Source organism: Microbacterium sp. NPDC097977 (assembly GCF_040302605.1).
Taxonomy (GTDB): domain Bacteria; phylum Actinomycetota; class Actinomycetes; order Actinomycetales; family Microbacteriaceae; genus Microbacterium.
Window position 1 is genome coordinate 1 of record NZ_JBEOUR010000005.1, and the last position, 56,548, is coordinate 56,548.

Sequence of the window (56,548 nt, forward strand, 5' to 3'; positions counted from 1 at the left end):
CTTTCGAACGCGCGGGGGCCGGCGCGGGCGCCCACGCCCCGCCCCCCACCACCAGCACCAACACCACCTTCCCGCCAGCCCTCACGACGGCCGCGCCCCCCCCCGCCCCCCCCCCTCTCTCATGTGCGGCGGCAGCCGCGGGTGTCAGGTGATCTTCGCGTTGACGAGGTGCATGGCACGACTCGCGTCGGTGATGCTGCTCGACAGCGACGGGTATGCCGCGAACACGCGGGACACCTGGTCGACGGTCAGACGGCGCTCGACCGCGACGGCGATCGGATAGATCAGCTCGGAGGCCTTGGGCGCCACGATCACGCCGCCGATCACGGTGCCGGATCCCTTGCGGGCGATCAGCTTCACGAAGCCGTCCTTGATGCCCATCATCTTGGCGCGCGGGTTCGCCGCCAGCGGCAGCTTGTAGACGAGCCCGTCTGCGACGCCCTCCTCCACGTCCTTCTGGGAGTAGCCGACCGTCGCGATCTCGGGCGCCGTGAAGATGTTCGAGGTGATCTTGATCAGCTCCAACGGGATGACGATGTCGCCCAACGCGTGGAACACGGCTGTGCGGCCCTGCATCGACGCGACGGATGCCAGGGGGAAGAAGTTCGTGCAGTCGCCGACCGCGTAGACGTTGGGCACGGAGGTGCGCGCGACACGGTTGACGCGGATGTTGCCCTGCTCGGTGAGCTCGACGCCCGCCTCTTCGAGCCCGATGCCCGCCGTGTTCGGGATGGACCCGACGGCCATCAGGCAGTGGCTGCCCTCGACCGTGCGCCCGTCGGAGAGGGTGGCGATGACGCCGTCCTTCGTGACCTCGACCTTCTCGGCACGAGCCTTGGAGAGCACCGTCATGCCGCCACGTGTGAACACCTTCTCGAGCACGTGCGCGGCATCCTGGTCTTCACCCGGCAGCACCTGGTCGCGGCTGGAGACGAGGGTCACCTTCGCGCCGAGGTTCATGTACGCCGAGGCGAACTCGGCACCGGTCACACCGGAGCCGACGACGATGAGGTGCTCGGGCAGCGCCTTCATGTCGTACAGCTGCGTCCAGGTGAGGATGCGTGTGCCGTCGGGCTTCGCGGAGTCGAGCTCACGGGGCGAGGCCCCGACGGCGACGATGATGGTGTCGGCTTCGATGCGGTCGAAGTCGGTGCCGTCCTGGCCGGTCGAGACGACGATCGCATTCGGCCCCTCGAGGCGGCCGTGGCCGGAGAGGATCCGCACACCGGCGTCGAGGAGTGTCGTGCGCATGTCCTCGGACTGCTGACCGGCGAGTGCGATGAGGCGCTTGTTGACGGCGGCCAGGTTGATCGCGATCTCGGGCTTGAGCGGCTTGCCGTGCTCCCCCTTGGCGTAGAACTGCACGCCGAGATCCGAGGCCTCCGAGATCGCCACGGCGGCATCCGCGGTGGCGATCAGGCTCTTCGACGGCACGACGTCGGTGAGCACGGCCGCGCCTCCGACGCCCACGCGCTCGACCAGGGTCACCTCGGCTCCGAGCTGAGCAGCCGCCAGGGCCGCTTCATAACCGCCGGGACCGCCACCGAGGACGGCGACGCGCTGAGTGCGCTCAAAAGGGGTGGAAGACATGGTCTCCATTCTTCCGCAATCCTGGCCCCCGAGCCTGCACCTTCCTAGAGTGGATCCATGTCCGAAACACACAGCAACCCCCTCGACGACCCGAATGCGAACCCGTTCGAGGTCGCCGCAGCCGCAGCCGCAGACATCGCGCGCCTGACCGGAGTCGAGAAGCACGACATCGCTCTGACTCTCGGCAGCGGCTGGGGCAAGGCCGCCGACATCATCGGCGAGACCACAGCGACCATCCCGGCGACCGAGGTCACCGGCTTCTCCAAGCCCGCCCTCGAGGGCCATGTCGGCACCCTCCGCAGCATCCGCACCCCCGACGGCAAGAACGTGCTCGTCATCGGCGCCCGCACCCACTATTACGAGAACCACGGCGTCCGTCGTGTCGTGCACTCGGTGCGCACGGCCGCGGCCACGGGCGCAAAGATCATGGTGCTCACCAACGGCGCAGGCGGCGTGCGCGAGACCTGGACCCCGGGCCAGCCCGTGCTGATCAGCGACCACATCAACCTCACGGCCGACTCGCCGCTCGAGGGTGCCACGTTCATCGACCTCACCGATCTCTACGCCACCCGTCTGCGCGACATCGCGCGCAGCGTCGATCCCTCGCTCGACGAGGGCGTCTACACGCAGTTCCGCGGACCGCACTATGAGACACCGGCCGAGGTCCAGATGGCCAAGCACATGGGCGGACACATCGTCGGCATGTCGACGGCTCTCGAGGCCATCGCCGCGCGGGAGGCCGGGATGGAGATCCTGGGCTTCTCGCTCATCACGAACCTCGCCGCCGGCATCCAGAAGACCCCGCTCAGCCACGCCGAGGTGATCGAGGCCGGCCGCGAGGCGGAGCCCGTGATCTCGGCGCTGCTCGCCCGCGTGGTCGAGGCGCTGTGAGCGAGGCACGTCTCGCGCAGGCTCGCGCGTGGATGCGGCAGGACCCCGACGCGGAGACCCGTGACGAGCTCGCCGCGGTGATCACCCGCGCCGCCGGCGGCGAGGAGACCGCCGTCGCCGACCTCGACGATCGCTTCGGCACCCGTCTGGCCTTCGGCACCGCGGGACTGCGCGGAGCTCTCGGGGCCGGAAGCAACCGCATGAACCGGGTGCTGGTGGCGCAGGCCGCCGCCGGTTTCGCCGCATTCCTGCGCGAGCGCGCCGGTGAGGGCACCCCCACGGTCGTCGTGGGCTACGACGGCCGTCGCAACTCGCGGGTCTTCGCGACGGACTCGGCCGAGCTGTTCGCCGGAGCAGGACTCCGCGCGATCCTCCTCCCCCGGCTCCTGCCGACCCCGGTGCTCGCCTTCGCGGTGCGGCACCTCGGCGCGGATGCCGGTGTCATGGTGACCGCCTCGCACAACCCGCCGAACGACAACGGCTACAAGGTGTACCTCGGCGGAGCGGATCAGGGGTCGCAGATCGTCGCCCCTGCCGACTCGGAGATCGCCGCGCACATCCAGCGGATCGCCGACGACGGCGACATCTCCACGCTCCCGCGCTCGCGGGCGTACGAGACGGCGGGCGAGGATGTCGTCGACGCGTACATCGCCGCGACCGCCGCGGTGGCGCCGGCACCCGCAGGCGCTTCGGATCTGCGCTGGGTGTACACGGCGCTGCACGGGGTGGGCTGGGAGACGCTGTCGAAGATCGTGGCTGCTGCGGGGTATCCGCAGCCCATGGTCGTCGGGGAGCAGTCGAAGCCAGACGCGACCTTCCGCACGGTGTCGTTCCCCAATCCGGAGGAACCCGGTGCGATGGACCTCGCCTTCGCACGCGCCCGGCGGGTGCAGGCGGACTTCATCCTGGCGAACGACCCGGATGCCGACCGCCTCGCCGTGGCGATCCCCGATGCCTCCTCGGAGAGCGGCTGGCGCCGCCTCACCGGCAACGAGGTCGGCCTGCTGCTCGGCGCGCGGGCGGCGCGGGTCGCCGCGGGCACACCGGGGGCGTCACTGGCCTGCTCGCTGGTCTCCTCCCCCGGTCTGGGCGCCGTCGCCGCTCATCACGGACTGGACTTCCACGAGACCCTCACAGGATTCAAATGGATCTCGCGTGCGCCGGGGATCGCCTTCGGCTTCGAGGAGGCGCTCGGGTACCTGGTCAACCCCGAGACGGTGCGTGACAAGGACGGCATCTCGGCTGCGGTCGCGATCCTCGGTCTCGCGGCCGAGGCGCACGCCCGCGGAGGGTCGCTCTCCGAGCTGCTCACCGAGCTCGGCGACACCTACGGCCACTACGCGAGCGGACAGGTGTCGGTGCGCGTCGAGGACCTCTCGGTCATCGGCGACGTGATGCTCTCACTGCGCACCCTGCCCCCCGCGCGCTTCGGCACTCTCGGCGTCGCCGAGGCGCAGGACCTGCTGCACGCGGCGCAGGGGCAGCCCTCGGGCGACGTCCTGCGCTATCGGCTCGACGACGGCTCCCGGATCATCGTCCGCCCCAGCGGCACCGAGCCCAAGCTCAAGGTCTACATCGACGCGAAGGCCGACTCGGCTGCGGGCGCGGCCGAGACCGTGCGCGGACTCGAGGCCGCCGTGCGGTCGCTCCTGGAAGAACGCTCCTAGGCCGCGGATGCCGAGAAGACACGTCGTCATCACCGCGCACAACGGGGTGCATGCCCGCCCCGTCGCCGAGCTCGTGCGGCTCGTGCAGGCGCATCCGCATGCCGTCACCCTGCGCACGTCGTCGGGCGCGGTCGTGGATCTCAGCAGCGTCCTCGCACTGATGGATCTCGCGCTCGCGCCCGGCGACGCCGTGGTGCTCGAGACCGCGGAGTCGGCCGATGCCGCCTCCGTCCTCGACACCCTCGCCGCGGTCCTCGACCCCCGCGGCTGACGACACGGGGGCGGACGGCCGGCGACCGCTGACCGTCAGCCGTCGATGACGGCGACGAGCTCGTCGAGGAACGTCTCGAAGCTCGTGCCCCGGCGGAGGATGCGCTGCACGCTGTCGCGCTCGCTGAACACCTCGACGAGCTGCTCGAAGACCGTCTGGAATGCGGCACGATCCGTCTCGCTGAAGGCGGCGAGCGCGACCACCTGCACCCGTCCTTCGCCCCACGCGGCGGATCCGTCCGCCACGCCGATGGCGATCGCCGTCCTCGTCGCCGTCATCTGCAGCGCGTGCGGGACGGCGAGCGCGTCGGTGAACGCGGTCGACGACATGCGCTCGCGCACGATGGTGTTCTCGACGTAGTCCTCGCCGATCAGCCCGGCCGTGACGAGCAGCCCTCCGAGTCGTCGGATGATCGCCTCCTCGCCCTCGTCGGGGAGCGGGTAGACGAAGGCGTCGGCATCGAAGTAGCGGGCGAGCTCGGCGCGCAGCCGGGTCAGCCGTCGCCCCCGTCGCACCCTGGCCGCGGCCTGCTGGATGCGATCCACATCGGAGTCGGTGAGGAAGGGCTGGATGCGCACGAACCGATCGCCGACCGCGCCGGGCTCGATGGTGCTGAGCACCAGGTCGGTGTCGAAGGACGTCCAGTCGGGATCGACGTTCGTGATGACGCTGGTGACCTCGATCGCCGAGCCCAGCGACCGGTCGACGCTCGATCGCAGCAGTTCGTGGAGCTCGTAGTACCCGGGGCAGACGATCGTCGCCGTGAGGATCGACTCCGCCTTGCGGCTGCGCTCGAGGCGTCCTCCCACGTGCATGGCGACGTAGGCGATCTCGTCGTCGTGGATCGGCGTGCCCAGGCGATCGTGCAGCCCGCTGGCGATCGACACGGCCACCTCGAAGATCATCGGATACGAGGTCTTCAGCGAGCGGGTGAGCGGGTTGCGGGTCAGCGCCCGCTCTTCGGCACGTCGCATCAGGTTCTGCACGTGCAGCGCCAGACGGAGCACGAACGTCTCATCGACCAGATCGACCTGGAAGTCCTCGGCGGCACGGGCGATCTCGGCTCTGACGGCGCTCTCGACCGCAGGGTCGACACCGCTGCGTGCCACGTCGCCCGCGGCATCCTCCCCCGGTGCGACGATGCGCGTGAGCACGAGCGAGGCGAGGTGACTGCTGTCGCCGTCGCCCAGCGTGACCGAGAAGTGCTCGCGAGCCAGACGGGCGATCACGGCGCCCACCCGGGGGATCTCCTCGCGCGCCCCCATGGGACCGGCCTCCAGGGCATGTCCCGCGGCGACCCGCTCGGCGGCGATCGCGATGTGCAGCAGCACGTCGGAGATCGCGAGTTCGTTGACGTAGTAGCCGAGCTGACCGAGCTCGCGCACCAGCGCGGATTTGAAGGGCGCGACCGACCCCGCCGCGACCGCGCCGCCCGCGAGCGCGCGCCGGAAGGTCTCGGGGTGGAAGGAGGCGGCGTCCATCTCGTCGTGGGCGAGGCGGCTGAGCAGCCGCCGCTGCGCCGCTTCGGTGCCGCGCAGCCGCACGATCTCGCGGTCGCGCTCCAGGGTCAGCTCCGTCCCCTCCAGCAGGCCGCGCACCCGCGCGAGATCCGCCTCGAGGGTCGCCTCGCTGACGTGCAGCTCGGTCGCCGCCTCGAACACGTCGACGCCGGTCGGAACGTCGAGGAGCGTGCGGACCAGCCCGTGCAGTCGGTCTCTGGGGGCCGACTCGCCGCTCTGACGCGTGCGCAGTGCGCGACGCGCACCGACACCTGCCCGATACCCCGCGGGTCCGGACTCCACGGCGTCCGCATCACCGGTCCGGGCGTTCACGGCGGCCACATACGAGCGGATGCTGCGCGGGGTCACCCCGAGCTGATCGGCGAGGCTCGCGGCCGTCGCCCAGTCGCCCTGGCGGAGGAGGGTCGAGAGGAGCTGGTCCTGACGCTGACGCGACATGATCCTCCCCTCCTCCGTGCCGACTGCACTGTCCTGACGTGATTCCCATGATGTCAGTAAGCGGAGCACCCCGCTCCGGAACCGACGTTCCGCAGGGGCGGAAAGGATGCTGTTGGCGAGAGGGGGCTTCCGGTTCCCAGACTGTTCTCAGGAAGGGTGAGCATCGATGAGGATCCTCGTGGTGTGCGGCGCTGGCGCGTCCAGCACGTTCGTCGCGCAGCGGCTCCGCAGAGCGGCGTCGGACGCCGGTCTCGATTGGGACGCGTCTGCCGGCATGGAGCACTCCGTCGCCGGAGGCGTGCACGACCTCGTCCTCGTGGGCCCTCACCTCGCCGATCGCCTCGACGCCATCCGTGACGTGGCGCGCACCCGTGTCGTCGTGCTCCCGGAGGACGTCTTCACCGACCGCGACGGCACCCGCACGCTGGCGCTCGCGCGCTCGATCCTCGCCGACACCACCTCGAAAGGAACATCATGACCGTCTCCCGCACCGTTCGGATCGGCTCCTCCCACGGACTCCACGCCCGCCCCGCGAAGCTGTTCGCACAGGCTGCGAAGGAGTCGGGTATCCCGGTGACCATCGCGAAGGACTCCGGCAAGCCGGTCAACGCCGCCAGCATCCTCGGTGTCATCGCGCTCGCGGTGGAGCACGGCGACTACGTCACGCTGACGGCGGACGGCGACGGCGCGGAGGGCGTTCTCGACACCCTGACCGAACTGCTCACCACCGACCACGACCAGGAGAGCGCATGAGCGAAGTGCGCGGCGTCGGCATCGGGCTGGGCGTCGCCCAGGGCGTCGTCGTGCGCATGACCGAGGCCTCGCCCGCACCCGAGAACACTCCGAGCACGCAGGGCGCCGACGTCGAGCGCACCCGTGCGCGTGAGGCGGTCACCGCGGTCGCGGCGGAGCTCACGGCTCGCGGTGAGTCCGCGGGCGGCTCGGCCCAGGAGGTGCTCGAGGCCCAGGCGATGATCGCCGAGGACCCGACGCTGCAGGACGAGGTCGACGCCAGGATCGACGACGGCGCCACCGCCGAGTGGGCCGTGCACGACGCGTTCGCCGGCTTCCGCGCGACGCTGGAGGCCGTCGGCGGCTACCTCGGCGAGCGGGCCGCCGACCTCGACGACATCGCCCAGCGCGTTCTCGCCCGGCTCCGGGGCGAAGATGCTCCCGGCGTGCCGGATCCGGGTCATCCGTTCGTCCTCGTCGCGAGGGACCTCGCGCCCGCGGACACGGCTCTCCTCGATCTCGATCAGGTGCTCGCCCTCGTCACCTTCGACGGCGGCCCCACCTCGCACACCGCGATCCTGGCCAGGGAGAAGGGAATCGTCGCGATCGTCGGCGCCTCCGCGGCCGCGGATCTCACCACGGGCACGTCCGTGATCGTCGACGCGGCGGCAGGCATCGTGACCGTGGATCCGACCGACGACGAGAAGGACCGCGCCGACGAGCGCGCGGCCGCCCGACGCTCGGCAGACGACGCACCGCTGACTCCCGGCGCCCTCGCCGACGGCACGCTGATCCCGCTGCTGGCGAATCTGGGAAAGCCCGCAGACGCAGCCGATGCCGTCGAACGCGGGGCTGAGGGCGTCGGGCTGTTCCGCACCGAGTTCCTGTTCCTCTCGTCGGCCCAGGCGCCGACCGTCGAGCAGCAGCGGGAGTCCTACCGGGAGCTGCTCGCGGCCTTCCCCGGCAAGAAGGTCGTCGTGCGGATGCTCGATGCCGGCGCCGACAAGCCCCTGGCGTTCCTCAACGACGCGCACGAGGAGAACCCCGCTCTCGGGCTCCGCGGTCTGCGCGCGCTGCGGGCGAGCGAGGACATCCTGCGCGAGCAGCTGACGGCGCTCGCTGAGGCGGATGCCGCGACCGAGGCCGACCTGTGGGTCATGGCCCCGATGGTCGCGACCGTCGAGGAGACCCAGTACTTCACCTCCCTCGCCCGTGAGTACGGGCTGAAGACGGCGGGCGTCATGGTGGAGGTCCCGGCGGCAGCGCTGCTGGCGGATCGGGTGCTCGCCCATGCGGACTTCGCCTCGATCGGCACCAACGACCTCACCCAGTACACGATGGCCGCCGATCGCATGCTCGGCTCCGTCGCCGGGTTCCAGGACCCGTGGCACCCTGCGGTCCTCCGCCTCGTGCGCGAGGTCGGCGCCGCCGGTGCCCGCCTCGGCAAACCCGTCGGCATCTGCGGCGAAGCCGCCGCGGATCCGATGCTCGCCGTGGTGCTCGTCGGCCTCGGCGCGACGACCCTCTCGATGGCACCCTCCGCACTCGCGGACGTGCGCCGGATGCTCTCCACCCGAACCCTCGACGAGGCCCGCAACCTCGCCGAACTGGCACTGGCGGCAGACGACGCCGCCGGAGCCCGCCTCGCCGTGGCCGACGCCACAGCACCCCTTCCCCCTCACCAGCAGAAAGAGACGACATCATGACGACGACGTCACCGGCCGCCACGAAGGCAGGCGGCCTCCGAACGGGCGTGCAGCGCTTCGGCACGTTCCTGTCCGGAATGATCATGCCCAACATCGCCGCGTTCATCGCGTGGGGATTCATCACCATGCTGTTCATCCCGGCCGGGTTCTTCGGCGCGGATACACCCTTCCCCGGGTGGCACTGGGCCCCTGTGGCCGAGATCATCGGCGGGGGCGGAGATTCCGCAGTCATCGGCTGGCAGGGTGCCATGACGGCACTCGCCGAAGGTGACGGCGGCAACATCTTCGCGTACGTCGGCCTCGTCGGCCCGATGGTCACCTACCTGCTGCCCCTGCTCATCGCCAACACCGCCGGCCGTATGGTCTACGGCGAGCGCGGCGGCGTCGTGGCGACGATCGCGACGATGGGTGTCATCGTCGGCACGAACATCCCCATGTTCCTCGGAGCGATGATCATGGGCCCGCTGGCCGCCTGGATCACGAAGCAGATGGACCGACTGTGGGACGGCAAGATCCGGCCCGGGTTCGAGATGCTCGTGAACAACTTCTCCGCCGGCATCCTCGGCATGATCCTCGCGATCCTCGGGTTCTTCGCCTTCGGCCCCGTGATGCTCGGCATCAGCGCCGTGCTCGGCGCCGCTGTCGACTGGCTCGTGTCGCTCAGCCTCCTGCCGATCGTGTCGATCATCGTGGAGCCCGCCAAGGTGCTTTTCCTCAACAACGCGATCAACCACGGAGTGTTCACACCGCTCGGCATCGAGCAGGCTGCGGAGAACGGCAAGTCGATCCTCTTCCTCATCGAGGCGAACCCCGGCCCCGGCCTCGGACTGCTCCTGGCGTTCACGTTCTTCGGCGTCGGCGCGGCGAAGGCGTCGGCACCGGGAGCGGCGATCATCCAGTTCTTCGGCGGAATCCACGAGATCTACTTCCCCTACGCGCTCAGCAAGCCGACGACGATCCTCGCGCTGATCGCGGGTGGAGCAGCCGGTGTCACGACCAACATGATCCTGGGCGGCGGTCTGGCCTTCCCGGCCGCGCCCGGCAGCATCATCGCCGTGACGGCAGCAGCCATCGGCAGCGGCGTCGGCAACCTCCTCGTCGTATACCTGTCGGTGGTCGTCGCCGCCGCCGTGACGTTCCTCATCACCGGTGTGATCCTGCGCGCCTCCCGCAAGAGCGACCTCGCCGCCGAGGGTGACACCTTCGGCGCCGCGATCGCACAGACCGAGGCGAACAAGGGCAAGTCCTCCGCGGCGATGGACGCGCTCCGCGCGTCCTCCGGATCCGCCGCGAACGCCGCCGCTCCGGCAGCGGTAGCGACCGACCGCCGTATCGAGAACGTCGTGTTCGCCTGCGATGCCGGCATGGGCTCGTCGGCGATGGGCGCGAGCGTGCTGCGCAACAGGTTCAAGAAGGCGGGGGTCGACGGCATCACCGTCACCAACCAGGCAATCGCGAACCTCGACGGCACGGCCGACCTCGTGATCACGCAGCAGCAGCTGACGGATCGCGCGAAGGCGCAGTCGCCGAATTCGATCCACGTCTCGGTCGACAATTTCATGAACTCCCCGAAGTATGAAGAGGTCGTCGAGATGGTGCGCGAGCAGCGCGGCACCGAGGCGTGACAGACCGGGAGGGGCGGGTGCCTCGGCATCCGCCCCTCCTCCACATTCAGGAAGAAGGAATCACCATGAGCGTTCTCACCCTCGACCAGGTCCGCATCCACGCAGGCTCCAGCACGCAGGACGCCGCCCTGCAGGAGGCCACCGACATCCTGGTGGCCGCCGGCGCCGTCACCCCCGCGTACGTCGACGCCATGCGCCAGCGCGAGCAGACGGTGTCGACCTTCATGGGCAACGGCCTGGCGATCCCGCACGGCACGAACGACGCGAAGGATGCCATCCTCGGCTCCGCGCTCTCGGTGGTCCGCTACGACGGCGGCGTGGACTGGGACGGCGAGCCCGCCACGTTCGTCGTGGGCATCGCGGGCCGCGGCGACGAGCACCTCGAGATCCTCTCGCAGATCGCGATCCTCTTCTCCGACGAGGATGACGTCGCGAAGCTCAACGCCGCACAGACCCCGGAGGAGCTCTACGCCCTGCTCTCGGCGGTGAACGAGTGAAGAAGGCGGTCCACTTCGGAGCCGGCAACATCGGGCGCGGCTTCGTCGGGCTGCTGCTGCACGAGGGCGGCTACGAGGTCGTCTTCTCCGACGTTGCCGACGCCCTGGTCGACGCGATCAACGCGGTCGATTCGTACACGGTGCACGAGGCCGGCCCCGGAGGCGTCGACCACGTGGTCACCGGCTTCCGCGCCGTGAACAGCAAGACCGATCCGGATGCCGTGGCCGACGAGGTCGCCTCCGCCGACGTGGTCACGACGGCCGTGGGTCCGACCGTGCTGCGGTTCGTGGCGCCGACGATCGTCGAGGGGCTGCGCCGCCGCTCCCCCGACGCCGCCCCGCTGCAGGTCATGGCGTGCGAGAACGCGATCGGCGCGACCGACACGCTGCGCGCGGAGGTCGAGAAGGCGGCGGGCGCGGATGCCGGCGATCTGCTCTCGCGCGCCGTGTTCGCCAACACCGCGGTGGACCGCATCGTGCCGGGACAGCCCGCGGACGGCGGTGTCGACGTGACCGTCGAACCGTACTTCGAGTGGGCGATCGAGACCGGGGCCTTCGACGGCGCTCTGCCGACGATCCCCGGCGCGCACTTCGTCGACGACCTGGCGCCCTACATCGAGCGCAAGCTGTTCACGGTGAACACCGGGCACGCCGCCACGGCGTACTTCGGCGCCCGTGCCGGGATCGAGCGCATCTCGGATGCGCTCGACGACGCCGAGATCGCGGCTCGGGTCTCCGCCGCCCTGGAGGAGACGTCGGCGGTGCTCGTCGCACAGCACGGTCTCGATCCTGCCGACCTCGCCGACTACCGCGCGACGATCCTCGAGCGCTTCCGCAACCCTGCACTCGTCGACACCGTGCAGCGCGTGGGACGTCAGCCGTTGCGCAAGATCTCGCGCAACGAGCGATTCATCGGCCCCGCGGCCATGGCCGCAGAGCGCGGGCTGTCGACGACGGCGCTCGTCGGCGCGGTCACCGCCGCCCTCGAGTTCGACGAGTCGGACGACGAGCAGGCCGTGGAGCTGCAGCAGCTTCTGCGCACGGAGGACGCCGCCGCGTTCACCACCCGCACCACGGGGCTCGCGCCCGAGCATCCGCTCTTCCCGGCGATCCACGATGCGGTCGTGTCGCGGCAGACGGCGCTGCGCGCCTGAGTCCTGCGCCCTGTCGCCCCTGCACCCCCTGCCGTTACGATCGGCAGGGGGCGCAGTCGCGCGAGCACGGTGTCGTGTGAGCAGGATGCCGTGTCAGCACGGTGCCGTGTGAGGAGCAGCATGAGCAGGTACGCCATCATCGGCGCGGGTCCGTCGGGACTGGCCGCCGCGCGGGCGCTGACGCGTCGGGGTGTCACCGTCGACGGCTACGAGGCCTCGCACGGCGTCGGCGGGCTCTGGGACATCGACAACCCCCGCAGCACGATGTACGAGTCGGCTCATCTCATCTCGTCGAGGACGACGACGGAGTTCGCCGAGTTCCCCATGCGGTCCTCGGCGGACTACCCCGGTCACCGTGTGCTGAAGGAGTACTTCGAGGAGTACGCGGACCGCTTCGACCTCGTCGATCTGTTCCGCTTCGACACGACCGTCACCCGCCTCGAGCCGCGCGACGGCGGTTGGGACCTCACGAGTGTGGACGCGGAGGGCACACGGACGCGGCGGTACGCGGGAGTCGTGCTCGCGAACGGCACCCTGGCGACGCCGAGCATCCCCGCCTTCGCCGGCGCGTTCACCGGTGAGCTGATGCACACCAGCGACTATCGATCCGCCGACCAGCTCGAGGGACGACGCGTGCTGCTGATCGGCGCGGGCAATTCCGGGTGCGACATCGCCGTCGACGCCGTGCACCGAGCGGCGTCCGTGGACATGAGCGTGCGCCGCGGCTACTACTTCGTGCCGCGATACCTGTTCGGACGCCCCAGCGACACCCTCAACCAGGGCAGGCCGCTGCCGGCTCGCATCAAGCAGGCGGTCGACAGTCGGGTGCTCCGCGCGTTCACCGGCGACCCCGTGCGCTTCGGCTTCCCCCGGCCGGACTATCGGATCTACGAATCCCATCCGATCGTCAACACGATGATCCTCAACCATCTCGGGCAGGGCGATCTGCGCATCCGTCCCGACGTCGACCGATTCGACGGGGCGACCGTGCGGTTCCGTGACGGGTCCGCCGACGACTACGACCTCGTGCTGCTCGCGACCGGATACCGGCTGGACTACCCGTTCGTCGACCGCGCGCACCTGTCGTGGCAGGGCGCAGCCCCTCGTCTGTTCCTGAACATCTTCCCGTCCTCGTTCAACGGTCTGTACGTGATGGGCATGATCGAGGCGTCCGGCATCGGCTGGCAGGGGCGCTACGAACAGGCCGACCTCCTGGCCGCCTACCTCCATGCCGCCGAGCGCGACCCCGGCGCCGCCGCGCGGTTCCGCGCCCGTGTGAGGACCGCACCGTGGCCGGACCTCACCGGCGGCTACCGCTACCTCGGGCTGGACCGCATGGCGTACTACGTCAACAAGGACGCGTACCGCACGGCCGTACGCCGGGAGCGGCTCGCGATCGAGCCGTAGTCTGGAGACGTGCAGAAGAAGCGTGGCCGTCGCGTCCTGAAGGTGATCGTCTGGGGACTCGTCGCCGTCCTCGTCCTCGGAATCGGCGGCACCGTCGCCTGGAGCCAGATCGGGGTGATGCCGGCGGAGCGGGCACCGCTGGCGAGCGTCAGGGAGAACCCCGCGATCCAGGTGGAGGATGCCGAGCAGGGGATCGTCCTCACCCCGGCCGACGGCGCCTCCGACCGCGGCCTGGTCTTCGTGCCCGGAGCGAAGGTGGATCCGTGGGCGTACGCCCCGATCCTGCAGAGCCTCGCCGAAGAGGGCGTCACGGTCGTGATCACGCGCCCATGGCTCAACCTCGCGTTCTTCGACCTCCGCGGACTCGACGCGTTCACCTCCGCCGCCCCCGACATCGACGACTGGGCCGTCGGCGGTCATTCGCTGGGTGGCGTCCGCGCCTGCCAGCTGGCCGCCGATGCCGAGGCGCTCGTGCTGTTCGGCTCCTACTGCGCGAACGACGTCTCCGACTCCGATCTCGCGGTGCTGAGCCTCTCGGGCACCGCAGACGGGCTGTCCACGCCCGCGAAGGTCGATGCGGCCCGCGACCTGCTGCCGACCGACGCCAAGATGGTCGCGATCGACGGAGCGTCGCACGCATCGTTCGGCGACTACGGCCCGCAGTCCGGCGACGGAGAGCCGAAGATCACGAGCGACGAGATGCACGCGCTGGTCGCCGAGATCCTCGGCCCCTTCATGGCGGAGCTCGCCCCGCGCTGACCGGCTGCCGAGGCGGTCAGCGGTCAGCGGTCAGCGGTCAGCGATCAGCGGTCAGCCGATCCGCTTGATCAGCGAGTCGAGGCCCATGCCGTAGTCGATGCGGACGACGGGGAGCGCGAGCTTGTCCGTGCCGATCTCGACGTATCCCGGCTCGATCGTGCGCGCCATCTCGTAGCCGGCCATCGTGACGCCCTGCTTCGCCGTGTCGTTGTAGTGACCGTACGGGTAGGCGATGACCTCCCGCACCCCGAGCACGTCGGCGGAGGCGTTGAGGTCTGCGGCGATCTGCTCGGCGGTCCAGTTCACCATCCGTCCCTTGCCGTTGTCGCCCGCCTTGTGCATGTCATGCGTGTGCGATCGCCGGAGGACGTACTTCGAGGGCGGAGGATCCTGACGATCCGCGGTGATCATGAACGAGGTCGAGAGGAGCCCGTACCGATCGATCACCGGCACCGCCAGGTCGAACCAGGTCTGGTCCGCGTCGTCATCCGTGATGATCACGGAACGCGCGGGCAGTGAGAGACGACCGTCGATGAACGCGCTGAGCTCATCCCACGTCGGGAGGTAGAAGCCGGTGCTCGCGATGTGGTTCATCTGCGCGTCGAAGTCGCCGATGTACGCGTAGTTGCCTCGCAGCCACCCGGATTCGCCGTCGGGGTTCGTCGTGAACTGGTGGTACATCAGGATCGACACCTGCACGTCGGCGGCCGCGTTGGCCTCCGGTGTGGTCCACGCGGCGAACAGGGCTACCTGCTGGTCGATGCAGACGACCGGGTCGGCGCCGTTCACCCTGGTGGCGACCGTCATCGCCGTGGCATCGGCCTCGGTCGCGTACCAGCCCGCGAACACGCGGCCGTCCTGGGCGGGGATCGGAAGACCGACGTACAGGGCGTCCTGATGCTGGAGCATCGGGTCCTGCGGTGCGCCGTCGCCCACGAAGCTCACCGCGCACGCCTGCGGGTCGTCCGCATCCGCGAGGAGCCGCTGCGCGGGGGTCAGAGAGCGTTCGATGGTCGCGGTGCTCGTGCGCGGAATAACCTCCGCCGGCGTGCGCGTGACCCAGGCGTACGCCAGGGCGGCTCCCCCCGCGAGGACGACGACGGCGCTGATGATGATGACGAGGCCTGCACGGCGTCGTTTCCCCCCGGAAACCATGACTCAGACGTCGAATCCCTCGGCGATCATCTCGACGAGCTCCTCGCGCTCCTCGACCGGCAGGAACGCCCCGGCCGCCGCGTTGAACTGGAAGGTCTCGAGATCGTCGAGGTCGTACTCGAACGTCGCCACGAGGTTCGCGAGCTCCCGCGTGAGCGACGTGGCGCTCATGGTGCGGTTGTCGACGTTGACCGTGACGGCGAATCCGAGCTGGTAGAGCAGATCGAACGGGTGGTCGGCGAGGGTGTTGCCCCATGCCGTGATCGCCCCGGTCTGCAGGTTCGATGAGGGCGAGAGCTCGAGCGGGATCTCGCGATCCCGCACCCAGCGGGCGAGGTCGCCGAACTGCACCTGCACCTCGTCGCCCTCCTGGGTGATCACCTGCAGGTCCTCCGCGATCCGCACGCCGTGACCCAGACGCAGTGCGCGTCCGTCGATCAGCGCGGAGCGGATGGAATCGGGACCTGCGGCCTCGCCGGCGTGCACCGTCACCGGGAAGAAGTTCTCGGCGAGGAGGTCGAATGCAGCGCGGTGATCCGAGGCGGGGAATCCGTCTTCGGGACCGGCGATGTCGAACCCGACCACGCCACGGCCTCGGAAGCCGACCGCGAGCTCCGCGATCTCCCTCGAGCGATCGGTGTGCCGCATGGCGCTGAGCAGCTGGCCGACGCGGATGCTGCGACCGGCGCGATCCGCGGCATCCTCGCCCTCTTCGATGCCCTGCTGCACGGCCTCGACGGCCTGCTCGAGCGAGAGTCCGCGCGTGAGGTGCTGCTCGGGAGCCCAGCGCACCTCGCCGTAGATCACGCCGTCGTCCGCCAGATCCTGCACGAACTCGCGCGCCACGCGGGTCAGGCCCTCCGTCGTCTGCATGACGGCGGTGGTGACGTCGAACGTCTTCAGGTACTCGACGAGCGAGCCCGAGTCGCTCTTCGTGGCGAACCACTGCCCGAGCGACTTCGGGTTCGTCTCGGGAAGAGCGAGTCCGATCGCATCCGCGAGCTCGATGATGGTCGACGGGCGCACGGCGCCGTCCAGGTGGTCGTGCAACGACACCTTGGGCAGGCTGCGCAGGGAGGCCCCCTGGATGGTGACATCACCGTTCGCGTCGATCGACATCGGATTCCTCTCGGTCGCGGATTGAGCTCAGTTCAGGCTAGCGGTCGCCGCTCACGCCGTGATGCGCTCGCGCACGATGGGACCCGCGGTCGGAGCCTCGTCGCCGACGGCCCACGCGCCCTCCAGTGCCTCGAGCGCTCTCGGGAATCGCGCCTCATCTGCAGCGGAGAGGGTGAACAGCGGCTGACCGGCCACCACCCGGTCGCCCGGCTTCGCGTGCAGATCGATGCCGGCTTCGAAGACGACCGGATCCTCCGCCCGCGCGCGTCCGGCACCGAGCCGCCAGGCTGCGACGCCGAACGGCAGCGCATCCATCTGCGAGACGACGCCGTCTGCCGGTGCCGTGACCACGTGGGTCTCTCGCGCCGTCGGCAGTGCCGCGTCGGGGTCGCCGTCCTGGGCGCGGATCATGGCCTTCCAGCCGTCCATCGCGCGTCCGTCATCGAGAGCCGCCTCGACATCGGCGTCCGGCTGTCCGGCCAGCGCCAGCATCTCGCGAGCCAGGGCGATCGTCAGCTCCCGGACGTCGGCGGGTCCGCCGCCGGCGAGGATCTCGACCGACTCGCGCACCTCGTTGGCGTTGCCGATGGCGAAGCCGAGGGGCACGTTCATGTCCGTCAGCAGTGCAGTGGTGGCGACGCCGGAGTCGGTGCCGAGAGCGACCATCGTGCGGGCGAGCTCGCGCGCCCTGTCGATGTCCTGCATGAACGCTCCCGAGCCGAACTTCACGTCGAGCACGAGCGCGTCGGTGCCCTCGGCGATCTTCTTCGACATGATGCTCGAGGCGATCAGCGGGATCGCCTCGACCGTGCCGGTCACATCGCGCAGCGCGTAGAGCTTCTTGTCGGCGGGAGCGAGGCCCGAGCCTGCGGCGCAGATCACCGCGCCCACGTCGCCCTGCATCTGCGCGAACATCTCCTCGTTGCTGAGCGCCGCGCGCCAGCCCGGGATCGACTCGAGCTTGTCGAGCGTGCCGCCGGTGTGCCCGAGACCACGACCGGAGAGCTGCGGCACCGCGACGCCGAACACGGCGACGAGCGGCGCGAGCGGCAGCGTGATCTTGTCGCCGACGCCTCCCGTGGAGTGCTTGTCCACGGTCTTCTTGCCCAGGGTGGCGAAGCTCATCCGCTCCCCCGATGCGATCATCGCATCGGTGAGCACCCGGATCTCGTCGCGCTCCATGCCGCGCTGGAAGATCGCCATCGCGAACGACGCCATCTGCGCATCCGACACGTAGCCGCGCGTGTACGCGTCGACCATCCAGCGCAGCGCCTTCTCGGGCACCGCACCTCCGTCGCGCTTGGCGCGAATGACATCCACCGCGTCGAAAGGCTCAACGCTCATCGCCACTCTCCTTCTGGTTCCTGAGCCTGACGAAGGGCTCGGGGGCCGAACGCGTCCGGCAGTACTTCATCGATGGTCCGGATGCCGGAGACGGTCTCCAGCAGCATCCCGGGCATCGCGTGTTCATAGAGCAGCTGCCGGCAGCGTCCGCACGGCATGATCGTCTGCCCGTCGTTGTTGACGCACACGAAGGCGACGAGCTGCCCGCCGCCCGACATGTGCAGGTCGCCGACGAGCGCGCACTCCGCACACAGCGTGACGCCGTACGAGGCGTTCTCGACGTTGCAGCCGGCGACGATGCGTCCGTCGCCGACGAGGGCGGCGGCGCCCACCCGGTAGCGCGAGTACGGCGCGTACGCCTTCGTCATCGCCTCGGTCGCGACCTGACGGAGTTCGTCCCAGTCGATGTCTGTCATGTCTCTCCTAGGACTTGATGTACGGCTTGCCACTGGCAGCGGGCCCACGGATCTGACCGGCGAAGCCCGCCACCGCGAGCAGCGTCACCACGTACGGCAGCATGAGCATGAACTCGCCGGGAATCGGGGTCTTCAGGATCGACAGCAGGTTCTGCAGGTTCGTCGCGAAGCCGAAGAGCAGGGCGGCGAGCGTGGCACGGATCGGGTCCCAGCGGCCGAAGATCACGGCGGCGAGGGCGATGAAGCCGAGGCCTGCGGTCATGTCCTTGCCGAACTGCGGCACCGAGACGAGCGTGAAGTACGCACCGCCGATGCCGGCGATGGCGCCGGCCAGGAGCACGTTCCAGAAGCGCGTCGCGTTGACCTTGATGCCGACGGTGTCGGCGGCCTGCGGGTGCTCGCCGACGGCGCGGAGCCGCAGCCCCCACTTGGTGCGGTACAGGCCCCAGGCCACGACGGCGACGGTGATGAACATGAGATAGACGATGAACGTCTGGTTGAACAGCACCGGTCCGATGATGGGGATGTCGCTGAGAAGCGGGATCTCGATGCGACTGAACCGCACCGGGGTGTTGAGCGTCGCCTCGTTCGGAGCGAGGAGCGCCCCGTAGAGGAACCCGGTGAGACCGCTGACCAGGACGTTGAGCACGACACCGACGATGACCTGCTCGACGAGGTACTTGATGGCGAATGCCGCGAGCACGGCGGCGACGAGCACGCCGCCGACCATCGCACCCAGCAGGCCGATGAACGCGCTGCCCGTGATGCTCGAGAGCAGGGCGGCCGAGAAGGCGCCGAGCAGCAGCTGACCCTCGATCGCGACGTTCACGACACCGGCACGCTCGCCGATCACTCCGCCGAGCGCACCGAACACGAGCGGCACCGACAGCGACACGGCGCCGAAGAGCAGACTGCTCACGGGCACGAGTCCGCCGGCACCGGCCCACACGAGGAACCCGAAGACCGCGAGCACGCTGAAGGCGATGACCAGCCAGATCGACGGCTTGCGGTACGACCATGCGCGCAGGAAGGCCAGGACCGACAGCACCGCGAGGATCGCGATGATGACCCAGCTCGTCGGCCCGGTCGGCAGCGCCACGTCGGGCAGCGCGAAGGGCGAGGCGGGGTCGTTGAGTCGGAAGCTGCTGGTGCCGCTGCGCGGCACGAGCAGGAACAGGAGGGCCAGCAGCACGGTGGCTGCGGCGAGGACGATCGGCGCCTTGAGGTGCCGCTCGCGCACGGTGGCGAGCTGCACGGTTCCGTCGGCGGCTTCGGTCTGGGCGAGGGAGGTCATGCGGTCACCGCCTTCTTCGCGGCTTTGGCTCTCGACTTGGCCGCCTTCTCCGCATCGGTCTTGGGAAGGAAGAACACGGCGCGCAGCAGCGGCGGCGCGGCGATGAACAGCACGACGAGCGACTGCACGACGAGCACGATGTCGACGGGGATGTCCTGCGCCTGCATGGAGAACGACCCTGCCTTGAGGGCGCCGAACAGGATGCCGGCGGCGAACGTGCCCCAGGCGCGGCTGCGCCCGAGCAGTGCGACGGTGATGGCGTCGAAGCCGATGCCCGCGTCGATGGTCTCGGTGAGGCCGGTCGTGACCGCACCCTGGATCTGGTTCATGCCTGCAAGCCCCGCGAGCGCACCGGCGAGGAGCATGGCGTAGACGTAGACGCGCTGCACGCTGATTCCGGCGGCGCGGGCGGCGTGCGGGTTCTCGCCGACGGCGCGCATCCGCATGCCGAGGGACGAGCGCTCGATCAGCCACCAGACGAACAGCGTCGCGACGATGACGAGGACGAAGCCGAAGTCGAGCAGGGGGAACTGCGGCCCGAGCAGCTCGGGGAACTGCGCGCTCTCCGGCGTGGCATAGCCGAGGGCCTGGTTCGTGCCCGGCTTCTGGAGGAGGCCGGGGGTGCGGATCATCCACAGCAGCAGGTAATACGCCACGTAGTTCAGCATGATCGTGAGGATGACCTCGTGCGCCCCGGTGCGGGCCTTGATCAGGCCCGCGATGGCTCCCCACAGTGCACCGCCGGCGATGCCGGCGATCAGCGTCACCGGGATGTGCAGCCAGAACGGCAGATCGAGCTGGAACGTCAGGAGCCCGGCGACAGCGACGCCGATGAGCATCTGCCCGCGGGCGCCGATGTTGAACAGGCCGACGCGGAACGCGAGGGCGACGCCGAGACCGGCCGCGATGAGCGGGGCGGCGAAGCCGAGCGTGTTGGTCAGAGGACGGATCTGAGCGGCGAAGTCCGCACCGCGCGCGTTGAAGATCGCTCCGCGGAACAGGGCCTCGTAGCCGTTGTAGACGGCGTTCCACACGGCGGCGATCGTGTCGCTCGGACGCTGGAAGAAGTAGCCGGATGCGGTGAGGACGTCCTCGTTGGTGAGGGCGATGAGGATGCCGCCGACGACGAGCGCGAGGAAGATCGCGAGGATCGTGGTGACGGCGCTCCCCCGCAGCATCTCCTTCAGGATGACATTGCCCCGAGGGGGCGGCGGCACGTCTCCGGAGTCGCGCAGAGTGGTCGTCGTGTTCAGCGAGAGCTGATCGCCCGACCCCTCGTTCGAGCCGGCCTGCGGCGTCGTACCGCTCATGCGGCCACCTCTCCTTCGGCGGCGCCCGCCATCATCAGTCCCAGGGTCTCACGGGGGGTGTCGCCGGGGACGATCCCGACGATGGTCCCCCGGTACATGACCGCGATGCGGTCGGCGAGAGCTGCGACCTCGTCGAGCTCGGTCGAGACCACGACCACGGGGATCCCCGCGTCGCGCGTCTCGATGATGCGCTTGTGGATGAACTCGATCGACCCCACATCGACGCCGCGCGTCGGCTGAGCGGCGACGAGGAGACGCAGTTCGCGGCTCATCTCCCGCGCGATGACGACCTTCTGCTGGTTTCCGCCCGAGAGCGTCCCCGCCGGAGTGTGCGGGCCCTGAGCACGGATGTCGTACTCCTTGATGCGCGCGTGGGCGAAGTCGTCGAGCGCCGCACGACGCAGGGTGCCGCCGCGGCTGAACTCGGGGTCGGCCGAGCGGTCGAGGATCAGGTTCTCTGCGACGGTGAAGCCGGCGACCAGTCCGTCTTCCGTGCGGTCCTCGGGGACGAAGCCGACACCGGCGTCGAGGATGGCCCGCACGCTCCTGCCGACGAGTTCGGTGCCGTCGAGCGTGATCGATCCCTCGACGCGCGATGCGAGGCCGACGATGGCCTCGACGAGCTCGGTCTGTCCGTTGCCCTGCACACCAGCGACGGCGAGCACCTCGCCGGGACGCACGGTGAAGTCGACGCCGTCGACGACGATGGCCCCCGCGGCGGTGAGCACGCGCAGGCCGGAGACCGCCAGACCGCCCTCGCCGAGACGCGGAGCATCCTTCTTCACGGTGAGCTCGACCGCGCGGCCGACCATGAGCGACGCCAGCTCGCCGTTGGTGGCCGTGGGCGATGCTTCGCCCACGATGCGCCCGAGGCGCACGATGGTGATGGTGTCCGCCACTTCGCGAACCTCACGGAGCTTGTGGGTGATGAAGACGATCGCGGTTCCCTCATCGCGGAGCTGGCGCATGATGGCCATCAGCTCGTCGGTCTCCTGAGGGGTGAGCACGGCGGTCGGCTCGTCGAACACGAGCACCTTGGCGTCGCGCGAGAGGGCCTTGATGATCTCGACCCGCTGCTGCACGCCGACGGGGAGATCGCCGACGACGGCGTCGGGATCGATGTCGAAGCCGAAGCGGGCGGCGACCGCGCGCACGTGCTCGCGGGCCTTGGCGATGTCGAGGGTGCCGACGCCCTTGGTCTGCTCGTGGCCGAGCATGACGTTCTCGGCGACGGTGAAGACGGGCACGAGCATGAAGTGCTGGTGCACCATGCCGATGCCGGCGTTCATCGCATCGCCGGGGCCGCGGAACCGCTGCACCACATCGTCGAGGAGGATGTCGCCCTCATCGGCCTGGTACAGGCCGTAGAGCACGTTCATCAGCGTGGACTTGCCCGCACCGTTCTCGCCGAGCAGCGCATGGATCTGCCCGGGCTCGACGACCAGGTCGATGTGGTCGTTGGCCACGAGGGTGCCGAATCTCTTGGTGATTCCGCGAAGTTCGAGCTTCATATCTGCACCTTATCCAGAAGTGTGATCCAGAGGGTCTGCGGCGCAATCACCGGGGATCGCCCTGGTGCGCCGTGAACAGTCATCATCGTCCGCCCACGGCACGGGGCGAGTGGCCGCTTTCACCACTCGCCCCGTGCTGGACCACGATGACTTACGGGGAGTTCGGGGACTCCACCGTGATGTCGCCGGAGATGATCTGCTCCTGCAGCGCTGCGATCTCGTCGAGCAGGCCGTCGGGCAGGTCACCCTCGAACGAGCCGAAGCCCGAGAGCTTCACGCCCTCGTTCTCGAGCGTTCCCACGTACGGCGCCGGGTCGAAGTCGCCCTTGGAGGCGGCGATCGTGGCGTCCTGGACGGCGACGTCGATCGCCTTCATGATCGAGAAGAGGGTGACGTCGGCCACCGACTCGTCGGCGACGGCGAGGTCGCTGTCGACGCCGACCATGAGCGTGTCCTTGCCGCTGTCCTTGATCGCCGCAGCGGCGCTCTGGTAGATCGGACCGCCGACGGGGAGGATGACGTCGACGCCCTGGTCGAGCACGCCCTGAGCGGTCTGCTTGGCCGTGTCGTTCGCGTCGAACCCGCCGGTGAACGAGCCCTTCTGCGTCACGTTGTCCCAGCCGAAGACCTCGACGGCGCCGGACTTGTCCTCGTTGTACTTCTCGACGCCGAGCTGGAAGCCGTCCATGAACACGGCGACCGACGGGATCTGCATTCCGCCGAAGGTGCCGACCTTGTTCACACCGGCCTGAGCGGACCATCCAGCGGCGGCGTACCCACCGAGGTAGGCGGCCTGAGCGGTGTCGAAGACGAGGGGCTTGATGTTCGGAGCATCCGTGGTGCCGTCGAAGTCGGTGTCGGCGTAGTCGTCGATGATCGCGTAGTTGATCTTCGGGTTCGCCAGAGCGGACTCGACGGTCGCGGCGGACAGCTTGAAGCCGACCGAGACGATGAGCGAGCAGCCCTCGGAGACAGCGGTCTCGAGGTTCGGTGCGTAGTCGTTGTCGTTGGCCGACTCGAACTCGAGCGGCTTGACGCCGAGCTCGTCGGCTGCCTTGTCCATGCCCTCCTTGGCGGACTGGTTGAACGACTTGTCGTTCCACCCGCCGGCGTCGGACACGAGGCAGGGCAGGAAGTCGGATGCTGCGTCTCCGCCTGCATCACCACCGGATTCGGTGGGAGCCTGGCCGCAGCCGGCGAGAGAGAAGATGACGCCAGCGGCGACGGTTGCGCCCAGCAGCTTCTTGGTGGTGGAGATGGTCAACTCATGCCTCCTGGAAGGGTCCCGCGCCCATCGCGGATCGCTCAAAGTTACCTACTGTTTCGACTTTTGTGCATGCTCGACCCGTGGCCGCCTTCGAATGGTTACAAAGCTGAAACCAAGCCAGCCGATGAGCGCCGGCGGGTGCTCATCAGAGCACGTCGCCCCGACCGGTGAGCTTGAGCGACTCGACGACGCCCTTCACGCGCTGGGCGTGCTCGACCGTGGTCACCAGCAGAGCGTCCGGGGTGTCGACGACCACGATGTCCTTGACGCCGATCAGGCTGATCACTCGCGAGGTCTGACTGACGAGGATTCCGCTGGCCGCATCCGAGAGCACCCGGGCCTTGGGCCCCAGCACGGCGAGGTCGTTCTTGCGGCCGTTGTTGATGAGCTTGGTGAGCGAGGCGAAGTCCCCCACGTCGTCCCAGTCGAAATGGCCGGGCACGACGGCGAGGCGGCCGCGACGGGCGGCGGGCTCGGCGACGGCGTAGTCGATGGCGATCTTCTTCAGCCTCGGCCAGATGCGGTCGACCGCGGGGCCCCGACGTTCGCGGTCGTCCCACGCCTCGGCGAGCTCGAGCAGTCCGGAGTAGAGGGCGGGCTCGTTCTCGGCGAGCTCCTCGAGGAGCACGCTCGCCTTCGCGATGAACATGCCGGCGTTCCAGAGGTAGTCGCGATCGGCGAAGTACGCCTTCGCCGTCTCGAGGTCGGGCTTCTCGACGAAGCTCTCGACGAGCGCGGCCTCGCGCGCGCCCTCCACGACGAGCTCGGGACCCTTCTTGATGTAGCCGAAACCGATGGCGGGCTCCGTCGGAGCGATGCCGATCGTGCAGATGTAGCCCTCGCGAGCGACCTCGACCGCATCTCGCACGGCGAACTCGAAGACCCGCGTGCTGCGGATCACGTGGTCGGCGCTGAACGAGCCGATGATGACGTCGGGGTCGCGGCGGTGGAGGATCGCGGCGGCGAGGCCGATCGCGGCCGCCGACTCCCTGGGCTCGGACTCGAGGAAGACGTTGAGGTCCTGGATGCCGGGGAGCTCGGCCTCGACCGCGGCCCGATGCGCGCGGCCGGTGACGACGGCGATGCGATCGGTTCCGGCCAGCGGCTCCAGCCGGTCCCAGGTGTCGCGGAGCAGCGAATGCCCCGACCCGGTGAGGTCGTGCAGGAACTTCGGGGCGTCCGCGCGCGACAGCGGCCACAGACGGCTGCCGATGCCGCCGGCGGGGATGACGGCATAGAAGTTCGGAATCGGTTGGCTCACCCTGACAGGGTATCGCGGGCCGCCATCCGGACATCGGAGGCGGACATCTCGACATCGAGAGAGTTAGGTTCCCCTTCGTCGCCCGGTGCCCTCTCACGGGAATAGGATGGTGTCCGATCGGCCGTGCCCTACGACAGCACGTTCACGCTGGAAAGACGCATCGCACGCGACCGAGTCACATCGATCCAGGGAGGACGACCGTGTCCACAAGCGCTCGCTTGACACCGTCGATTTCGGAAACCACTTCCAAGACGCCCCGCGGCACCCTCTACCGAGGTCGCGAAGGCATGTGGTCGTGGGTGCTTCACCGCATCACCGGAGTCGCCATCTTCTTCTTCCTGTTGGTGCATGTGCTCGACACAGCACTCATCAGGGTGTCCCCCGAGGCCTACAACGCGGTCATCGGCACATACAAGAACCCGATCATGGCCCTCGGCGAGGTCGTGCTGGTCGCGGGCATCGTGTTCCACGCGATGAACGGCCTGCGCATCATCGCGGTCGACTTCTGGTCGAAGGGCGCCAAGTACCAGCGACAGCTCTTCTGGGGCGTGCTCCTGGTCTGGGGCATCATCATGGCGGGCTTCGTGCCGCGCCACCTCATGCTCGCGTTCGCCGGCTTCGGAGGAGGACACTGATGACCGCTCAGACCGTCGCCGCTCCGGCACGCACCCGCCGCGGATTCAACCTCGAGAAGTGGGGCTGGCTGTTCATGCGCGGCTCCGGCGTCGTCCTCGTCGTGCTGATCTTCGGCCACCTGTTCATCAACCTGATGGTCGGCGAGGGCATCCACGCCCTCGACTTCGCGTTCATCGCGGGCAAGTTCGCCACGCCGTTCTGGCAGTGGTGGGACGTCCTCATGCTGTGGCTGGCGCTGATCCACGGCGCCAACGGCATGCGGACGATCGTCAACGACTACGTCACGAACAACACCGCCCGCAAGGCACTGACCTGGGCCCTCGGCCTGGCCGCGGCACTGCTCATCATCCTCGGCACGCTGGTCGTCTTCACGTTCGACCCGTGCCTCGGTGTGACCGAGACGAGCACGCTGTGGGAACAGTGCCAGACCCTGGGCAAGTAGAAGAGAAGGCATACGAGAAGTGACTACAGAGACCCAGGCTTCCGTCGTGCGCGACGGAGTGCACTACCACCAGTTCGACATCGTGATCGTGGGCGCCGGCGGTGCCGGCATGCGCGCGGCGATCGAGGCAGGCTCCGGCGCGAACACCGCCGTCATCTCCAAGCTCTACCCGACGCGTTCGCACACCGGCGCGGCACAGGGAGGCATGGCGGCCGCCCTCGCGAACGTCGAGGAGGACAGCTGGGAGTGGCACACCTTCGACACGGTCAAGGGTGGCGACTACCTCGTAGACCAGGACGCTGCCGAGATCCTCGCCAAGGAGGCGATCGACGCGGTCATCGACCTCGAGAACATGGGTCTCCCCTTCAACCGCACGCCCGAGGGCAAGATCGATCAGCGCCGATTCGGCGGGCACACCGCAGAGCACGGCAAGACCCCGGTGCGTCGCGCCTGCTATGCCGCCGACCGCACCGGTCACATGATCCTGCAGACGCTCTTCCAGAACTGCGTCAAGCTCGGCATCAACTTCTTCAACGAGTTCTACGTCCTCGACCTCCTGACGGTGAAGGATGCCGACGGCAAGACGCAGGTCTCGGGCGTCGTGGCCTACGACCTGTCCACGGGCGAGCTGCACGTCTTCCAGGCCAAGGCCGTGATCTTCGCGACCGGCGGTTTCGGCAAGATCTTCAAGACGACCTCGAACGCGCACACCCTCACCGGCGACGGCGTGGGCATCGTCTGGCGCAAGGGCCTCCCCCTCGAGGACCTCGAGTTCTTCCAGTTCCATCCGACCGGTCTCGCCGGACTCGGCATCCTCCTCACCGAGGGCGCCCGCGGTGAGGGCGCGATCCTGCGCAACGCCTCGGGCGAGCGCTTCATGGAGCGCTACGCCCCGACCATCAAGGACCTCGCGCCGCGCGACATCGTCGCCCGCTGCATGGTCCAGGAGGTCGCCGAGGGGCGCGGCGCGGGTCCCCACAAGGACTACGTGCTGCTGGACTGCACGCACCTGGGCGCGGAGGTCCTCGAGACCAAGCTCCCCGACATCACCGAGTTCGCCCGCACGTACCTGGGCGTCGACCCGGTCGTCGAGCCCGTGCCGGTGATGCCGACCGCTCACTACGCGATGGGCGGGATCCCGACGAACAACAACGGCGAGGTCCTGGCCGACAACGACACCGTCGTGCCCGGTCTGTACGCCGCCGGCGAGTGCGCCTGCGTCTCGGTGCACGGAGCCAACCGTCTCGGCACCAACTCGCTGCTCGACATCAACGTGTTCGGCAAGCGCTCCGGGCGCAACGCGGTCGAGTACGTAAAGACCGCCGAGTTCGTGCCGCTTCCCGAGAACCCCGCCGCCTTCGTCTCGGACATGCTCGAGGGGCTGCGCAACAACCAGGGCACCGAGCGCATCGCCGTGCTGCGCAAGACGCTGCAGGACGAGATGGACAAGGGCGCGCAGGTGTTCCGCACGCACGAGTCCCTGCAGCACGTTCTCGGCGTCATCGCCGACCTGCGCGACCGCTACCGCAACATCCACGTCGACGACAAGGGCAAGCGCTTCAACACCGACCTGCTCGAGGCCGTCGAGCTGGGCTTCCTGCTCGACATCGCCGAGGTCGTCGTCTACGCCGCGCAGAACCGCGAGGAGAGCCGTGGCGGACACATGCGCGACGACTTCCCGAAGCGCGACGACGAGAACTACATGCAGCACACCATGGCCTACCTCACGGGAGATGCGCACTCGTCCGACCCGGGCGACCACATCAAGCTCGACTGGAAGCCCGTCGTGTTCACGAAGAACGAGCAGGGCGAGTTGAACTACCCGCCGATGGAGAGGAAGTACTGAGCATGTCGAACGCCATCGCCGAAGCCCCCGCAGCCACGACCGAAGAGGCGGCGATCCAGTCCTTCATCGTCACCTTCAACATCCGACGGTTCGACCCCGAGGTCGACTCCGAGCCGCACTGGGTCGACTACGACGTCGAGCTCTTCTCCACCGACCGCGTCCTCGACGCGCTGCACAAGATCAAGTGGGAGGTCGACGGATCGCTCACGTTCCGCCGCTCGTGCGCCCACGGCATCTGCGGCTCCGATGCCATGCGCATCAACGGCCGCAACCGTCTGGCATGCAAGACGCTGATCAAGGACCTCGACATCTCGAAGCCGATCTACGTCGAGGCCATCAAGGGTCTGCCGCTCGAGAAGGACCTCGTCGTCGACATGGAGCCGTTCTTCGCCTCCTACCGCGAGGTCCAGCCGTTCCTCGTGGCGAACTCCGTGCCGGAGAAGGGCAAGGAGCGCGTCCAGAGCATCGCCGACCGCGAGATCTTCGACGACACGACCAAGTGCATCCTCTGCGCCGCCTGCACGTCCTCGTGCCCGGTGTTCTGGACCGACGGACAGTACTTCGGCCCCGCCGCGATCGTGAACGCGCACCGCTTCATCTTCGACTCGCGCGACGACAACGCCGCCGTGCGCCTCGACATCCTCAACGACAAGGAGGGCGTGTGGCGCTGCCGCACCACCTTCAACTGCTCCGAGGCATGCCCCCGCGGCATCGAGGTCACCAAGGCCATCGCCGAGGTCAAGCAGGCCGTGCTGCGCGGGCGTCCCTGACGCGACTCATACGCAGCGAAAGGGCGGGCGCCCGGTCGGGTGCCCGCCCTTTCGCGTCGCGTGGATAGGGTGAAGACGTGTCTGATCGTGATCGAGGTGCCTCGGGCTCCGGTCGTGTCGACGCTGCGGTCGAGCGGGCCACCGCCCTGACGCAGCGCACCCTCGCGCTGTTCCCCGTGCGGGTGTGGCGGCACTTCCTGCAGCACAACGGGTTCCTCCTCGCGGCTGGGGTGAGCTATCAGGCCCTGTTCGCGATCTTCGCGGCGATCTACCTGGCGTTCGCCGTCACCGGGCTGTGGCTCGGCGGCAGCTCTGAGGCGGTCGACGGCGTGATCGCCCTCGTGAACGGCTACGTCCCCAACTTGATCCGCGACGAGGGTGGCGTGTTCACCCCGGCGCAGGTGCGGGAGATCGCGGCGAACACCACCGGCGTGCTGAGCGTTACGGGCCTGATCGCCCTCGGCACCGTCATCTGGACCGCCATCGGCTGGGTCACCTTCTCCCGACGGGCGACGAGGGACATCTTCGGGCTGCCGCCGGATCTGCGCAGCTACTTCATGCTGAAGGCGCGGGATCTGCTGGCCGCGCTGCTCTTCGGGATCGCCCTCATCGCGGGCTCCGTCCTCAGCTCCGCCAGCGCGGCCGCGCTGACCTGGATCCTCGGCCTCGTCGGCTGGGATTCCGGATCGACGGGCTGGGAGATCAGCATCCGCATCGGCACGATCCTCTTCTCCTTCGTCCTGCTCTCGAGCGCACTCGCCGCGATGGTGCGCTTCCTGACGGGGACCTCGCTCGACTGGGTCGTGATCTGGCCCGGTGCGCTGCTCGGTGGAGGCGCGATGACCGTGCTGCAGTTCGGGGTGGGATTCCTACTGAGCTACACCCCCTCGAATCCCCTCCTCGCGACGTTCGCGATCTTCGTCGGCCTGCTGCTCTGGTTCCGGATCAACGGCGTCGTGATGCTGGTGGCGTCCTCGTGGATCGCGGTCGCCGCGCAGGATCGTGATCTGCCGCTGATGCACCAGTCCGAGGCGGAGCGGCGGGTGGCCGAGCACAGGACGCTGCTGCGGGCCTCACGCATCCGCGTGCGGGACGCCCGCGCCGCCGTCGACGAGGCACCCTGGTTCCGTGCCTTCGCGGCGCGACGCGCACTGCGCGCGGCCGAAGACGATCTGCACGCGCTCGAGGCGTCCGCTCCCCCTCCGCCGGAGACGGCGTCGCCGCTCGTCCAGCGCTTCCTGGCGGAGCCGGGGCGCACGTCTCCCGATGTCGGACCCCCTCGTTAGGCTTGTAGGTATGCCTCATCTGCGTATCGCCTCGGTCAATGTCAACGGGATCCGAGCGGCGGCTCGCAACGGCATGGCCTCCTGGCTCGACACCGCCGACGTCGACATCCTCACCCTGCAAGAGGTCCGAGGGCAGGACGAACACCTCGAGGCGGCTCTCCCCGGGTGGACGTTCGTGCACGATGAGGCGACGGCGAAGGGCCGTGCCGGAGTGGCGATCGCGAGCCGCACCCCTGCCCTCGCGACACGGACCGACTTCGGCGATGCGGACTTCGACTCGAAAGGCCGCTGGATCGAAGCCGACTTCCTGATCGGCGATCGCCCTCTGACCGTGGTCAGCGCCTACGTCCACAGCGGCGAGGCCGACACCCCGAAGCAGGACGAGAAGTGGAAGTTCCTCGACGCCTTCGGCGTGCGTCTCGCCGAGCTCGGTGCGGGCGACCGTCCGCTCGCTCTCGTGACGGGCGATCTGAACGTAGGCCACCGCGAGCTCGACATCAAGAACTGGCGAGGCAACCGCAAGAAGGCGGGCTTCCTCCCCCGCGAGCGCGCGTACTTCGACCGCTTCCTCGGCGCGGCGGGCGAAACCGTCGAGGGCGTCGACGGCACCACCGGCGAGGGCCTCGGCTGGGTCGACGTCGGGCGCACCTTCCACGGAGAGGTCGAGGGCCCCTACACCTGGTGGTCGATGCGCGGGCAGGCCTTCGACAACGATTCCGGCTGGCGGATCGACTATCACCTGGCCACCCCGGCCCTCGCCGAGCGGGTCACCGCGTACCACGTGGCTCGGGCCGACGCCTACGACCAGCGCTGGAGCGACCATGCGCCCGTCGTGGTCGACTACACCTGCTGAGCGTGCGGACTCTGCCGACGCCGGCATCCCCATAGGATTGATGCTGTGACGAAACCTCGCCTGTACTCAGGAATGCAGCCCTCCGCCGACTCCCTCCAGATCGGCAACTACATCGGAGCGCTCCTGCAGTGGCGGGAGCTGCAGACCACCAACGACGCGTTCTTCTCGGTCGTCGACCTGCACGCCATCACCGTCGCGCAGAACCCGGCCGAGCTGCGTGAGAAGACGCGTCGGACGGCGGCGCAGTACATCGCTGCCGGCATCGAGCCGTCGCTGTCGACGCTGTACGTGCAGTCGCACGTCCGCGCGCACGCAGAGCTCGCGTGGATCCTGTCCACCATCACCGGCTTCGGCGAGGCCGGACGCATGACCCAGTTCAAAGACAAGTCGGCGCGTCAGGGCGCCGACGCCACGAGCGTGGGCCTGTTCACCTACCCCGTGCTGATGGCGGCCGACATCCTGCTCTACCAGACCGATGTGGTGCCGGTCGGAGACGACCAGAAGCAGCACGTCGAGCTCACCCGCGACCTCGCCGAGCGCTTCAACTCGCGCTTCGGCGAGACCTTCGTCGTGCCGCGTCCGGTGATCCAGAAGGACACGGCGCGCATCTACGACCTGCAGAACCCCACCTCGAAGATGTCGAAGTCGGCGGAGAGCGACGCCGGCGTGCTGTGGATGCTCGACGACCCCGCCAAGTCGGCGAAGAAGATCATGCGCTCGGTGACCGACACCGAGGGGTCGGTGCGCTTCGACCGCGAGAACAAGCCCGGAGTCTCCAACCTGCTGACGATCTACTCCGCCCTCACCGGCCGCCAGGTCGGGTCGATCGAAGACGAGTACGCGGGCCGGGGCTACGGCGACTTCAAGAAGGGTCTGGCCGAGGTCGTCGTCGACGAGTTCGCCCCCGTGCGCACGCGCGCGCTGGAGCTCCTCGACGATCCCGCGGAGCTCGACCGCATCCTCGCCGCGAACGCCGCCAAGGCTGATGCCGTCGCCGACGCCACTCTCGGAGCGGTGTACGACCGGGTGGGACTGCTCCGTCGCATCTGATGCGCTGCGCCATAGGATGGGGGCGTGACTGACCCGCAGCTGCCCCCGTCCGGCGCCGTTCCTCCCGTACCACCCGCGCCTCCCGCGTATCAGCCGGCCCAGCCCGCGGCTCCGACGTATCAGCCGGCTCCCCCCGCCCCTCCGGCATACCCGCAGTCGGCACCGTCGGCCCCCACCGCGCAGCCGTACCAGGCGCCCGCGGGCGCTCCCGTCTACCAGGCCAGCCCTCCCGGCGCCTATCAGGTGCCGGTGGGCGGCTACCAGTCCCCCGCAGGCTCCTACCAGCCGCCCGCCACGGAGCCGAAGAAGTCCGGGGTCCTCGGCCTCATCGCCCTGATCCTGTCGATCGTGGCGGCCGTCGTCACGCCCATCGTGGCCGGCATCGCGGGGTTCGAGATCGGCCGCCGCATCCCCGGCGGGCTGGACACCACCTCGCCCGACTTCCTCTCGGTCCTCTCCCCCGCCCGCGACCAGGTGCTGTGGGCGGAGGTGTCGTTCTGGACGGGCACGATCCTCGGGATCGCGGCGATCGTGATCGGCATCCTCGCCATCCGCAAGAAGCAGGGGCGTGGCGCCGGGATCGCTGCCCTGGTCGTCGCCGTACTGGGCCCCATCATCTTCTGGGTCGTCGTGCTCGTGACCGTATCGACGGGAACCGCCACGGGCTTCCTGCCCTGACCGCCCTGACCGCCGTGCGCCTCCGGGCGTGCACCCGCGCTCAGCGCGGGGCGTGGTGCTTCTGCTGAGCGGCGAGAAGCCCCTCGGCGACCAGGAGTTCGACGGCATCCGCCGCGTCGGAGACGAGGATCGGCAGGTTCGCGCGTTCGTCTTTGCCGAAGGGCGAGAGCACCCAGTCCGCGGGATCCTGCCGTCCGACGGGCCGACCGATCCCCACCCGCACGCGCGGGAAATCGGGCGTGGTGATCGCTCGGGCGATGTCGCGCACGCCGTTGTGCCCGCCGTGTCCGCCGCCTGTCTTGAGCTTGACCGTGTCGAACGGGATGTCGAGCTCGTCATGGATCACGATGATCTGCTCTGGGGGCACCGAGTAGAAGCGCGCGAGGGCTGCGACAGGAGTGCCCGAGACGTTCATGAACGTGTTCGGCTTCGCGAGCACCAGCTTGTCCCCGCCCGGACGGAGCCACGTCTCCACGACGCGCGCGCCGCCCTTGTGCTCGCGGAAGGTCTCGCCACGCCGCGCAGCGAGCTCGTCGATCACCATCTGACCCACATTGTGCCGGGTCGCCTCGTATCGCGGGCCGGGGTTGCCGAGCCCCACCACGAGCCAGGTGGATGCCATGTCGTCGTCCTCTCGGGGGTGGGCCCTGTGCGGCGCCCGGGTCAGGATACGACAGAGGGGGCGCGATCTGCTCGCGCCCCCTCTGTGAAGCAGTCAGCCGTGGGCTGCGCCTGCGGAGATCACTCCGCGGCGTCCTCCTGCGCGGCCTCTTCCTCGGTCTCGCCCTCGGCGGGCTCCTCGGCGGTGGTGTCGGTCTCGAGGTCGAGCACCGGCACGGAGACCGCGACGACGAGCGTCTCGGGGTCGGTCAGCAGCGTCGAGCCCTTGGGCAGCTTGACGTCGGCGGCGGTGATGTGCGCGCCCTCTTCGAGTCCCTCGACGGAGACCTCGACGTTCTGCGGGATGTGCGTCGCCTCGGCCTCGATCGACAGCGTGGTCGCGTCGAGGTTGGCGATGGTGCCGGGGAACGTCTCGCCGGTGACGACGAGCGGGACGTCGATCGTGACCTTCTCGCCCTTCTTCACGACGAGCAGGTCGATGTGCTCGATGATCTGGTGCACCGGGTCGCGCTGGACGTCCTTGACCAGTGCGAGCTGGCCCTTGCCCTCGATGTCGAGCTCGAGGAGCGCGTTGGCGCGGCGGATGATCAGCGAGACCTGGTGGCCGGGCAGCGCGACGTGCACGGGCTCGGTGCCGTGACCGTAGATGACGGCGGGGATCTTTCCGGCTGCGCGCAGACGGCGGGCGAAGCCCTTGCCGAAGCTCTCGCGGAGCTCGGCGACGACCTTGGTGTCTTCAGACATGGGGTTCTCCTTCGGGACACGCAGCGAGAGCCGCGCGGTGGTCTTGGAATTGTTCTCGAACGCAGACACGTGAGGAAAGCCACCGGCTTGCTTCGCCGCGTCGATAACGGATGCCAGCGCACGCGCAGAAGCATCCCTCGCCGAGGTACTCCTCTCATGGTACCGGATGAGCCGATAGGCTGAGAACACCGATTTCCCCTCTGCAGATCACGGAGTCTCACTCATGCTCGACGGCGTCTTCTTCTCTCACGCGATCGCCTGGCTCATCGGCGCGATGACGGTGTGCGCCGCGGGCTTCACCTTCGCCGCGCTGTTCTCGCTCGGACGCTCCGGCTACCGCAAGGACTGAGAGCGAGGGCGGCGACACACGGGAGCCTCTCCCCCGGCGCCGCGATAATCTGGACTCATCCCTCTCTTCTCGATCTAGGAGCCTTCTGTGCCCGAAGCATCAGCGAACATCGGAGTCGTCGGACTCGCCGTCATGGGGTCGAACCTCGCCCGCAACCTCGCCAGCCGCGAGGGCAACACGGTGGCGATCTTCAACCGCAGCTACGAGAAGACCGAGACGCTCCTCTCCGAGCATCCTGAAGCCGAGTTCGTGCCGGCCGCGACCTACCGGGAGTTCGCCGACAGCCTCCAGAAGCCGCGCACCGCGATCATCATGGTGAAGGCCGGCAGGCCGACCGATGCCGTGATCGACTCCCTCGTCGAGGTCTTCGAGCCGGGCGACATCATCGTCGACGGCGGCAACGCCTACTTCCCCGACACGATCCGCCGCGAGAAGGCCGTGCGCGAGACCGGCATCAACTTCGTCGGCGCCGGCATCTCCGGCGGCGAGGAGGGCGCACTGCTCGGCCCGTCGATCATGCCGGGCGGTTCGGACGAGTCGTGGGTCACCCTCGGACCGATCCTCAAGTCGATCGCCGCCGTCGCCGAGGGCGAGCCCTGTGTCACGCACGTCGGACACGACGGTGCCGGTCACTTCGTGAAGATGGTGCACAACGGCATCGAGTACGCCGACATGCAGCTGATCGCCGAGGCCTATGACCTCATCCGCCGCGGCACCGGCAAGTCCCCCGCCGAGATCGCCGAGATCTTCGCCGAGTGGAACACGGGCGAGCTCGAGTCCTACCTGATCGAGATCACCGCCGAGGTGCTCCGCCAGGTGGATGCCGAGACCGGCCAGCCGCTCGTCGACGTGATCCTCGACCAGGCCGGCGCCAAGGGCACCGGCGCGTGGACGGTGCAGACCGCCCTGTCGCTCGGCGTGCCCGTCTCCGGCATCGCGGAGGCGACCTTCGCCCGCTCGCTCTCGTCGCACCCCGAGCAGCGTGCCGTGTCGGGCGACCTGCCCGGCCCCGAAGACGAGTTCACGGTCGAGGACACCGAGTCCTTCATCGAGGACGTACGCCTGGCGCTCTACGCGTCGAAGATCGTCGCGTACTCGCAGGGCTTCGACGAGATCCGCGCCGGCGCGGCCGAGTACGACTGGAACATCGACCTCGGCGCCATCAGCAAGATCTGGCGCGGCGGCTGCATCATCCGCGCCCAGTTCCTCAACCGCATCGCCGACGCGTACCAGGCGGAGCCCGGTCTTCCGGTGCTGCTGACCGCCCCGTACTTCACCGAGGCCATCACGCGCGCACAGGCGTCGTGGCGCCGTGTCGTCATCGCCGCGGCCGAGGCCGGCATCCCCGCTCCGGCGTTCTCGTCGTCGCTGTCGTACTACGACGGCATCCGCGCCGACCGCCTTCCGGCCGCGCTCGTGCAGGGTCAGCGCGACTTCTTCGGCGCGCACACGTACAAGCGCATCGACAAGCCGGGAACCTTCCACACGCAGTGGTCGGGCGACCGCACCGAGATCGAGGCGGAAGACACGCACTGATCGCGTCTGCGACAGAACGAAGGCCCCGGCGGGAACGCCGGGGCCTTCGTCGTCTTCACGCGTCGTCCCTGAGATCGCCGATGCTTCGGACCTCACAGCAGACGCATAACGGACTCCATAGAAAACCCATAGCTGATTCCGCAGAATGTACTCATGAGCACCGATCTCCCCGAACTGCACCGCCCCGACGGCTCCCCGCTGCGTATCCTCGCCGTCGATGACGAGCAGATGCTCACCGATCTGCTCGCGATGGCGCTGCGGATGGAGGGCTGGGAGGTCCGCACCGCATCCTCCGGCCTCGAGGCCCTGCAGGTCGCGCGCGAGTTCGAACCGGACGCCCTGGTGCTCGACATCATGATGCCCGACCTCGACGGGATGGCTGTGCTGCGCCGGCTCCGCGAGTCCGGCAGCCTCGTCCCTGTGCTCTTCCTCACCGCGAAGGATGCCGTCGGCGACCGCGTCGCGGGCCTCACCGCCGGTGGCGACGACTACGTCACCAAGCCCTTCAGCCTGGAGGAGGTGATCGCACGGCTGCGTGCCATCATCCGCCGCACCGGGCATGCGATGGCAGACGAGGGGCAGTCGATCCTCCGGGTGGCCGACCTCACGCTCAACGAGGACAGCCACGAGGTCGTGCGCGACGGCACCGAGATCGAGCTCACCGCCACCGAGTTCGAGCTGCTGCGCTACCTGATGCGCAACGAGCGACGGGTGCTGTCGAAGGCGCAGATCCTCGATCGGGTCTGGAGCTACGACTTCGGCGGCAAGTCGTCGGTCGTCGAGCTGTACATCTCGTACCTGCGCAAGAAGATCGACGCGGGCCGCACCCCGCTGCTGCACACCGTCCGCGGTGTCGGCTACATGATCAAGGCGCCGCAGTGAGCCATACGAGGATGACGCACAGGCCGATGAGCCTGCAGACGAGACTGATGACCGCGGTGATCGGCTTCGTCTCGCTCATCCTCGTGATCGTGGCCGTGATCACCAGCGCCCTCGTCGGGGGCACCCTGGAACGGCAACTCGAAGACCGCCTGGACGGCTATGCCGTGCAGGTGGCGAAGTGGGCGAGCAACGTCCCCGAGCAGTATGCGAGCATCGACTCCCTGCTCGACGCCACGAACGCCGTGCCGGGGATCCTGCTCGCGGTGTCGAGCCCGGAGAACGGCACCGGCGGCGTGGTCTTCCCCGACACCAAGGGACAGTGGAGCGGGGTGTCGCAGACGCTGACCGCGGCCGATCTCGCTCGCATGGACGCCGCGCTCGGCGGTCGACCGCAGGCCACGGTGACGCTCGAGGACTTCGGCTCGTACCTGGTGGTCGTGAAGCAGGCTCCGAACGGGGTCACCGTGGTGACCGGTCTCCCCCGCAACGAGATCCAGAATCAGCTGGCGACGCTGCTCACGGTGATCGCCCTGGCGACGATCGGCGGACTGATCCTGCTCGCCCTCACCACCGCGATCACGATCAGGGTCGGCCTGAGGCCTCTGCGGGCGGTCGCGGCGACGGCCACCCGCGTCGCGAACCAGCCGCTCGATCGCGGTGAGGTCGAGATCACCGAGCGCGTGCCCGCCGCCGAAGCGGACCCGCGTACTGAGACCGGCCTCGTGGGCGCCTCGCTCAACACCCTGCTCGACCACGTCAACGACTCGCTCGCCTCGCGTCAGAAGAACGAGGAGCGGATGCGCCGGTTCGTCGCCGACGCCAGCCACGAGCTGCGCACGCCGCTCTCGTCGATCCGCGGGTACTCGGAGCTCTCGCTGCGCGCACTCAAGCAGCAGGCCGGGGAGGCGGCGATCGAGAGCACGACCACCTCGCTCGAACGCATCCAGGCGCAGTCGCTGCGGATGACCCGGCTCGTCGAGGATCTACTGCTGCTCGCTCGTCTCGACGAGGGCCGTGAACTCGTGTACGGCACGGTCGATCTCACACAGCTGGCGCTCGAGGGCCTGTCGGATGCCCGGCCGACGGCCGCCGACCACCACTGGAACATCGAGGCGCCCGACGAGCCGCTCGTCATCGTCGGGGATTCGGGACGCATGCACCAGGTGGTCGCGAACCTGCTCGCGAACGCCCGTACGCACACGCCTGCCGGCACGGCGATCACGCTGAAGGTCAGTCGCGAGGGCGACGAGGCGGTGCTCCGGGTGCACGATGACGGTCCGGGCATCGACCCGGCGGTGCGGGAGGAGCTGTTCGCGCGGTTCGCGCGGGGCGACAGCTCACGGGCCCGCCAGACGGGTGGTACCGGCCTGGGCCTCGCGATCGTCAAGGCGATCGTCGAGGGGCACGGCGGCCACATCTCGGTCGACAGCCGGCCGGGAGACACGACCTTCACGGTCCGGATCCCGGTGAGCCCCGGTGGAGTGACCTCCCCGTAGCGGCACGTCTGCAGGATCCCGGCACGTCTGCAGGACCAGACGGAGAATACGGCCCTGCATTCGCGCTTCGATCCTGCAGACGGCCCGCACAGCTCGATGCTCGATGCTCGATGCTCGATGCTCCCGTGACTATCGCGGGACCTCTCCTGCACGGATCCGGATCGCGCGTGGATCCCCCCTCCGGGCGTGGTTCCTGGCCCGTTGTCACGCATCATCGGGCAGGATCTGTCGGATGCCGACCGCCGCTCATGTCCTCTCCCACCTCGGCAACGCCGCCAGAGGCGTCACCCTGCGGGAGTACGGGCTGAGCAGGCGGATGCTCGCGACTGCCGTGCGGGACGGGTCGATCATCCACGTGCGCAACGGCGTCTTCGCTCTTCCGACGGCTCCGCATGGCGTGATCACCGCGGCGCAGCACGGCGGGGCCCTGACATGCTCGGGTGCGCTCCGCGCGCACGGCGTCTGGACTCTCGACGAAGATGCCGATCCGCATGTCTGGCTGGGCGCTCACGGACGCAGCCATCACGTCGACTGCGCCTGCACAGGTCACTACTTCGAGGGGCGCACCCTCTTCGGGGTCGCACCGCTGGAAGACGCTCTCGTGCACGTCTATCTGTGCCGAGGCGACGAGGCCTTCTTCGCCTCTCTGGAATCCGCCCTGCGGTTACGTCTGGTCGGCGCCGCAGGGCGCGCGCGGATCCGCTCCCGGCTGCCCGCCAAGGCGCACTGGCTCGTCGATCTGGCTCGGACCGACGCAGACAGTGGACTCGAGTCGTTGCTGCGACTGCGGCTGCATCTGCTCGGCATCCTCCTCGAATGCCAGGTCGAGATCCCCTCTGTCGGGAGGGTGGATTTCGTGATCGACGGGCTCCTCATCCTCGAGGCCGACGGTGCCGGCAACCACGAGGACGCCGCGCATCGTAACCGCGACCTCATGCGGGATGCGGAAGCATCCCGGCGAGGTTTCGAGACGCTGCGTTTCGACTACGCGATGATCGTGCATGACTGGCCGATCGTGGCGGAGGCCATCGTCGCCGCCGTCGCGAGACTTCACGAGCGTTCCTGACGTGCCATATGCAGGACCACGGCACGGATGCAGGACCAGAACCCTCGGATTCATCCGCCGAACGTGCCCCGATCCTGCATCCGGCACGCGACCCGCCGTCGACCGAAGAGCCGCCACTCACCGTCACACCCGTCCTGAGGTACGGAATGCAGGACCACGGCACGGATGCAGGACCAGAACCCTCGGAATCATCCGCCGAACGTGCCCCGATCCTGCATCCGGCACGCGACCGGCCCCCGGACCGACCCGGACGACCCACGACCGTCCCAGGAAGGCCCCGACCGTCAGTAGCCGGCGAACGCGTCGGTCGTCAGAGACCGCGCCTTGCGGAGAGCCGGGGCGAGGTCGGCGATCAGCCGTGGCGGACCCGAGATGTACGAGTGTCGCTCGCCGAGATCGTGCACGTGACGCTCGAGTCCCGCGGCGTCGAGCCGGGCGCCCTGCGCCCAGCTCCAGTGCGCGGGCAGATCGCTCGGCTCATCGCGCGTGAACACGATCACCCGCGCCCCGGTCTCCGCGAGCTCATCGCGGAACGCGAGCTCCGCGCTGCTCGACGCCACGTACACGAGGACCACGTCGCGTCGCTGCCCGGTCAGCTGCAGCTGGCGCAGCTGCGACACGAACGGGGTGACGCCGATCCCCGCGGCGACCATCAGGACGGGCGTCTCTTCACGCGGCAGCAGGAAGTCGCCCCAGGTGCCCGTGACCGCGAGGCCGGCTCCGGGCGCGGCGTCGGCCAGTGCGCGCTTGTAGCTCGACGGATGCGCCTGATCGCCGTGCTTGTAGGCGATGCGCAGCGTGGGAAGGTCGGCGGGCGCTGAGACGATGCTGAACTCGCGTCGGGTGCCGCGCACGTCGGGGCGGCGATGCGGGACGTCGAGTTCGAGGTACTGACCCGGCAGGAACTTCACGGGCCCCTCGACGCGGAAGGTGAGCTCCTGCGCGGTCGGGGTGACCGAGCGCCTCTTCTCGAGCACCAGCTTCACGGATCCGCGCAGGGCGAAGGCGAACGCGAGCAGGTTCCCGATGAGCAGCGCGCGCTCCTGTCCGACAGTGAACAGGGTGCCGACGGCGATCGGCCAGCCGGCGAGAACACCCACCAGCGCCGCCACCGAGAACTGCTGCCAGCGACGCGGCGGCAGGGTCAGCGGCTCGGACAGCATGAACGCCCCGAGGAACAGGAAGGGCGACTGCAGCACGGCGAACGAGAGGGCCGTGCCCACGTCGAACGCGAAAGAGGCCTCCTGTGCCTGGACGGCCTGGCGCAGGACCGAGACCGCGACGGCGATCACCAGGAAGACCACGACGATGCGCACCTTCTCGGTGCGCCACAGGACGGCGAGGCCGAGGATGACGACCGGGATGAGAAGCGAGGGCGTTCCCACCCACCACGACGACGACGTTCCCAGCCACTCGAAGGCGCCGAAGGATCCGAGGATCGAGACGACCGATGCGCCGAACGCGGCGGGGTTGAGGATGTGCCTGCCCCGCCACACGATCAGGTACTTCGACAGGCTCGCGACGATTCCGGCGATCGCGAGGCCGAGGAGCGCGCTCGGCTCGATGCCGGGGCGGAGCACGAACAGCAGGATCAGTGCGGTCACGAGAGACGACTCGATGCGCCACGGTCGGCGGAGGATACGCTGCGCGGCCGCGTCGACCAGGGAGATCACCACAGCGAGCACGACGAGGGAGACGAGGATCTCGAGCGGAGTGGGCGACACGATCACCCCCAGGGCCGACAGCACCACGGCGATCGCCGTGAGCGCGACGAGGGAGAACAGCACCATTCGGTACATCGAGATGCCGCCGAGCAGCGCGAGGATACGCTGCCGCGCGGAGGTGATGGAGGTGATCACGGTCTTATCTTCCCTCTCGGGGACTCAGGAACGAGCGGTGAAAAGCTGGGCGGGGCAGTCGGGAGAGCTCTCGGCACGGCCGTCCGTGGACATCCGCACCCACTCGACGCCCCAGGATGCGGCGAGCTCGGGGCCGCCGTCGAAGAACAGCGCGGTCGCGACGGCATCCGCTCGCATGGCGTCCGGCGCGATCGCCCACGTGGCCGCCCACGTCCGCACGGGCATCCCTGTGCGGGCATCGAGCACGTGGTGCAGCCCGTCGCCCCACGCGCGTCGGTTGACCGCGGAGGCGCAGAGTGCGGCGTCCTGCAGCTCGACGACGCCGATCGCCCTCGTCGCATCGTACGGATGCTCGAGGCCGACGCGCACGGCGTTCCCGCGCGCACGCATGTCGCCGCCCGCATCGATGACGAGATCGCCCGGCAGATCCGCGAGCACACCGCTGACGAGGTCGACGAGACGTCCCTTGCCGAGTGCACCCACATCCAGCAGGGTCGGCTCGTCGGCGGTCACCGTCTGCGGGGTCCACCGCAGCCGCTGCGACCACTCGCGGGGAGCGGCGATCGGATCGCTCGCGACGAGAGAGTACGAGGAGTCGTATCCCAGTGCCGCCAGACTGTCGGCGACGAGAGGATTCACCGCTCCCGCTGTGGCATGCGCGAGCTCTCGATACGCGTCGAGCATCGCCCCCGCATCCGCAGAGGCGATCTCGCCGCCCTCGCGTCCGACCCTGGTGACCGCGGAATCCGCGCGGAACCGCGACCACTCGGCGTCGAAACGCTCGATCTCGGCGGCGACCCCGTCCTTCGCGTCGCTCTCGAGATCATCGGTCGTCTCTATCTCCCAGCGGGTGCCGATCGCATCGAAACGCCAGATCGCCATTGCCGTGGGCAGGCGCCTAGGCGGCGGCCTGCTCCTTGATCGACGCGACGGCCTCGTTGAATCCGCCGCTGGTGAGCGAGGAGCCGGCGACGCGGTCGACCTTCAGGTCGTCGAGCGACTTGCCCACGACCTCATCCGAGATCCCCTTGATGAACTGTCCCTGGTACTGCTCGGTCTCGCGGGCCTTCGGGTCGCCCGTCACCTCGACGTCCTTCACGACGCCGTCGGCGATCGTGAGGGTGACGCTGACCGACTCGACGGTCTCGGGTGTCTGGTACGAGCCGTCGGCCGTGTAGGTGCCGTCGGCGTAGTCGCCGGTCGAGGCGGAGCTCGAGGGGGCATCGGTTTCGGCGGTGGTGCCCGTACCCGTCCCGGTGGACGAGTCCTCGGCGTCGGCGGTGCCGGAGCACCCTGCGAGGACGAGGAGCCCCGCGACGCCGGCGATGGCAGCGCCCTTGCGAACAGAAGTCGGTACAGTCGTGCGGATCATGATGGTCCTTCCGGCCTTGATCGATGTGTTGTCTCGACCGTAGGGATCACATCTATGCACGGGCTGTGCCCCGGGTATGGGGATCCTACGCGTCGCCGCCGAACATGCTCGTGACGGAACCGTCTTCGAACACCTCGTGGATCGCGCGGGCCAGGAGCGGGGCGATCGGCAGGATGGTGAGCTTGTCCCAGCGCCGCGATTCGGTGAGCGGGATCGTGTCGGTAATGACGACCTCGTCGATCGACGCGTCCTGAAGCCGCTCGGAGGCGGGATCGCTGAAGATCGCGTGCGTCGCGGCGACGATCACCCGGTGCGCGCCCGCGGCCTTGAGCGCCTGCGCCGCCTTCACGATCGTGCCGCCGGTGTCGATCATGTCGTCGACGAGGAGGCAGGTGCGTCCCTCGACGGTTCCGACGATCTCGTGCACGGAGACCTGGTTGGCGACCTTGGGGTCGCGACGCTTGTGGATGATGGCGAGGGGTGCGCCGAGGCTGTCCGACCAGGTGTCGGCGACGCGCACGCGGCCCATGTCGGGAGAGACGACCGTGAGGATCTCGCGATCCGCCGCGCTCAGCGTGCGCTGGAAATAGTCCAGCAGCACGGGCTTGGCGAACAGGTGGTCGACGGGTCCGTCGAAGAAGCCCTGGATCTGGGCGGCGTGCAGATCAACGCTCATCACGCGGTCGGCGCCGGCGGTCTTCAGCAGGTCAGCGACGAGGCGGGCGCTGATCGGCTCGCGGCCGCGTCCTTTCTTGTCCTGGCGGGAGTACGGATAGTACGGGGCGACGACGGTGATGCGCTTGGCGGATGCCCGCTTGGCCGCGTCGATCATGATGAGCGCTTCCATGAGCCACTCGTTCACCGGCTCGCCGAAGGTCTGGATGAGGAAGAGATCGCAACCGCGGATCGAGACGTCGAATCGGGAGTAGATCTCGCCGGACGCGAAGGTGCGGTGCTCGGTCGGCACGACCTCGGTGCCGAGCGAGGCCGCGACGTCGGCGACCAGCTGCGGGTGTGAGCGCCCGCCGGCGACGACGAGACGCTTCTTGGTCTTGGCGACAAGCCCGGGAGCGATGCCGTTGTCACGGTCCAGATCGACCGTCTTCTTCTTGCGCGCCATCGTGTTCGCCTACTCCGCCACTCGGGATCGGGCGGCGGCGTCTGCCGCACCCGTGCCTGCCCTGTTCTTCTCGACCCACCCCTCGATGTTGCGCTGAGGGGCGATGCTCATCGACAGCGATCCGGCGGGGACGTCCTTGCGGACGACGGCGCCGGCGCCCGTCTTGGCACCGGCTCCCAGCCTAACGGGCGCGACGAGGGTCGTGTGCGAGCCCGTGTGCACCTCGTCCTCCACGACGGTGCGGTGCTTGTGCACATCGTCGTAGTTCGCGGTGATCGTGCTGGCTCCCAGGTTGACCCCGCGCCCGATGGTGGCGTCGCCGACGTACGACAGGTGCGGCACCTTGCTGCCCTCGCCGATCTCGGCGTTCTTCGTCTCGACGTACGCGCCGATCTTGCCTCTGGCCCCGAGCACGGTGTTGGGGCGGAGGAACGAGAACGGCCCCACCGTCGCCTCCGCGCCGATCACGGCGAGCGTGGCGTCGCTGCGACGGACGATCGCATCCTCCCCCACCTCGCAGTCGACGAGGGTCGTGTCCGGACCGATGATGGCGCCCTCCGCGATCTTCGTGGCCCGCAGGATGTGGGTGTTCGGCAGGATCGTGACGTCGGGCGCCAGCGTCGCATCGTCATCGATCCACGTGGTCGCGGGATCGATCACGGTGACGCCCTCGAGCTGCCAGCGCCGGACGATGCGCTGATTGAGCAGCCGCCCGACCTCGGCGAGCTGTGCGCGGTCGTTCACGCCGTACGTCACGGTGACGTCCGTCACCACGGAGGCGGCGACCGGGCTGCCGTCGCGCCGGAGCATCCCGGGGACGTCGGTGAGGTACATCTCGCTCTGCGCGTTGTCGACTCCCACCGTGGGGAGATACTCGCGCAGCACGCCGACGCGGAAGACGTACATGCCCGCGTTGATCTCGCGCACGGCCGCCTCGTCGGCGCTCGCATCCTTCTGCTCCACGATGCGGTCGACACCGCCGGATTCGTCGCGGATCACGCGACCGTACCCGGTGGGATCGTCGACGACGGCCGTCATCAGCGTCGCCCCGGCCTGCCCCGCACGGTGGGCCTCGAGGAACGCACGCAGGGTGTCGGCATCGGCGAGAGGGCAGTCCCCGGAGAGCACGAGGACGTCACCGTCGAACTCGTCCGGGAGCGCGTCGACGGCCACCTGGACGGCACGTCCCGTGCCGGGGATCTCGTCCTGATCGACGAAGATCGCATCCGGATAGTCGTGAGCGAGAGCCGCCACCACCTGATCGCGCTCGTGCCGCACGACGACCTCGACGTGGTCGGCCCCGAGCCGCTGCGCCGTGGTGAGCACATGGCCGACGAGCGGGCGCCCGCCGATCTCGTGCAGCACCTTGGGCAGCCGGGAGCGCATGCGCGTTCCCTGGCCTGCGGCGAGGATGATGATGGCGAGCGTGTTCCCAGTCATGCTCCGCCGCCAGGACTCGAACCTAGACCTCACAGCTCCAAAGGCTGTCGTGCTGCCATTACACCACGGCGGACCGCGGCACCCGAGGGCACCGCCCGTCAATTCTGCCACGCCGTCATCCCTGCGAAACACGGGTCTGAGATGCTTCCGGCATGAGCATCACGATCGACCGCGTCGAGGGCCCCACGCCCGGCCTCGCCGCATTCCTTCTCGACCATCACGCCGATATGGCCGGGACGGCTCCGCCGGAGAGTCAGCACGCGCTCACCCTCGACCGTCTCCTGACGCCGGGCGTCCGCCTGTTCGCGCTTCGCGACGGCGACCTGCTGGTGGCGACCGGCGCCCTCGCCCCGATCTCGGAGGGGCACGAGGAGCTCAAGTCGATGCGCACGGATCCCGGTCGGCGCGGCGAAGGACTCGGACAGGCGGTGCTCGATGCGCTGCTCGACGATGCGCGACGCCGTGGCGTGCGGCGCGTCTCGCTGGAGACCGGCAGTGCGGACTTCTTCCGAGCCGCGCACGCGCTCTACGCCCGCGCGGGGTTCGAGGAGTGCGGTCCGTTCGCCGACTACGTGGAAGATCCGCACAGCACGTTCATGACGATCCGGCTCGACGCGGACTGACCGGCGCACCCGCACCCGCGATAATGGACGGATGACTGAGGCGGATGAGGTTGACCGGATCGTGGGCGCCTGGAACACCCAGCGCCCCGACCTCGATTTCTCGCCCCTCGAGGTCCTCTCGCGGATGGACAGGCTGACGCGCCTCCTCGACAGGGCGCGTCGTGACGTGTTCCGCCGCAGCGATCTCGAATCCTGGGAGTGGGACGTGCTCTCCGCACTGCGGCGGGCGGGCGCGCCGTTCCAGCTCTCTCCGAAGCAGCTTCTCCAGCAGACCTTGGTGTCGAGCGGCACCATGACCAACCGCATCGATCGTCTGGTCGGGCGCCGGTTCGTGCGCCGCGAAGCGGATCCCGCCGACGGCCGCAGCGTGCTGGTCACGCTCACGGATGACGGACGGATCCGGGTGGATGCCGCGATCACGCGCCTCGTCGACGTCGAGGACGACCTGCTGCAGGCGCTGTCGCGCGCGGATCGCGACCGACTGGCCGGTCTGCTGCGCAAGCTCAGTCTCAGCGTCGACGCGTGAGGCGCTGACGACATGGCCATGCTCTCCCCTCTTCCGGTGCGCGACGGCGTCGGCGCCACGCGTCTGCACGTGCCGATGACCGGCGAATGGCCGACGGTGGGCGCGTACATGATCGACCGCTTCTTCCACCTCGATCCCGAAGGCCTGCTGAGCCGCTTCGACCGCGGCGAGATCGTGGCCCGCGACGGCACACCCCTCGCCAGGGACACTCCCCTGGGCGTGGAGGAGTTCATCTGGTACTACCGCGATCCTCCTGTGGAGACCCGGCTCCCGGTGGAGATCGAGGTCCTGCATCAGGACGACGACCTGGTGGTCGTCGACAAGCCGCATTTCCTGCCGACCATCCCCGGTGGCAAATTCCTGCAGAACTCCGCCCTCATCCGCCTGCGCAACCTGCTCGGCAACGACGAGCTCGCCCCCATCCACCGTCTGGACCGCGCGACCGCCGGAGTGCTCATGTTCTCGGCGCGTCCGGCCACGAGGGGCCCGTACCAGCTGCTGTTCGAGAGCAGACAGGTGCAGAAGGTGTACGAGGCGGTCTCCGCGCGCCCGGCGGACTGGGACGCGTCTCGGTTCCCCCTGGTCTACCGCAACCACATCGTGAAGCTCCGCAACGAGCTGAAGGTGCAGGTCGACGACGAGCGCGAGCCCAACGCCGAGACCGCGATCGAGGTCATCGACGCGGACGAGGGCGTCGTGCACACGCTGCTGCGCCCCCACAGCGGCAAGATGCACCAGCTGCGCGTGCACCTCGCGGCTCTGGGACTCGGCATCCTGAACGATCCGTTCTATCCGGAGCTGCGGGGCGAGCGCCCCGACGACTTCGATCACCCCATGCAGCTGCTCGCGCGCGAACTGCACTTCGTCGATCCGCTGAGCGGCGCGCCGCGGGTGTTCTCCACGACGCGCACGCTGCAGGAGGCGCCTCTCAGCGGCGCATGACCTTGCGCGCCAGCCGCGTTCCGAGCATCTGCACGAGGTGTACGAACACCACGATCAGGACGATCGCCGTCCACATCACCACAGGCTCGAACTGCCGGAAGCCGTAGATCTGCGCGAACGCGCCGAGACCGCCGCCGCCGATGAGACCTGCCATGGCAGTCATGTCGATGAGGGCGACGACGATGAACGTGTAGCCGAGGATGAGCGGCCCCAGCGACTCGGGGATCGCGACGGTGAAGAGGATGCGCCAGGGACCCGCGCCCATCGCCCGAGCCGCCTCGATGACGCCGGGCGAGACCGAGACGAGATGCTGCTCGACGATGCGTCCGATCGCGAAAGCCGCGGCGAGGGCGATCATGAAGGCCCCGGCGGTGGTGCCGATGCCGGTCCCGACCACCGCGCGAGCCAGAGGCTGAGAGACCGCGACGAAGAGCACGAACGGGATCGGGCGGAAGAAGTTGACTCCGAGGTTCGCGATGATCGCGACGGCGCGGTTCTGCGCGAGACCGCCTGGTCGGGAGACGTAGAGGACGACCCCGATCGCGAGGCCGAGTATGCCACCGAGGACGAGCGCGAACGTCGTCATGTAGAGGGTCTCGAGCGCGGACTTCCACAGCTCGGGCCACAATTCGTTCAGACGATCCATCAGCGTGCCTCCTCTCCGGCGATCTCGGTGACTTCGACGCGCTGGGCGATGTCGGCGAGTGCGCGGTCGATCATGGCGTCGTCACCCCGGATCGCGAGCGTGAGGTGCCCGAAGGCTCGACCTCGGATGTCGTTGATACCGCCGTAGACGAGTTCGAAGTCGAGTCCCGCGCCGGCGAGGTCGAGGAAGACCTGCGCCTGAGAGGAATCGCCGTCGCGGAACGAGAACGTGATGAGGCGGCCACGGTGGCGGTCGCGCAGCACGCCGAGCTCGGACGGCGACGGGATGCCTTTGACGACCGTGCCGACGAACCGCTGCGAGGCGGGGTTCTGCGGGGCGGAGAAGACGTCGAAGACGTCGCCCTGCTCGATGACCCGCCCGTTCTCCATGACAGCGACCTTGGTCGCGATGGTCTGGATGACGTCCATCTCGTGCGTGATGACGACGATCGTGACGCCCTGCTCCTTGTTCACCCGCTTCAGCAGATCCAGCACCTCGTGCGTGGTCTGCGGGTCCAGGGCACTGGTGGCCTCATCGGCGAGGAGGATCGCGGGGCCGGTGGCGAGTGCGCGGGCGATGCCGACGCGCTGCTTCTGACCGCCCGAGAGCTGCTCGGGGTAGGCCTTGGCCTTGTCGGCGAGGCCGACGAAGCTGAGCAATTCGGTGACTCGGGTCTCGATGTCTGCCTTCGACCAGCCGGCGAGCTTGAGCGGGTACGCGATGTTCGCCTTGACACTGCGTGAGGCGAACAGGTTGAACTGCTGGAAGATCATGCCGATCCCGCCGCGGACCTTGCGCAGCTCGCTCTCACGGAGGGAGGTGATGTCCACGTCGTCGACCGTGATGGTCCCGCTCGTCGCGGGTTCGAGCGCGTTGATCAGCCGGACGAGGGTCGACTTGCCGGCGCCGGAGTATCCGATGATGCCGAAGACATCTCCCTTCTCGATCGAGAGGGTGACGTCGTCGACGGCCACGACCTCCGCATCGTCACGGGTGCGGGAGGGGTAGGTCTTCGAGACGTTCGTCAGGGTGACGATCGGCATGCGGTGCTCCGGTCTGCTTCGGGAACGAAGAATCGGGTGACGCACGAAGCGCCACCCGATTCTGCCTCATCGGACGGGGTGCCTGGCACCCGATCGTCCTACTTCTTGGCCTCGGTGTCCTCCTGGACCTTCTTCAGCGAGGCGACGAGGTCTTCGGCCGGGGTCTGCACCGGCACAGCGGTGTCACCAGAGGACTCGATCAGACCGGCCTGCACGTCCTTGTTCGTCTGGAAGATCTCGACGAGCTTCAGGTACGTCTCGTTGTCGGCGTCCTCCGCACGCGTCGCGAAGATGTTCACGTAGGGCAGCGCGTTGGGGTCCTCCGGGTCGTCCTGGGCGATAGCGTCGTCGAAGGTGAGGCCCGCGTCCTTGACGAAATCGTTGTTGATGATCGCGGCGGCGACATCGGGCAGCGACGTGGGGATCAGCGCCGCCTCGAGGGCGGTGACCTTGACCTTGGACTTGTCGGTGTCGATGTCGGCGAGGTCGGAGACGATCGATCCGCCGCTCTTGAGCTCGATGAGACCGGCCGACTGCAGCACGAGGAGAGCGCGCGCCTGGTTCGAGGCGTCGTCCGGAACGGCGACGGTCTCACCCTTGGGGATGTCGTCGACGTCGTCGTACTTGCTCGAGTACAGACCCAGCGGGTAGATCGCGGTGGATCCGATCGGCGTCAGGTCGGATCCCGAGGCGCTGTTGTACTCGGCGAGGTACACGATGTGCTGGAACTGGTTGACGTCGATCTCGCCCTCGGACAGAGCGGGGTTCACCTGCTCGTACGAGCCGAAGTCGACGAGCTCGACCGTGATGCCCTCGTCGGCCGCCGCCTCGACGAAAGGGGCCCACTGCGGGTCGCCCTTGCCGACGATGCCGATCTTGACGGTCTCGTCCGCGGAGTCACCCCCGCCGGAGCCGGCGTCGGAGGATGCCGTCGCGCAGCCTGCGAGCGCGACGAAGAGCGGGACCGCGGCGAGCGCGGCGATGACGGATGTGGTCCGACGGGATGCGGTGATGGACATGAGTGTTCGGGTTCCTCTCTTGGGGGACTCGAATACGTTAGGCAGCGCGATGCCGTGCGCGACAATCGAGTGTCACACGGCGTCACAGCTCTCAGTCGTACTCCTCGATGCCCTGCAGACGGACCTGCTCCAGGTCGAGCCGGGCGGAGATGCGGCGCACCACGAGGTCGTCGACCGTGCCGTCTCTGCGCAGCCCGAGCAGCACTTCCCGCTTGCGGTCGAGCAGCGCCAGCTTGAGCCTCGTGTGCTCCTCGTGGCGCAGCAGCGGCGAGCGCTGCATCACGTCGACGTCGACCGAGGTCGCGAGCATCTGCAGAGTCCTGACCTCGCCGTCCGCCGACGCGCCGTCGGCCGACGTGTCGCCGGCAGGTCGGGGGTCAGGCACCCGGAGGCGCGGCGACGCGTCATCCGCCCCGCCGTCGATCTGCTCGTCAGCGCCCAGCGGGTCCGGCTCCCCCAGCATCACGTCGAGCGCCTCCGCCTCGGCGTCCACGATGGCCTGCTCGCGTGCGAGAGCCCGTGCGTTCGAGAACTCGAGCATCTGATAGCCCTCGGCGCGCACCTTGTCGCGGATCTCCTGCCCTATGCCGTGCTCGACCGCGAGATCGTCCAGCGCCGCGAGGGCGGCTCCCGAGATGGTCCGCTCCGCGAGCTCGTACTCCTCGTCCTCCGCGTGGTCCACCGGGAATCTCGCCCAGCGGACGATCGCCGGCAGCAGGGGTGCCTGAACGAGCAGGCTCAGGAGGATGACCCCGGCAGTCACGAAGACGATCTCATCGCGCCCGGCGATCTCCCCCTCGGTGGAGCTGGCGACCGGCACCGACAGGGCGATCGCCAGCGAGACGGCACCCCTCATGCCGGCGACGGTCGACACCGCCATCGAACGCGCCCTCGCGCCGCGGGAGGGGCGCACCGTGTTGCGGCGCTGGAACGGTGCGTTCATGACCTGGAAGAGGTAGCGCACGACCAGCAGCGACGCCCATACGGCGAGCGTGATCAGCACCAGCCGTCCGATGGCGGCCGCCGAGATCTCATGCGCGACGAACTGCACCTCGAGTCCGATCAGCACGAAGAGCGCGCCGTTGAGCAGGAAGACGCCGAACGGCCACGCCGCGGCGACCTGACGACGCGACGAGGCCGTCGTGACCCTCGGCGACACGTAGGCGACGATGAGTCCGGCCACCACCACGGCGAGAACGCCGGACGCGTGCACGATCTCGGCCAGCAGGAAGGCCGAGAACGGGACCAGCAGCAGGGTGACGTTGATGACGGTCGTCGAGGAGGAGCGACGGAGCAGCAGGTAGCCGAGGGCGGCGATCACCACGCCGGCGGCGACGCCTCCGACGTAGGACGTGAGCACCGACATCGTCACCGACAGCGGGGTCACGTTGCCGCCGAGTGCGAGCGAGATCGCGATGGCGTAGAGCACCAGTGCGGTGCCGTCGTTGGTGAGGCTCTCCGCCTTGAGCTTCATGAACAGGCGTTTCGGCAGCAGCCGTCCGAGGGCGGCCACAGCCGTCGCATCCGGCGGCGCGACGGCGGCGCCGAGGATCAGGGCGGTCTCCCACGGCATCCCGAATAGCATCCCGACCCCGGCGACGGCGAAGGCGGATGCGACGACGAGCAGAGTGCTCATGGGGAGGATGTAGCGGAAGTCGCGACGGATGGAACGCAGTGACGTCGTCAGGCTCTCCCAGAACAGCATCACCGGCAGGAACAGCAGCAGCACGGTCTCGGGCGGGAGCTGGATCTCACGCAGCTGCGGCACGAAGCCGAGCGCCAGGCCGAGGATGACGAGCACGAGCGGCAGCGCCAGCCGCACCCGCGGCGCGAGCAGCGTTCCCACGAGGATCGTGAGTCCGATCAGGACGGTGACCTCGAGTCCTTCCATCTGAACCTCCCGGGTGCCGCAGGATCACACTGTGCGATCCCGGATGGCATCGAACCCCGCCCAGAGCACAGCGCGCCGCAGTGCCACCGTATTCCCGCGGGGGCTGGATGGCGAGGGTCGGATCAGTCGAGCTCCTCGCTCAGCTCGAACCAGCGGAGCTCGAGCTCCTCGATCTCGGCCTGCTGCTCGCCGATCGTCTTCATCTTCTCGCCGAGGCCCGCGAAGTCGGCCTGGTCGTGATCCGCGAGGGCCTGCTTCGCCTTGTCGACCTGCTGCGTCAGCTTCTGGATGCGCCGCTCCAGCGACGACACCTCTTTCTGTGCGGAGCGCAGCGCGGCACCGTCGAGGCTCGGCGTCTTCTTCTCCGTGTTGACGGCCGTCTGCGACCTGCCCGGTGCAGAGGTCTGCAGCAGGCGCAGCCGGAGATACTCGTCGACGCCGCCCGGCAGGTGGCGCAGGCGACCGTCGAGGATCGCGAACTGCTGGTCGGTGACGCGCTCGAGGAAGTACCGGTCGTGCGACACGACGAGCAGGGTGCCCGACCAGGAGTCGAGGAGATCCTCGATGGCGGCGAGCATGTCGGTGTCGAGATCGTTGGTGGGCTCATCGAGGATCAGCACGTTCGGCTGGTCGAGGAGCACGAGCAGCAGCTGCAGGCGGCGCTGCTGGCCACCGGAGAGATCCTTCACCGGCGTGGAGAGCTGCGCCGAGTCGAAGCCGAGCCGCTCGAGCAGCTGGCCGGGCGTCAGCTCCTGCGCCTTGGATCCGGTACCCATCGTGTACGAGGTGCGCAACCGCGACACGACGACGCGCACCGGCTCGTGACGCACGTCCTCGAGCTCGTCGAGACGCTGCGTGAGGGTCTTCACCTTCACGGTCTTTCCCTGCTTGACCCGACCGCTGGTCGGCTCCACAGTGCCGGCGATGAGTCCGAGCAGGGTCGACTTGCCCGCACCGTTCACCCCGAGGATGCCGGTGCGCTCCCCCGGCGCGATGCGCCACTCGACGTCGCGGAGCACCTCCCGCGTGCCGCCGTCGACGGTCGGGTAGGTCACGCCGACGTCGAGCAGATCGACGACGTCCTTGCCGAGCCGGGACACCGCGAGCGACTGCAGCGAGACCTTGTCGCGGATCTCCGGCACATCGGCGATGAGCTCGTTGGCGGCCTCGATGCGGAACTTCGGCTTCGCCGTGCGCGCGGGCGCACCGCGACGCAGCCAGGCGAGCTCCTTGGTGGCGAGGTTCTGCCGTTTGGCCTCGGTCGCCGCGGCCATCCGGTCGCGCTCCACCCTCTGCAGGATGTACGCCGCGTAGCCGCCCTCGAAGGGCTCGACGATGCGGTCGTGCACCTCCCAGGTCTCGGTGCAGATCTCGTCGAGGAACCACCGGTCGTGGGTCACGACCATGAGGGCCCCGGAGTTCGCGGACCAGCGCTTCTTGAGATGTCCCGCGAGCCAGGTGATGGCCTCGACGTCGAGATGGTTGGTGGGCTCGTCGAGGGCGATGACGTCCCAGTCGCCGGTCAGCAGTTTGGCGAGCGACACACGTCGGCGCTGGCCTCCACTGAGCGAGCCGATCTCGGCATCCCAGGCCAGATCTTTGAGCAGCCCCTCGATCACGTCGCGGGTGCGGGCGTCACCGGCCCACTCGTACTCGGGGGTGTCTCCGACGACGGCCTCGGCGATCGTCAGGTCGTCGCTGAGGGTGTCGGCCTGATCGAGCACGCCGATCGTCGTCCCTCCGCGCACCGTGACGCGACCGGCATTCGGCTGCTTGATGCCGGCGAGCATGCCGAGCAGGCTGGACTTGCCGTCGCCGTTGCGGCCGACGATGCCGATGCGGTCACCCTCTTCGATGCCCAGGGTCACGGAGTCGAAGACGACCCTTGTCGGATATTCGAGATGAAGGGCCTCTGCCCCGAGAAGATGTGCCATGTCCTCTCCAGGGTAGTTGTCCCGGCTGGGCGTCTGCCCGCCCCTCGGCCCTCCGCCTCTCGGCCGCTCTGCCCCTAAACTCGACGGGTGCCATGGAAACGCCGGGTGTTCTCGCTCTCATTAGACGATCGCAAGGCGAAGCTGGTGCAGTCGAGAAAGCGACCCGGTCGCTTCGAACTCAGCGTGGACGGCATTCCGCAGTCCGTCGTCTCGATGGTCGAGCCCACCGACCTCGAGTACGCGTACACCCGGCACATCGCCCGCGCGATGGATGCCGCCGCTGAGCCCGGAGCGCCGCTGTTCACGGTGCATCTCGGAGCCGGAGCACTCACGCTGGCACGCTACGTCGAGGCGACGCGTGCCGGATCGCCCCAGATCGTCGTCGAGTTCGAGCCCACGCTCTACGCAGCCGTGGTCGACGCACTGCCGCTGCCTCCCGGCTCCGACGTACGAGTCGTCTTCGGCGATGCGCGGACCGTCGCAGAGGCCGGGTTTCCGGGCGAGGAGGCATCGGCGGTGCCGTCGCCTCCGTCTCGCGGACTCGGCTCCGCCCCGACGGGCAGCACCGCCGCCGCCGCCGAGTGGGTGGACGCGCGCTTCACGGTCGTCGATCTCTGGGATGCCGCCGTCATCCGGCATCGCGTGGCCAGCCGGGAGTTCTACCGCCGGGTCGCCGCGCGCTCCGCAGCGACGGGGGTCGTCGCAGTGAACCTGCTCGACGGGCATCCGTTCGAGTACTCACGCCGACAGGCGGCCACCCTGCGCTCCGTGTTCGCTCACGTCGCCGTCGTTCTCGACGCCGAGCCGGAAGACGACGAAGGGCCACTCGGCAACGTCGTCATCTTCGCGAGCGATGAGCCGCTCGACATCGCGACCACCCCCGATCTCCTCGACGTACCGCGATCTCATTTTCTCCACGCCGATCCTCTGACGTCGTGGATCGCTGACGCGCGCATCATGACCGACGCCGACGGCACGGACTCCCCCGATCCCGACGATCCGCTCTGGGACTAGCGCACCGCGACGCCGAGCGCGGTGGAGACCGGGAGGCACGATCACCCGAAGAGTTCGGGGAGCACGGCCATGAACTCGTCGAAGTGGCTGTACCAGATGGTGTGTGCGGCCCCGGGGATGCTCCGGACCTCACCGCCCTGTCGAGCGAACCTGCGCGCGTCATCGTCGGAGACCCAGGCACTCGGATCTGCACGGACCAGGATCGACGCCGGGCCCGGTGCCCACTCGCGGTCGTCCCCGCAGGACACGGACGCCATGGTTTCCGGGTCGAAGCACGCCGCCGCGCGGGCCTCGACCTCGGCATCCGCGGCGGAGTAGAACGGTCGGGCGGTCCGCAGCGCCTCGGGCGACGACCGCGCTCTGCGATCCTTCTCATAGGCATCGACGAGGCTCGCACGATCCGCACCTCCGGACAGCGACAGCGCGGCGTCGACATATACGGCGAGAGCCGGGCGGAGCGATGCCGCCGCCTGTGCGAGCACGGTCGCACCGTAGGAGTGGCCGACGGCGATCACCGGAGCGTCCGTCGCCCGGCTTCGCACCGTCTCGACCACGGATGTAGCCGCGGTCTCGATCGTGAGGTGTGGATCACGCGCAGACCGGCCGTGGCCGGGAAGATCGAGTGCGAGCACACGATACCCCCGCGCCGTGAGCCGTGGCACGACGCGGTGCCAGCTCTCCCCTGAGCCCATCATGCCGTGCAGGAGCACGACGGTCCGAGGGCCGACGCCCGACTCATCCACGTGCAGGAGCATCCGGTCAGTGTGCCATGGCGAAGGTGTCCGGAGTTGATCATCGTACCGGCATATATCGTATGTTTGTTCGAATGTGCGGAGGTGCGCGAGGTAGGATGGAGGCATGAACGCAGTGCTCGATGCGACCGATTCCCAGATGGCGGCTCTCGCCGATCTGGTGACGACGCTCGAGATCGCCGAGTCGACGTTGAGCAGCATGACGGCCGCTCGCGACGGGCTGTTGGCGATGGCCGGGAGGCTGGCGATCGACATCGCGAAGCAGGGCGAGCACCCCGACTGCGGCGACCAGTCGGTCACGATGATCGCCGCCGAGATCGCCGCGGTCCAGCATGTCAGCGACAGGACGATCGAACGACGGATCACCGCGGCGGGCCTGCTCGTCGACCTCTTCCCCACCGTCTGGGAGGCGCAGGCGAAGGGGCGCATCAGCGCTGCCCACTCCCGGGTGATCGTCGACGCGGGCGCACACCTCGAGTCGTCGAGCGCACGCGAGGCCTTCGCGGCGATCGTGCTGCCGCTGGCCGAGACCGATTCCCCCAACCGCCTTCGCACACTCGCGCGCCGCGTGGCAGAGCGGTTCGCCCCGTCGACGGTGACCGAACGCCATCGAACGGCCCGGGCGCAGAGACGAGTCTGGATGACCGACGAAGACGACGGCATGGCGGCGCTGCACGCGCACGCTCCGGCCGCTCTGGTCCACGGAATGCTCGATCGGCTCTCGCAGATGGCGCATACCCTGCGCGACGAGAACCGCCGCGCGAAGCGGGATGCCGTCCGCGAGGGTCAGGAGTACGACGCCGATGACCGATCGGTCGACGAGATCCGCGCCGATCTGCTCGCCGATCTGGTGCTCGGCGGCACACCCACGGGCCACGACAGCCATGACGCACTGCTCGGTTCGATCCGAGGGCGCGTCGAGATCACCGTTCCCGTGATGACACTGATCTCCGGCGATGCCGTCGCGGGCACAGGTACCGGCGCCGATGACTCTGCTGCCGGATCCGGCGCCTCTACCGCAGAGCCCGGCGACTCCTCCCCTCCTGCAGATCTCGACGGGGCCATCCCGATCGACATCGACACTGCACGCCGGTTCGCCGGACTCGCGACCGGGTGGGATCGAGTGATGACGCATCCTGTCAACGGCCGGGTATTGGTGGTCGATCGGTACCGGCCGA

General features: G+C 68.8%; 53 protein-coding genes and 1 tRNA gene (1 of these 54 cut by a window edge). 29 read left to right on the forward strand and 25 right to left on the reverse strand.

Annotated features, from left to right (window positions below):
- Positions 1 to 144 precede the first annotated feature (144 nt).
- Positions 145 to 1,599 carry an NAD(P)H-quinone dehydrogenase gene (locus ABTZ43_RS02195; RefSeq protein ID WP_188042459.1) on the reverse strand — a complete coding sequence of 485 codons (1,455 nt, stop codon included), beginning with the start codon at positions 1,597 to 1,599 and terminating at the stop codon, positions 145 to 147.
- 48 nt (positions 1,600 to 1,647) lie between these two features.
- Here ABTZ43_RS02195 and ABTZ43_RS02200 point away from each other — a divergent pair, with 48 nt between their 5' ends.
- Genes ABTZ43_RS02200 through ABTZ43_RS02210 form a run of 3 tightly spaced genes read left to right on the forward strand, consistent with a single transcriptional unit; the run spans position 1,648 to position 4,419 of the window.
- Positions 1,648 to 2,481, forward strand: coding sequence for a purine-nucleoside phosphorylase (locus ABTZ43_RS02200; protein ID WP_045253507.1), 834 nt, complete (start codon positions 1,648 to 1,650; stop codon positions 2,479 to 2,481).
- Positions 2,478 to 4,148 carry a phospho-sugar mutase gene (locus tag ABTZ43_RS02205; RefSeq protein ID WP_350537682.1) on the forward strand — a complete coding sequence of 557 codons (1,671 nt, stop codon included), beginning with the start codon at positions 2,478 to 2,480 and terminating at the stop codon, positions 4,146 to 4,148. Before ABTZ43_RS02200 ends, ABTZ43_RS02205 begins: the two co-directional genes overlap by 4 nt.
- Before the next feature lie 7 nt (positions 4,149 to 4,155).
- A complete protein-coding gene (locus tag ABTZ43_RS02210) occupies positions 4,156 to 4,419 on the forward strand; it encodes an HPr family phosphocarrier protein (RefSeq protein ID WP_149424223.1) in 264 nt (87 codons plus the stop codon).
- Between the two features lie 35 nt (positions 4,420 to 4,454).
- Here the strand turns inward: ABTZ43_RS02210 and ABTZ43_RS02215 are convergent, their stop codons facing one another.
- On the reverse strand, positions 4,455 to 6,377 hold the full coding sequence (locus ABTZ43_RS02215) for a BglG family transcription antiterminator (protein ID WP_350537683.1): 1,923 nt from the start codon (positions 6,375 to 6,377) through the stop codon (positions 4,455 to 4,457).
- Positions 6,378 to 6,543: 166 nt separating this feature from the next.
- On the opposite strand from ABTZ43_RS02215, the gene ABTZ43_RS02220 reads away from it, so the two are divergent.
- The 8 genes from ABTZ43_RS02220 to ABTZ43_RS02255 all read left to right on the forward strand — a co-directional run bounded on the left by ABTZ43_RS02220 (position 6,544) and on the right by ABTZ43_RS02255 (position 14,257).
- Positions 6,544 to 6,855: a PTS sugar transporter subunit IIB gene (locus tag ABTZ43_RS02220; protein WP_056420935.1), complete on the forward strand. Its 312-nt coding sequence runs from the start codon at positions 6,544 to 6,546 to the stop codon at positions 6,853 to 6,855.
- Entirely contained in the window at positions 6,852 to 7,130 is a 279-nt protein-coding gene (locus ABTZ43_RS02225) for an HPr family phosphocarrier protein (RefSeq protein ID WP_045253512.1), read from the forward strand. The genes ABTZ43_RS02220 and ABTZ43_RS02225 overlap by 4 nt, the downstream gene beginning before the upstream one ends.
- Positions 7,127 to 8,815 carry a phosphoenolpyruvate--protein phosphotransferase gene (ptsP, locus tag ABTZ43_RS02230; protein WP_350537684.1) on the forward strand — a complete coding sequence of 563 codons (1,689 nt, stop codon included), beginning with the start codon at positions 7,127 to 7,129 and terminating at the stop codon, positions 8,813 to 8,815. The genes ABTZ43_RS02225 and ptsP overlap by 4 nt, the downstream gene beginning before the upstream one ends.
- Positions 8,812 to 10,440 carry a PTS mannitol transporter subunit IIBC gene (locus tag ABTZ43_RS02235; RefSeq protein ID WP_350537685.1) on the forward strand — a complete coding sequence of 543 codons (1,629 nt, stop codon included), beginning with the start codon at positions 8,812 to 8,814 and terminating at the stop codon, positions 10,438 to 10,440. Before ptsP ends, ABTZ43_RS02235 begins: the two co-directional genes overlap by 4 nt.
- 65 nt (positions 10,441 to 10,505) lie before the next feature.
- Positions 10,506 to 10,937: a PTS mannitol transporter subunit IIA gene (locus ABTZ43_RS02240; RefSeq protein ID WP_056420925.1), complete on the forward strand. Its 432-nt coding sequence runs from the start codon at positions 10,506 to 10,508 to the stop codon at positions 10,935 to 10,937.
- A complete protein-coding gene (locus ABTZ43_RS02245) occupies positions 10,934 to 12,091 on the forward strand; it encodes a mannitol-1-phosphate 5-dehydrogenase (protein WP_350537686.1) in 1,158 nt (385 codons plus the stop codon). Before ABTZ43_RS02240 ends, ABTZ43_RS02245 begins: the two co-directional genes overlap by 4 nt.
- A gap of 120 nt (positions 12,092 to 12,211) precedes the next feature.
- Positions 12,212 to 13,498, forward strand: coding sequence for a flavin-containing monooxygenase (locus ABTZ43_RS02250; RefSeq protein ID WP_350537687.1), 1,287 nt, complete (start codon positions 12,212 to 12,214; stop codon positions 13,496 to 13,498).
- A 9-nt stretch (positions 13,499 to 13,507) separates the two neighbouring features.
- Positions 13,508 to 14,257 (forward strand): alpha/beta hydrolase, encoded by a 750-nt coding sequence (locus tag ABTZ43_RS02255; protein ID WP_350537688.1) that lies wholly within the window; start codon positions 13,508 to 13,510, stop codon positions 14,255 to 14,257.
- Between the two features lie 51 nt (positions 14,258 to 14,308).
- On the opposite strand, the gene ABTZ43_RS02260 is transcribed toward ABTZ43_RS02255, so the two are convergent.
- The 9 genes from ABTZ43_RS02260 to ABTZ43_RS02300 form a co-directional block, all read right to left on the reverse strand.
- Entirely contained in the window at positions 14,309 to 15,412 is a 1,104-nt protein-coding gene (locus ABTZ43_RS02260) for a polysaccharide deacetylase family protein (protein WP_350537689.1), read from the reverse strand.
- A gap of 3 nt (positions 15,413 to 15,415) precedes the next feature.
- Complete coding sequence (locus tag ABTZ43_RS02265) at positions 15,416 to 16,531, reverse strand: adenosine deaminase (protein WP_350537690.1); 1,116 nt, start codon at positions 16,529 to 16,531, stop codon at positions 15,416 to 15,418.
- Between the two features lie 51 nt (positions 16,532 to 16,582).
- Positions 16,583 to 17,875 carry a thymidine phosphorylase gene (locus ABTZ43_RS02270; RefSeq protein ID WP_045253521.1) on the reverse strand — a complete coding sequence of 431 codons (1,293 nt, stop codon included), beginning with the start codon at positions 17,873 to 17,875 and terminating at the stop codon, positions 16,583 to 16,585.
- Entirely contained in the window at positions 17,872 to 18,291 is a 420-nt protein-coding gene (locus ABTZ43_RS02275; protein WP_045253522.1) for a cytidine deaminase, read from the reverse strand. Before ABTZ43_RS02275 ends, ABTZ43_RS02270 begins: the two co-directional genes overlap by 4 nt.
- Before the next feature lie 7 nt (positions 18,292 to 18,298).
- Entirely contained in the window at positions 18,299 to 19,585 is a 1,287-nt protein-coding gene (locus tag ABTZ43_RS02280) for an ABC transporter permease (protein WP_350537691.1), read from the reverse strand.
- Entirely contained in the window at positions 19,582 to 20,895 is a 1,314-nt protein-coding gene (locus ABTZ43_RS02285; RefSeq protein ID WP_253386446.1) for an ABC transporter permease, read from the reverse strand. Before ABTZ43_RS02285 ends, ABTZ43_RS02280 begins: the two co-directional genes overlap by 4 nt.
- Positions 20,892 to 22,406, reverse strand: coding sequence for an ABC transporter ATP-binding protein (locus ABTZ43_RS02290; protein ID WP_350537692.1), 1,515 nt, complete (start codon positions 22,404 to 22,406; stop codon positions 20,892 to 20,894). Before ABTZ43_RS02290 ends, ABTZ43_RS02285 begins: the two co-directional genes overlap by 4 nt.
- A 151-nt stretch (positions 22,407 to 22,557) precedes the next feature.
- Positions 22,558 to 23,670 carry a BMP family lipoprotein gene (locus tag ABTZ43_RS02295; protein ID WP_149424233.1) on the reverse strand — a complete coding sequence of 371 codons (1,113 nt, stop codon included), beginning with the start codon at positions 23,668 to 23,670 and terminating at the stop codon, positions 22,558 to 22,560.
- 148 nt (positions 23,671 to 23,818) lie between these two features.
- Positions 23,819 to 24,934: a mannose-1-phosphate guanylyltransferase gene (locus tag ABTZ43_RS02300; protein ID WP_056420891.1), complete on the reverse strand. Its 1,116-nt coding sequence runs from the start codon at positions 24,932 to 24,934 to the stop codon at positions 23,819 to 23,821.
- A 200-nt stretch (positions 24,935 to 25,134) separates the two neighbouring features.
- Between ABTZ43_RS02300 and sdhC the strand changes: the two genes are divergently transcribed.
- The 8 genes from sdhC to ABTZ43_RS02340 all read left to right on the forward strand — a co-directional run bounded on the left by sdhC (position 25,135) and on the right by ABTZ43_RS02340 (position 32,495).
- Entirely contained in the window at positions 25,135 to 25,569 is a 435-nt protein-coding gene (sdhC, locus tag ABTZ43_RS02305) for a succinate dehydrogenase, cytochrome b556 subunit (protein WP_072591539.1), read from the forward strand.
- Positions 25,569 to 26,012, forward strand: a complete 444-nt coding sequence (locus tag ABTZ43_RS02310) for a succinate dehydrogenase hydrophobic membrane anchor subunit (RefSeq protein WP_056420888.1) — start codon at positions 25,569 to 25,571, stop codon at positions 26,010 to 26,012. The genes sdhC and ABTZ43_RS02310 overlap by 1 nt, the downstream gene beginning before the upstream one ends.
- Positions 26,013 to 26,031: 19 nt before the next feature.
- Entirely contained in the window at positions 26,032 to 27,858 is a 1,827-nt protein-coding gene (gene sdhA, locus ABTZ43_RS02315; protein WP_056420882.1) for a succinate dehydrogenase flavoprotein subunit, read from the forward strand.
- A gap of 2 nt (positions 27,859 to 27,860) precedes the next feature.
- On the forward strand, positions 27,861 to 28,628 hold the full coding sequence (locus tag ABTZ43_RS02320; RefSeq protein WP_045253530.1) for a succinate dehydrogenase iron-sulfur subunit: 768 nt from the start codon (positions 27,861 to 27,863) through the stop codon (positions 28,626 to 28,628).
- Between the two features lie 77 nt (positions 28,629 to 28,705).
- On the forward strand, positions 28,706 to 29,914 hold the full coding sequence (locus ABTZ43_RS02325; protein WP_350537693.1) for a YihY/virulence factor BrkB family protein: 1,209 nt from the start codon (positions 28,706 to 28,708) through the stop codon (positions 29,912 to 29,914).
- Positions 29,915 to 29,924: 10 nt separating this feature from the next.
- Entirely contained in the window at positions 29,925 to 30,767 is an 843-nt protein-coding gene (locus ABTZ43_RS02330) for an exodeoxyribonuclease III (RefSeq protein WP_200946626.1), read from the forward strand.
- 45 nt (positions 30,768 to 30,812) lie between these two features.
- A complete protein-coding gene (gene trpS, locus ABTZ43_RS02335; RefSeq protein ID WP_350537694.1) occupies positions 30,813 to 31,817 on the forward strand; it encodes a tryptophan--tRNA ligase in 1,005 nt (334 codons plus the stop codon).
- A gap of 24 nt (positions 31,818 to 31,841) precedes the next feature.
- The gene (locus tag ABTZ43_RS02340) at positions 31,842 to 32,495 is read left to right on the forward strand and encodes a hypothetical protein (protein WP_350537695.1); all 654 of its coding nucleotides are present in this window, start codon (positions 31,842 to 31,844) and stop codon (positions 32,493 to 32,495) included.
- 40 nt (positions 32,496 to 32,535) lie between these two features.
- On the opposite strand, the gene pth is transcribed toward ABTZ43_RS02340, so the two are convergent.
- Positions 32,536 to 33,117, reverse strand: coding sequence for an aminoacyl-tRNA hydrolase (gene pth, locus ABTZ43_RS02345; RefSeq protein WP_056420867.1), 582 nt, complete (start codon positions 33,115 to 33,117; stop codon positions 32,536 to 32,538).
- Positions 33,118 to 33,236: 119 nt separating this feature from the next.
- On the reverse strand, positions 33,237 to 33,860 hold the full coding sequence (locus ABTZ43_RS02350; RefSeq protein ID WP_056421182.1) for a 50S ribosomal protein L25/general stress protein Ctc: 624 nt from the start codon (positions 33,858 to 33,860) through the stop codon (positions 33,237 to 33,239).
- A 223-nt stretch (positions 33,861 to 34,083) separates the two neighbouring features.
- Between ABTZ43_RS02350 and ABTZ43_RS02355 the strand changes: the two genes are divergently transcribed.
- The 5 genes from ABTZ43_RS02355 (at position 34,084) to ABTZ43_RS02375 (ending at position 39,189) form a co-directional block, all read left to right on the forward strand.
- A complete protein-coding gene (locus ABTZ43_RS02355; protein ID WP_256381367.1) occupies positions 34,084 to 34,209 on the forward strand; it encodes a hypothetical protein in 126 nt (41 codons plus the stop codon).
- A gap of 87 nt (positions 34,210 to 34,296) precedes the next feature.
- Complete coding sequence (gene gnd / locus ABTZ43_RS02360) at positions 34,297 to 35,745, forward strand: NADP-dependent phosphogluconate dehydrogenase (protein WP_045253537.1); 1,449 nt, start codon at positions 34,297 to 34,299, stop codon at positions 35,743 to 35,745.
- Positions 35,746 to 35,898: 153 nt separating this feature from the next.
- Positions 35,899 to 36,627, forward strand: a complete 729-nt coding sequence (locus tag ABTZ43_RS02365; RefSeq protein WP_056420864.1) for a response regulator transcription factor — start codon at positions 35,899 to 35,901, stop codon at positions 36,625 to 36,627.
- A gap of 26 nt (positions 36,628 to 36,653) precedes the next feature.
- Positions 36,654 to 38,123 carry a sensor histidine kinase gene (locus ABTZ43_RS02370; protein ID WP_350537696.1) on the forward strand — a complete coding sequence of 490 codons (1,470 nt, stop codon included), beginning with the start codon at positions 36,654 to 36,656 and terminating at the stop codon, positions 38,121 to 38,123.
- A 232-nt stretch (positions 38,124 to 38,355) separates the two neighbouring features.
- Positions 38,356 to 39,189 (forward strand): DUF559 domain-containing protein, encoded by an 834-nt coding sequence (locus tag ABTZ43_RS02375; protein ID WP_350537697.1) that lies wholly within the window; start codon positions 38,356 to 38,358, stop codon positions 39,187 to 39,189.
- 284 nt (positions 39,190 to 39,473) lie between these two features.
- Here the strand turns inward: ABTZ43_RS02375 and ABTZ43_RS02380 are convergent, their stop codons facing one another.
- From ABTZ43_RS02380 to ABTZ43_RS02405, 6 genes are all read right to left on the reverse strand, one after another.
- A complete protein-coding gene (locus tag ABTZ43_RS02380) occupies positions 39,474 to 41,048 on the reverse strand; it encodes an FAD-dependent oxidoreductase (RefSeq protein ID WP_350537698.1) in 1,575 nt (524 codons plus the stop codon).
- Positions 41,049 to 41,072: 24 nt separating this feature from the next.
- Positions 41,073 to 41,930: an FAD:protein FMN transferase gene (locus ABTZ43_RS02385; protein WP_350537699.1), complete on the reverse strand. Its 858-nt coding sequence runs from the start codon at positions 41,928 to 41,930 to the stop codon at positions 41,073 to 41,075.
- Between the two features lie 16 nt (positions 41,931 to 41,946).
- Positions 41,947 to 42,420, reverse strand: a complete 474-nt coding sequence (locus ABTZ43_RS02390; protein WP_350537700.1) for an FMN-binding protein — start codon at positions 42,418 to 42,420, stop codon at positions 41,947 to 41,949.
- Positions 42,421 to 42,505: 85 nt separating this feature from the next.
- A complete protein-coding gene (locus ABTZ43_RS02395; RefSeq protein WP_149424241.1) occupies positions 42,506 to 43,540 on the reverse strand; it encodes a ribose-phosphate diphosphokinase in 1,035 nt (344 codons plus the stop codon).
- A 9-nt stretch (positions 43,541 to 43,549) separates the two neighbouring features.
- The gene (glmU, locus tag ABTZ43_RS02400; RefSeq protein WP_056420845.1) at positions 43,550 to 44,980 is read right to left on the reverse strand and encodes a bifunctional UDP-N-acetylglucosamine diphosphorylase/glucosamine-1-phosphate N-acetyltransferase GlmU; all 1,431 of its coding nucleotides are present in this window, start codon (positions 44,978 to 44,980) and stop codon (positions 43,550 to 43,552) included.
- A gap of 1 nt (position 44,981) precedes the next feature.
- Positions 44,982 to 45,053, reverse strand: a tRNA-Gln gene (locus ABTZ43_RS02405).
- Between the two features lie 79 nt (positions 45,054 to 45,132).
- Between ABTZ43_RS02405 and ABTZ43_RS02410 the strand changes: the two genes are divergently transcribed.
- Genes ABTZ43_RS02410 through ABTZ43_RS02420 form a run of 3 tightly spaced genes read left to right on the forward strand, consistent with a single transcriptional unit; the run spans position 45,133 to position 47,071 of the window.
- Entirely contained in the window at positions 45,133 to 45,603 is a 471-nt protein-coding gene (locus ABTZ43_RS02410; RefSeq protein WP_350537701.1) for a GNAT family N-acetyltransferase, read from the forward strand.
- Positions 45,604 to 45,634: 31 nt separating this feature from the next.
- Positions 45,635 to 46,129, forward strand: coding sequence for a MarR family winged helix-turn-helix transcriptional regulator (locus ABTZ43_RS02415; RefSeq protein ID WP_056420837.1), 495 nt, complete (start codon positions 45,635 to 45,637; stop codon positions 46,127 to 46,129).
- An 18-nt stretch (positions 46,130 to 46,147) separates the two neighbouring features.
- Complete coding sequence (locus tag ABTZ43_RS02420; protein WP_350537730.1) at positions 46,148 to 47,071, forward strand: pseudouridine synthase; 924 nt, start codon at positions 46,148 to 46,150, stop codon at positions 47,069 to 47,071.
- Here the strand turns inward: ABTZ43_RS02420 and ABTZ43_RS02425 are convergent.
- The 5 genes from ABTZ43_RS02425 to ABTZ43_RS02445 form a co-directional block, all read right to left on the reverse strand.
- Positions 47,058 to 47,717 (reverse strand): methionine ABC transporter permease, encoded by a 660-nt coding sequence (locus ABTZ43_RS02425; RefSeq protein WP_253386456.1) that lies wholly within the window; start codon positions 47,715 to 47,717, stop codon positions 47,058 to 47,060. The two genes, ABTZ43_RS02420 and ABTZ43_RS02425, sit on opposite strands and share 14 nt — an antisense overlap.
- Entirely contained in the window at positions 47,717 to 48,760 is a 1,044-nt protein-coding gene (locus ABTZ43_RS02430) for a methionine ABC transporter ATP-binding protein (RefSeq protein WP_350537702.1), read from the reverse strand. The genes ABTZ43_RS02425 and ABTZ43_RS02430 overlap by 1 nt, the downstream gene beginning before the upstream one ends.
- A gap of 98 nt (positions 48,761 to 48,858) precedes the next feature.
- Positions 48,859 to 49,779, reverse strand: coding sequence for a MetQ/NlpA family ABC transporter substrate-binding protein (locus ABTZ43_RS02435; protein WP_253386458.1), 921 nt, complete (start codon positions 49,777 to 49,779; stop codon positions 48,859 to 48,861).
- A gap of 91 nt (positions 49,780 to 49,870) precedes the next feature.
- On the reverse strand, positions 49,871 to 51,670 hold the full coding sequence (locus tag ABTZ43_RS02440; protein WP_350537703.1) for a Na+/H+ antiporter: 1,800 nt from the start codon (positions 51,668 to 51,670) through the stop codon (positions 49,871 to 49,873).
- Between the two features lie 122 nt (positions 51,671 to 51,792).
- Positions 51,793 to 53,604 (reverse strand): ABC-F family ATP-binding cassette domain-containing protein, encoded by a 1,812-nt coding sequence (locus ABTZ43_RS02445; protein WP_253386460.1) that lies wholly within the window; start codon positions 53,602 to 53,604, stop codon positions 51,793 to 51,795.
- An 87-nt stretch (positions 53,605 to 53,691) separates the two neighbouring features.
- Between ABTZ43_RS02445 and ABTZ43_RS02450 the strand changes: the two genes are divergently transcribed.
- A complete protein-coding gene (locus ABTZ43_RS02450; protein WP_350537704.1) occupies positions 53,692 to 54,618 on the forward strand; it encodes a spermidine synthase in 927 nt (308 codons plus the stop codon).
- A gap of 41 nt (positions 54,619 to 54,659) precedes the next feature.
- Here ABTZ43_RS02450 and ABTZ43_RS02455 read toward each other — a convergent pair whose 3' ends face one another.
- Entirely contained in the window at positions 54,660 to 55,373 is a 714-nt protein-coding gene (locus tag ABTZ43_RS02455; RefSeq protein WP_350537705.1) for an alpha/beta fold hydrolase, read from the reverse strand.
- A gap of 103 nt (positions 55,374 to 55,476) precedes the next feature.
- On the opposite strand from ABTZ43_RS02455, the gene ABTZ43_RS02460 reads away from it, so the two are divergent.
- On the forward strand, positions 55,477 to 56,548 hold the 5' portion of the coding sequence (locus ABTZ43_RS02460; protein ID WP_350537706.1) for an HNH endonuclease signature motif containing protein. It continues 314 nt past the right edge of the window; the window shows 1,072 of its 1,386 coding nt (coding positions 1-1,072); it begins with the start codon at positions 55,477 to 55,479; its stop codon lies beyond the right edge, outside the window.

Bases quoted from the DNA above. Each gene is read 5' to 3' on its own strand.
- ABTZ43_RS02440 (WP_350537703.1), bottom strand. From the start codon at position 51,670: ATGGAAGGACTCGAGGTCACCGTCCTGATCGGACTCACGATCCTCGTG.
- ABTZ43_RS02390 (WP_350537700.1), bottom strand. From the start codon at position 42,420: ATGATCCGCACGACTGTACCGACTTCTGTTCGCAAGGGCGCTGCCATC.
- ABTZ43_RS02415 (WP_056420837.1), top strand. From the start codon at position 45,635: ATGACTGAGGCGGATGAGGTTGACCGGATCGTGGGCGCCTGGAACACC.
- ABTZ43_RS02385 (WP_350537699.1), bottom strand. From the start codon at position 41,930: ATGGCGATCTGGCGTTTCGATGCGATCGGCACCCGCTGGGAGATAGAG.
- ABTZ43_RS02355 (WP_256381367.1), top strand. From the start codon at position 34,084: ATGCTCGACGGCGTCTTCTTCTCTCACGCGATCGCCTGGCTCATCGGC.
- ABTZ43_RS02200 (WP_045253507.1), top strand. From the start codon at position 1,648: ATGTCCGAAACACACAGCAACCCCCTCGACGACCCGAATGCGAACCCG.
- ABTZ43_RS02455 (WP_350537705.1), bottom strand. From the start codon at position 55,373: ATGCTCCTGCACGTGGATGAGTCGGGCGTCGGCCCTCGGACCGTCGTG.
- ABTZ43_RS02445 (WP_253386460.1), bottom strand. From the start codon at position 53,604: ATGGCACATCTTCTCGGGGCAGAGGCCCTTCATCTCGAATATCCGACA.
- ABTZ43_RS02260 (WP_350537689.1), bottom strand. From the start codon at position 15,412: ATGGTTTCCGGGGGGAAACGACGCCGTGCAGGCCTCGTCATCATCATC.
- ABTZ43_RS02210 (WP_149424223.1), top strand. From the start codon at position 4,156: ATGCCGAGAAGACACGTCGTCATCACCGCGCACAACGGGGTGCATGCC.
- ABTZ43_RS02235 (WP_350537685.1), top strand. From the start codon at position 8,812: ATGACGACGACGTCACCGGCCGCCACGAAGGCAGGCGGCCTCCGAACG.
- ABTZ43_RS02420 (WP_350537730.1), top strand. From the start codon at position 46,148: ATGCTCTCCCCTCTTCCGGTGCGCGACGGCGTCGGCGCCACGCGTCTG.
- ABTZ43_RS02290 (WP_350537692.1), bottom strand. From the start codon at position 22,406: ATGAAGCTCGAACTTCGCGGAATCACCAAGAGATTCGGCACCCTCGTG.
- ABTZ43_RS02365 (WP_056420864.1), top strand. From the start codon at position 35,899: ATGAGCACCGATCTCCCCGAACTGCACCGCCCCGACGGCTCCCCGCTG.
- ABTZ43_RS02310 (WP_056420888.1), top strand. From the start codon at position 25,569: ATGACCGCTCAGACCGTCGCCGCTCCGGCACGCACCCGCCGCGGATTC.
- ABTZ43_RS02395 (WP_149424241.1), bottom strand. From the start codon at position 43,540: ATGGCGCGCAAGAAGAAGACGGTCGATCTGGACCGTGACAACGGCATC.
- pth (WP_056420867.1), bottom strand. From the start codon at position 33,117: ATGGCATCCACCTGGCTCGTGGTGGGGCTCGGCAACCCCGGCCCGCGA.
- ABTZ43_RS02435 (WP_253386458.1), bottom strand. From the start codon at position 49,779: ATGTCCATCACCGCATCCCGTCGGACCACATCCGTCATCGCCGCGCTC.
- ABTZ43_RS02250 (WP_350537687.1), top strand. From the start codon at position 12,212: ATGAGCAGGTACGCCATCATCGGCGCGGGTCCGTCGGGACTGGCCGCC.
- ABTZ43_RS02280 (WP_350537691.1), bottom strand. From the start codon at position 19,585: ATGACCTCCCTCGCCCAGACCGAAGCCGCCGACGGAACCGTGCAGCTC.
- ABTZ43_RS02430 (WP_350537702.1), bottom strand. From the start codon at position 48,760: ATGCCGATCGTCACCCTGACGAACGTCTCGAAGACCTACCCCTCCCGC.
- ABTZ43_RS02270 (WP_045253521.1), bottom strand. From the start codon at position 17,875: ATGAGCGTTGAGCCTTTCGACGCGGTGGATGTCATTCGCGCCAAGCGC.
- ABTZ43_RS02350 (WP_056421182.1), bottom strand. From the start codon at position 33,860: ATGTCTGAAGACACCAAGGTCGTCGCCGAGCTCCGCGAGAGCTTCGGC.
- ABTZ43_RS02275 (WP_045253522.1), bottom strand. From the start codon at position 18,291: ATGACAGACATCGACTGGGACGAACTCCGTCAGGTCGCGACCGAGGCG.
- ABTZ43_RS02410 (WP_350537701.1), top strand. From the start codon at position 45,133: ATGAGCATCACGATCGACCGCGTCGAGGGCCCCACGCCCGGCCTCGCC.
- ABTZ43_RS02370 (WP_350537696.1), top strand. From the start codon at position 36,654: ATGAGCCTGCAGACGAGACTGATGACCGCGGTGATCGGCTTCGTCTCG.
- ABTZ43_RS02240 (WP_056420925.1), top strand. From the start codon at position 10,506: ATGAGCGTTCTCACCCTCGACCAGGTCCGCATCCACGCAGGCTCCAGC.
- ABTZ43_RS02285 (WP_253386446.1), bottom strand. From the start codon at position 20,895: ATGAGCGGTACGACGCCGCAGGCCGGCTCGAACGAGGGGTCGGGCGAT.
- ABTZ43_RS02215 (WP_350537683.1), bottom strand. From the start codon at position 6,377: ATGTCGCGTCAGCGTCAGGACCAGCTCCTCTCGACCCTCCTCCGCCAG.
- ABTZ43_RS02220 (WP_056420935.1), top strand. From the start codon at position 6,544: ATGAGGATCCTCGTGGTGTGCGGCGCTGGCGCGTCCAGCACGTTCGTC.
- glmU (WP_056420845.1), bottom strand. From the start codon at position 44,980: ATGACTGGGAACACGCTCGCCATCATCATCCTCGCCGCAGGCCAGGGA.
- ABTZ43_RS02225 (WP_045253512.1), top strand. From the start codon at position 6,852: ATGACCGTCTCCCGCACCGTTCGGATCGGCTCCTCCCACGGACTCCAC.
- ABTZ43_RS02330 (WP_200946626.1), top strand. From the start codon at position 29,925: ATGCCTCATCTGCGTATCGCCTCGGTCAATGTCAACGGGATCCGAGCG.
- ABTZ43_RS02195 (WP_188042459.1), bottom strand. From the start codon at position 1,599: ATGGAGACCATGTCTTCCACCCCTTTTGAGCGCACTCAGCGCGTCGCC.
- ABTZ43_RS02375 (WP_350537697.1), top strand. From the start codon at position 38,356: ATGCCGACCGCCGCTCATGTCCTCTCCCACCTCGGCAACGCCGCCAGA.
- ABTZ43_RS02320 (WP_045253530.1), top strand. From the start codon at position 27,861: ATGTCGAACGCCATCGCCGAAGCCCCCGCAGCCACGACCGAAGAGGCG.
- ABTZ43_RS02425 (WP_253386456.1), bottom strand. From the start codon at position 47,717: ATGGATCGTCTGAACGAATTGTGGCCCGAGCTGTGGAAGTCCGCGCTC.
- ptsP (WP_350537684.1), top strand. From the start codon at position 7,127: ATGAGCGAAGTGCGCGGCGTCGGCATCGGGCTGGGCGTCGCCCAGGGC.
- ABTZ43_RS02265 (WP_350537690.1), bottom strand. From the start codon at position 16,531: ATGTCGATCGACGCGAACGGTGATGTCACCATCCAGGGGGCCTCCCTG.